Origin of the sequence: Mycobacterium hippophais, assembly GCF_027529605.1 — a bacterium.
GTDB lineage: Bacteria > Actinomycetota > Actinomycetes > Mycobacteriales > Mycobacteriaceae > Mycobacterium > Mycobacterium arseniciresistens.
Window position 1 is genome coordinate 111,591 of record NZ_JAPZPY010000013.1, and the last position, 55,096, is coordinate 166,686.

The 55,096-nt window shown below is 70.2% G+C and carries 41 protein-coding genes (1 of these 41 running past the window's edge); 14 read left to right on the forward strand and 27 right to left on the reverse strand.

Features of this window, described 5'->3' with window-relative positions:
• Positions 1 to 479, reverse strand: partial view of a carboxymuconolactone decarboxylase family protein gene (locus O6P37_RS23620; RefSeq protein WP_264011538.1) — the 5' portion only. 4 nt of this gene lie to the left of the window's left edge; 479 of the gene's 483 nt are visible here — the first part of the coding sequence; its start codon is at positions 477 to 479; its stop codon lies off the left edge, out of view.
• Positions 480 to 528: 49 nt separating this feature from the next.
• On the opposite strand from O6P37_RS23620, the gene pdxR reads away from it, so the two are divergent.
• Both pdxR and O6P37_RS23630 read left to right on the forward strand, forming a co-directional pair.
• A complete protein-coding gene (gene pdxR / locus O6P37_RS23625) occupies positions 529 to 1,950 on the forward strand; it encodes a MocR-like pyridoxine biosynthesis transcription factor PdxR (RefSeq protein ID WP_269896360.1) in 1,422 nt (473 codons plus the stop codon).
• A gap of 35 nt (positions 1,951 to 1,985) precedes the next feature.
• Entirely contained in the window at positions 1,986 to 2,381 is a 396-nt protein-coding gene (locus tag O6P37_RS23630) for a GtrA family protein (RefSeq protein ID WP_269896397.1), read from the forward strand.
• On the opposite strand, the gene O6P37_RS23635 is transcribed toward O6P37_RS23630, so the two are convergent.
• Genes O6P37_RS23635 through O6P37_RS23645 form a run of 3 tightly spaced genes read right to left on the reverse strand, consistent with a single transcriptional unit; the run spans position 2,378 to position 5,051 of the window.
• Entirely contained in the window at positions 2,378 to 2,686 is a 309-nt protein-coding gene (locus O6P37_RS23635; protein ID WP_264014902.1) for an ESX-1 secretion-associated protein, read from the reverse strand. The genes O6P37_RS23630 and O6P37_RS23635 overlap by 4 nt on opposite strands.
• A complete protein-coding gene (locus O6P37_RS23640) occupies positions 2,683 to 3,219 on the reverse strand; it encodes an LppA family lipoprotein (protein WP_269896361.1) in 537 nt (178 codons plus the stop codon). The genes O6P37_RS23635 and O6P37_RS23640 overlap by 4 nt, the downstream gene beginning before the upstream one ends.
• Positions 3,216 to 5,051, reverse strand: a complete 1,836-nt coding sequence (locus O6P37_RS23645) for an alpha/beta hydrolase (protein WP_269896362.1) — start codon at positions 5,049 to 5,051, stop codon at positions 3,216 to 3,218. Before O6P37_RS23645 ends, O6P37_RS23640 begins: the two co-directional genes overlap by 4 nt.
• A gap of 105 nt (positions 5,052 to 5,156) precedes the next feature.
• On the opposite strand from O6P37_RS23645, the gene O6P37_RS23650 reads away from it, so the two are divergent.
• The 6 genes from O6P37_RS23650 (at position 5,157) to O6P37_RS23675 (ending at position 19,156) form a co-directional block, all read left to right on the forward strand.
• Positions 5,157 to 6,527: an FAD-binding oxidoreductase gene (locus O6P37_RS23650; protein ID WP_269896363.1), complete on the forward strand. Its 1,371-nt coding sequence runs from the start codon at positions 5,157 to 5,159 to the stop codon at positions 6,525 to 6,527.
• 124 nt (positions 6,528 to 6,651) lie between these two features.
• Complete coding sequence (locus O6P37_RS23655) at positions 6,652 to 7,434, forward strand: decaprenylphospho-beta-D-erythro-pentofuranosid-2-ulose 2-reductase (RefSeq protein WP_269896364.1); 783 nt, start codon at positions 6,652 to 6,654, stop codon at positions 7,432 to 7,434.
• Positions 7,435 to 7,499: 65 nt separating this feature from the next.
• Entirely contained in the window at positions 7,500 to 9,332 is a 1,833-nt protein-coding gene (locus O6P37_RS23660) for a galactan 5-O-arabinofuranosyltransferase (protein ID WP_269896398.1), read from the forward strand.
• Positions 9,325 to 12,600 (forward strand): arabinosyltransferase domain-containing protein, encoded by a 3,276-nt coding sequence (locus tag O6P37_RS23665; RefSeq protein ID WP_269896365.1) that lies wholly within the window; start codon positions 9,325 to 9,327, stop codon positions 12,598 to 12,600. Before O6P37_RS23660 ends, O6P37_RS23665 begins: the two co-directional genes overlap by 8 nt.
• 17 nt (positions 12,601 to 12,617) lie before the next feature.
• Entirely contained in the window at positions 12,618 to 15,959 is a 3,342-nt protein-coding gene (locus O6P37_RS23670; RefSeq protein ID WP_408633239.1) for an arabinosyltransferase domain-containing protein, read from the forward strand.
• Positions 15,956 to 19,156 (forward strand): arabinosyltransferase domain-containing protein, encoded by a 3,201-nt coding sequence (locus O6P37_RS23675; protein WP_269896367.1) that lies wholly within the window; start codon positions 15,956 to 15,958, stop codon positions 19,154 to 19,156. The genes O6P37_RS23670 and O6P37_RS23675 overlap by 4 nt, the downstream gene beginning before the upstream one ends.
• Position 19,157: 1 nt before the next feature.
• On the opposite strand, the gene O6P37_RS23680 is transcribed toward O6P37_RS23675, so the two are convergent.
• The 14 genes from O6P37_RS23680 to glf form a co-directional block, all read right to left on the reverse strand.
• Positions 19,158 to 19,760 (reverse strand): dihydrofolate reductase family protein, encoded by a 603-nt coding sequence (locus O6P37_RS23680; protein ID WP_269896368.1) that lies wholly within the window; start codon positions 19,758 to 19,760, stop codon positions 19,158 to 19,160.
• 49 nt (positions 19,761 to 19,809) lie between these two features.
• Entirely contained in the window at positions 19,810 to 21,384 is a 1,575-nt protein-coding gene (locus tag O6P37_RS23685; protein ID WP_269896369.1) for an acyl-CoA carboxylase subunit beta, read from the reverse strand.
• Complete coding sequence (pks13, locus tag O6P37_RS23690) at positions 21,381 to 26,726, reverse strand: polyketide synthase Pks13 (RefSeq protein WP_269896399.1); 5,346 nt, start codon at positions 26,724 to 26,726, stop codon at positions 21,381 to 21,383. Before pks13 ends, O6P37_RS23685 begins: the two co-directional genes overlap by 4 nt.
• A gap of 195 nt (positions 26,727 to 26,921) precedes the next feature.
• Entirely contained in the window at positions 26,922 to 28,811 is a 1,890-nt protein-coding gene (gene fadD32 / locus O6P37_RS23695) for a long-chain-fatty-acid--AMP ligase FadD32 (RefSeq protein ID WP_269896370.1), read from the reverse strand.
• A gap of 176 nt (positions 28,812 to 28,987) precedes the next feature.
• A complete protein-coding gene (gene culp6, locus O6P37_RS23700) occupies positions 28,988 to 30,010 on the reverse strand; it encodes a carboxylesterase Culp6 (protein ID WP_269896371.1) in 1,023 nt (340 codons plus the stop codon).
• Between the two features lie 9 nt (positions 30,011 to 30,019).
• Positions 30,020 to 30,508, reverse strand: coding sequence for a DUF732 domain-containing protein (locus O6P37_RS23705; protein WP_269896372.1), 489 nt, complete (start codon positions 30,506 to 30,508; stop codon positions 30,020 to 30,022).
• A gap of 61 nt (positions 30,509 to 30,569) precedes the next feature.
• Positions 30,570 to 31,466 (reverse strand): alpha/beta hydrolase-fold protein, encoded by an 897-nt coding sequence (locus O6P37_RS23710; protein WP_269896373.1) that lies wholly within the window; start codon positions 31,464 to 31,466, stop codon positions 30,570 to 30,572.
• A gap of 158 nt (positions 31,467 to 31,624) precedes the next feature.
• Positions 31,625 to 32,668 (reverse strand): esterase family protein, encoded by a 1,044-nt coding sequence (locus O6P37_RS23715; RefSeq protein ID WP_269896374.1) that lies wholly within the window; start codon positions 32,666 to 32,668, stop codon positions 31,625 to 31,627.
• 171 nt (positions 32,669 to 32,839) lie between these two features.
• Positions 32,840 to 33,781 (reverse strand): alpha/beta hydrolase, encoded by a 942-nt coding sequence (locus O6P37_RS23720; protein ID WP_408633240.1) that lies wholly within the window; start codon positions 33,779 to 33,781, stop codon positions 32,840 to 32,842.
• A gap of 191 nt (positions 33,782 to 33,972) precedes the next feature.
• Positions 33,973 to 35,979: a flagellar motor control protein ZomB gene (gene zomB, locus O6P37_RS23725; RefSeq protein WP_269896375.1), complete on the reverse strand. Its 2,007-nt coding sequence runs from the start codon at positions 35,977 to 35,979 to the stop codon at positions 33,973 to 33,975.
• Positions 35,957 to 36,877 (reverse strand): decaprenyl-phosphate phosphoribosyltransferase, encoded by a 921-nt coding sequence (locus O6P37_RS23730; RefSeq protein WP_269896401.1) that lies wholly within the window; start codon positions 36,875 to 36,877, stop codon positions 35,957 to 35,959. The genes zomB and O6P37_RS23730 overlap by 23 nt, the downstream gene beginning before the upstream one ends.
• A gap of 24 nt (positions 36,878 to 36,901) precedes the next feature.
• Positions 36,902 to 37,429, reverse strand: a complete 528-nt coding sequence (locus O6P37_RS23735) for a phosphatase PAP2 family protein (RefSeq protein WP_269896376.1) — start codon at positions 37,427 to 37,429, stop codon at positions 36,902 to 36,904.
• The gene (locus O6P37_RS23740) at positions 37,426 to 39,393 is read right to left on the reverse strand and encodes a glycosyltransferase (protein WP_269896377.1); all 1,968 of its coding nucleotides are present in this window, start codon (positions 39,391 to 39,393) and stop codon (positions 37,426 to 37,428) included. Before O6P37_RS23740 ends, O6P37_RS23735 begins: the two co-directional genes overlap by 4 nt.
• Entirely contained in the window at positions 39,390 to 40,634 is a 1,245-nt protein-coding gene (glf, locus tag O6P37_RS23745; protein WP_269896378.1) for a UDP-galactopyranose mutase, read from the reverse strand. Before glf ends, O6P37_RS23740 begins: the two co-directional genes overlap by 4 nt.
• 262 nt (positions 40,635 to 40,896) lie before the next feature.
• Here glf and O6P37_RS23750 point away from each other — a divergent pair, with 262 nt between their 5' ends.
• Positions 40,897 to 41,760, forward strand: a complete 864-nt coding sequence (locus tag O6P37_RS23750) for a hypothetical protein (RefSeq protein WP_269896379.1) — start codon at positions 40,897 to 40,899, stop codon at positions 41,758 to 41,760.
• A gap of 129 nt (positions 41,761 to 41,889) precedes the next feature.
• Positions 41,890 to 43,506, forward strand: a complete 1,617-nt coding sequence (locus tag O6P37_RS23755; RefSeq protein ID WP_269896380.1) for an N-acetylmuramoyl-L-alanine amidase — start codon at positions 41,890 to 41,892, stop codon at positions 43,504 to 43,506.
• A 12-nt stretch (positions 43,507 to 43,518) separates the two neighbouring features.
• Here the strand turns inward: O6P37_RS23755 and O6P37_RS23760 are convergent, their stop codons facing one another.
• The 3 genes from O6P37_RS23760 to O6P37_RS23770 are packed head-to-tail and all read right to left on the reverse strand — an operon-like array spanning position 43,519 to position 45,883.
• A complete protein-coding gene (locus O6P37_RS23760; protein ID WP_269896381.1) occupies positions 43,519 to 44,334 on the reverse strand; it encodes an HAD family hydrolase in 816 nt (271 codons plus the stop codon).
• Positions 44,331 to 45,092, reverse strand: a complete 762-nt coding sequence (locus O6P37_RS23765) for a lysophospholipid acyltransferase family protein (RefSeq protein WP_269896382.1) — start codon at positions 45,090 to 45,092, stop codon at positions 44,331 to 44,333. Before O6P37_RS23765 ends, O6P37_RS23760 begins: the two co-directional genes overlap by 4 nt.
• A gap of 5 nt (positions 45,093 to 45,097) precedes the next feature.
• Complete coding sequence (locus tag O6P37_RS23770) at positions 45,098 to 45,883, reverse strand: lysophospholipid acyltransferase family protein (protein ID WP_269896383.1); 786 nt, start codon at positions 45,881 to 45,883, stop codon at positions 45,098 to 45,100.
• Positions 45,884 to 46,013: 130 nt separating this feature from the next.
• On the opposite strand from O6P37_RS23770, the gene O6P37_RS23775 reads away from it, so the two are divergent.
• From O6P37_RS23775 to O6P37_RS23785, 3 genes are read left to right on the forward strand one after another with little or no spacing between them, the layout of a single operon-like run.
• Complete coding sequence (locus O6P37_RS23775; protein WP_269896384.1) at positions 46,014 to 47,564, forward strand: Rieske 2Fe-2S domain-containing protein; 1,551 nt, start codon at positions 46,014 to 46,016, stop codon at positions 47,562 to 47,564.
• A complete protein-coding gene (locus O6P37_RS23780; protein ID WP_264013677.1) occupies positions 47,561 to 47,896 on the forward strand; it encodes a hypothetical protein in 336 nt (111 codons plus the stop codon). Before O6P37_RS23775 ends, O6P37_RS23780 begins: the two co-directional genes overlap by 4 nt.
• Before the next feature lie 20 nt (positions 47,897 to 47,916).
• Positions 47,917 to 48,375, forward strand: a complete 459-nt coding sequence (locus O6P37_RS23785) for a GAF domain-containing protein (RefSeq protein ID WP_269896385.1) — start codon at positions 47,917 to 47,919, stop codon at positions 48,373 to 48,375.
• Here the strand turns inward: O6P37_RS23785 and O6P37_RS23790 are convergent.
• The 6 genes from O6P37_RS23790 to O6P37_RS23815 form a co-directional block, all read right to left on the reverse strand.
• Entirely contained in the window at positions 48,365 to 48,931 is a 567-nt protein-coding gene (locus tag O6P37_RS23790; RefSeq protein WP_269896386.1) for a hypothetical protein, read from the reverse strand. The two genes, O6P37_RS23785 and O6P37_RS23790, sit on opposite strands and share 11 nt — an antisense overlap.
• Before the next feature lie 32 nt (positions 48,932 to 48,963).
• Positions 48,964 to 50,109, reverse strand: coding sequence for a zinc-dependent alcohol dehydrogenase (locus O6P37_RS23795; protein ID WP_269896387.1), 1,146 nt, complete (start codon positions 50,107 to 50,109; stop codon positions 48,964 to 48,966).
• Positions 50,110 to 50,176: 67 nt separating this feature from the next.
• Positions 50,177 to 51,169, reverse strand: coding sequence for an MOSC domain-containing protein (locus O6P37_RS23800; protein ID WP_269896388.1), 993 nt, complete (start codon positions 51,167 to 51,169; stop codon positions 50,177 to 50,179).
• 14 nt (positions 51,170 to 51,183) lie between these two features.
• Positions 51,184 to 51,990 carry a DUF5718 family protein gene (locus O6P37_RS23805; protein WP_269896389.1) on the reverse strand — a complete coding sequence of 269 codons (807 nt, stop codon included), beginning with the start codon at positions 51,988 to 51,990 and terminating at the stop codon, positions 51,184 to 51,186.
• Complete coding sequence (gene serS, locus O6P37_RS23810) at positions 51,987 to 53,240, reverse strand: serine--tRNA ligase (protein ID WP_269896390.1); 1,254 nt, start codon at positions 53,238 to 53,240, stop codon at positions 51,987 to 51,989. Before serS ends, O6P37_RS23805 begins: the two co-directional genes overlap by 4 nt.
• Before the next feature lie 11 nt (positions 53,241 to 53,251).
• On the reverse strand, positions 53,252 to 53,599 hold the full coding sequence (locus tag O6P37_RS23815; RefSeq protein ID WP_269896402.1) for an ankyrin repeat domain-containing protein: 348 nt from the start codon (positions 53,597 to 53,599) through the stop codon (positions 53,252 to 53,254).
• Between the two features lie 157 nt (positions 53,600 to 53,756).
• Between O6P37_RS23815 and O6P37_RS23820 the strand changes: the two genes are divergently transcribed.
• A partial coding sequence (locus tag O6P37_RS23820; protein WP_269896391.1) for a septum formation family protein occupies positions 53,757 to 55,096 on the forward strand: 1,340 nt, incomplete at its 3' end.

The following is a 55,096-nucleotide window of genomic DNA, read 5'->3' on the forward strand; positions in this document are numbered from 1 at the left end:
CGACGCGGCAGCGGGTTCGGCGCGGCGAGATTGATCCGGTTCCACGCGTTGATGGTCACCGCCATCGCGATCACCTGCGCCAGCTCGCGCTCGGTGAACACCTCGGCAGCGCGGTCGTACACCTCGTCGGGAACCTGCCCGCGGTTGGCCACCTCGGTGACGGCCTCGGCCAGCGCCAGAGCGGCCCGCTCGCGCTCGTCGAACAGGTCACCGGCCTCCTCCCAGGCGGCGATCAGCGCCAGCCGCTGCTCGGTCTCGCCCAGCTTGCGGGCGTCGTGGACGTGCATGTCGAGGCAGAACGCGCAGCGGTTGATCTGCGACGCGCGGATCTTCACCAGTTCGCCGATGATCGGTTCGACGTCCCTGGCCGAGGCGTTCGACAGCTGCATCATCGCCTCGTAGAGCTCGGGTGCGGCCTTGAACATCTTGATGCGGTTCGGCTTGTGGTCGATGGTCCGGGTGTCGAGTGTCTGTGTCATGGGGCCAACGCTAGTGCGGAAAAGCCCATCCGCATGGTTCAATCCGAGCATGACTTCGTGGGCCAATTCCGGGTCGCGCGATCTTCATCTCGACCTGCGCGCCGTGCGCCCCGGCACCCGCGGCGTGCGTGACCAACTGATCGGCGCGTTGCGCGACGCCGTGCGGTCCGGCCGGCTGGCCGCAGGCACCATGCTGCCCCCGTCGCGCACTCTGGCCGCGGACCTCGGGCTGGCCCGCAACACCGTCGCGGAGGCCTACGCGGAACTCACCGCCGAGGGCTGGCTGGCCTCCCGGCAGGGCGCAGGCACCTGGGTGGTCACCACGAACGCGGGCCGCCTGCCCACCCGGCCGCGCGGGACCCCCGGTGCGCCCCGGCACAACCTGCTGCCCGGCTCGCCCGACGTCGGCCAGTTCCCGCGGTCGGCGTGGCTGGCGTCGGCGCGCCGTGCCCTGACGGCAGCACCGACCGAGGCGCTGCGGATGGGCGACGCCCGCGGCAGGCCCGAACTGCGCGAGGCACTCGCCGACTACCTGGCCCGCGTGCGCGGGGTCCGCGCCTCTGCGGAGACGATCGTCGTCACCGCGGGCGTGCGGCACGGCGTCGAACTGCTCACCCGGGTGTTCTCCCGCGCATCGCCGGGGAGGCCGATCGCCGTGGAGGCCTACGGCCTCTTCATTTTTCGCGAGGCCATCGAGGCGCTCGGCGGGCACACCGTGCCGATCGGCCTCGACGACGACGGCGCCCGCGTCGCCGAACTCGACGACATCGACACCCCCGCGGTGCTGCTCACCGCGGCCCACCACAATCCGCACGGCATGCCGCTGCACCCGGCCCGACGCACCGCCGTCGTCGACTGGGCGCAGCGCACCGGCGGTTACCTGGTCGAGGACGACTACGACGGGGAGTTCCGCTACGACCGCCAGCCCGTCGGCGCGGTGCACAGCCTCGGCCCCGACCGCGTCGTCTACCTCGGCTCGGCCAGCAAGAGCCTGTCTCCGGCGCTGCGGCTGGGCTGGATGGCGCTGCCCGACGACCTCGTCGAGCCGGTGCTCGACGCCGCGGGCGGCGAACAGTTCTACGTCGACGCCATCGCGCAGCTCACCATGGCCGACTTCATCACCAGCGGCCGCTACGACCGGCACATCCGTCGGATGCGGCTGCACTACCGCCGGCGCCGCGACACGCTGGTGGAGCGGCTCGCCGGGTTCGACGTCGGCATCCGCGGGATGTCGGCCGGGATCAACCTCCTGCTCACCCTGCCCGACGGCACCGAACACGAGGTGCTGCGCCGGGCCGGCGAAGCGGGCGTCGGGGTGTCCGGCCTGACCCGGATGCGGCATCCGCAGGCCGGCTCCAACGTGCCCGAACCGGACGGCATCATCATCGGCTTCGGCACCCCGGCCGACCACGCGTTCCCGGCCGCGGTGGACGCGCTGTGCGGCGTCCTCACCGCGACGCTGCGGCCGTAGTCACCCCGTAAGCTGCCCGGGTGGCCGAACCCCCGATGCCGGCAGGCATGTCGCTGCGCACCCAGGTCTGGCGCTTCCTCGTCACCGGCGGGCTGTCCGCGGTGGTGGACTTCGGCCTCTACGTGCTGCTGCTGGAACTCGATCTGCACGTCAACGTCGCCAAGACGCTGAGCTTCATCGCGGGCACCACGACGGCGTACCTGATCAACCGGCGCTGGACGTTCCAGGCGCCGCGCAGCCGGGCGAGGTTCCTCGCGGTGTGCGCGCTGTACGCCACCACCTACGTCGCGCAGGTCGGCATCAACTACGCGTTCTTCATGCTCTGGGAGGACAAGGCGTGGCGGGTGCCGGTCGCGTTCGTCATCGCCCAGGGCACCGCGACGGTGATCAACTTCGTGGTGCAGCGGACGGTGATCTTCCGACTGCGTTAGTCCGTTCCGCCGACCGTGCTGTCCAGCGCCTCGCCGCCCTCGCGGTCCTGCTGGTCATAGACGTCGGCCGCCGCGCGCAACTTGTCACTGAGGCCGTTGAGGTCGGTGCGCAGCCGCTCGGCCTGCTCCTCCAGGATGCCGACGAACCTCGAGAATCCCGGCGTGCCCGCCTGTTTCCACGCCGCCGTCTGACCCGAGATGCTGTCGGCCACTCCGGAGCGGCTCGACGACGCCTCCTGCGCCACGACGGCCATCTGGTCGGCCGAGCGGCGCACCTCGGCGGTGTCCACCTCGATCTCACTCACGGCGCACCCCCGCCGGCCTTCCGGCGGCAGCCGATGTAGCCCTTGATCAAGGAGGCCTCCTTCGATCCGATGCGCAGCGTGCGACCGTCCTCGCTGCTGATCTGCACGTCGTGGTTGCGCGACGAATCGACCATCGGCGAGACCTCGGTCAGGCCGGCCTCGGCCGCCACCCGCCGCACCGCGGGCAGCACCTGTGCCCACTGGGCGTCGTCGAAGGAGATGTCGGAGATCAGGTTGCGGGTGCTCAACGACAACCCCTTCTCCCCGGTGCCCTCCTGCGTGCAGTCGGTGGCGGACTCGGTGCGGTTCCATGTCCACGGCGCGCTCGCGGGCACCAGCCGGACCACCTCGTTCTTCACCCGCTCCATCAGGTCGAGCATCTGCGCCCTGGTCTCGTCGATGTCGGGGAGATCGTCGAGACTTGTCACCGGAACCTCCTCAGTCGCCGTGGGGGATGTGCCGCCACCGTCATCGCCGCCGCCGCAGCCCGCCAGGAACAGCGCCAACAGCACGGCCGAGAGTCGCCTCGTCATCGCACCAACCTGTCGTCTCCGTTGTCGAGTGGGACGTCCGCCAAACCGCCTCCGATGATCGCGAGGTTGTACGCAGGCGTGCGCAATTGTGGCAGCTCGTAACCCCGCACCTCCACCGATCGTGGGTAATCAGAGTGGGTGACCGCGCCCGGCCGGGGCACGCCGTCGTGGGTGACGGTGGCGTCCGAGGACAGCTGTTCCAGCGGAAGTGTCAGCGGGTTGGGACCGAATGCGCCGAGGTCACCGGCCGACGGGTACGGGATCACTCCCCAGAGCTTCGGATCACCGGAGATCGGATCACCGGGCGCCGACATCACGTACGCGTGGCCGTCGGTGAGGAAGAGGTCCGACTCGTCGCCGATCGGCACCGGCGCCTGATACGGCACGTTGCCGTGGTACTCCGTCATGACCTCGTCGGTGAAGCCGAGGCCCGGCGACCCGTAGAAGGCGGCGTTGTCGACGACACCGGTCTCGCCGAGCTCGTTGAGCGCCTGCGCCGTGGTCAGCGACCCGTACGAATGGCCGAAGGCCGACAGGTTCACCTCCGAGCCGTGCTCGTTGGTGGCATTGATGCCGCGGTAGAACTCGGCGAGGTCGGGCGCCGCCTCGTTGGCGCGGCGGTCGAAACCCGCCTCCACGATCGAGATGTCGTCGGCCTGCGGCGGTTCGTAGCCCAGCCAGGCGATGGTCGCCACCTCCTCGCCCCTCACCTGGGCGAGGTCCAGTTGTGCTCCGATCTCGGTGTGCAGCGCCTGGGCTTCGCCGACCATCCCGGGCATGCTGTCGAGCGTCGTGCCGACCCCGGGGGCCGTCACCGTGACGTGTTCGGCGGTGTCGGGATTGCCGACGGCGACCGCGGCCAGCGGTTCACGGCCCTCCGGGAAGTCCAGCAGCATCAGGTATTTCGGCGGTTCACCCTCGGTCTTCTGCGCCAGTGAATCCTTCAGGCCCCGCAGCTCGGCCAGGCGGCCCTCCTTCTGGGCCCGCATGTCGTCGTACTTGCGCTCCTGCAGATAGCCGCCGGGACCGAGGCCGCCGTTCTCGCGCAGCCACTGGTCGCGGGGCGGCAGGCTGTCGACCTCGCGCTGCGCCTCGGCGATCTCGGCGTCGAGCTGGGCGACGTTGACCTCACTGCGCACCTCCACCGGCACCCCGTCCCGATCGCCGACCCACTCCGGGTGTTCGGCCTTGACCCTGTTCTGCTCGTCGGTCGACAACGCGTCCCACCACGCCTTGACGTCCTGCGGCGTGGCGCCCTCGCCCTCCGGCGGCGAGGGCGCCGACAGCCCGGAGTTGTCGCGGCCCTGCTGCTGCGCGCCTGCGAAGTCGGTCGCGCCGCCCGCGGTGATGTCGCCCTCGGACAGGTTCGTGAACACCTCCGCGCAGTCGGCGTCGATGTCCTGCGCCTGGTGGATGAGCGCCTTGGCGCGGGCTTCCAGCGCCTCGGCGATCGGCGCGAGTTCCTCGCGGGTGTCCGGGGAGCCGTGCACGGTGACGTCGCCGTTGTCGGCGAGCGTCAGCATCCCGCCCTGCGCCGCGACCGCGGCACGGACCTCCTCCAACTGCGACTTCAGTGTCGCCACCGCGGCGCTGGTCTCCTCGGCCAACTGCGCCACGGCGCCGATCACCGCCGCGTCGTCGAGCACCTTGCCCTTGCTCTCGCCGATCTTGCCCCGCGCCGCCTCGGCGGCGGGCGAATCCCAGCCGGGCAGGCGGGAGATCAGGTCGAGGTCGGTCGCCACGCCCTCGACCGTCTTGAGTTCGCCGGCGAGTTCTGTGGCGATGGAGTTGAGCGCACCGACGTTCCACGAGTCGATGTCGCTCAGCAGCATGCCAGGGCTCCCCACCTCGGTCATCGAGGTTACCGGCGCCGCCAGCGGGGTCGGCGCACCAATTCCCTGGCGGCGCCGCGCAGCGCGGGCGGTACCCTCGTCACGATGTCTGGGACGACTGGTGTGACGAGCAGAAGGCTGATGGGCTGGGCCCGTACGGCACCCTCCGTGGCCCGCGTGCTGTCCACCCCGGAGCCCGACGAGATCGCCAAGGCGGTGGTCGAGGCCGGTGAGCGCGGCGTGATCGCCCGCGGCCTGGGCCGCTCCTACGGCGACAACGCGCAGAACGGCGGCGGCCTCGTCGTCGACATGAATGCGCTCAACCGCATCCACTCCATGGACTCCGACACCCACATCGTCGACGTCGACGGCGGGGTGAACCTCGACCAGCTGATGCGTGCCGCACTGCCGCTCGGGCTGTGGGTGCCGGTGCTGCCAGGCACCCGGCAGGTCACCATCGGCGGCGCGATCGCCTGTGACATCCACGGCAAGAACCACCACAGCGCGGGCAGCTTCGGCAACCACGTCCGCTCGATGGACCTGCTCCTGGCGAGCGGCGAGATCCGCACCATCACCCCGGACGGCGCGGACGCCGACCTGTTCTGGGCGACCGTCGGCGGGAACGGTCTCACCGGCATCATCCTGCGCGCCAGGATCGCGATGACGCCCACCGAGACGGCCTATTTCATCGCCGACGGCGACGTCACCGCCGGCCTCGACGAGACCGTCGCCTTCCACAGCGACGGCAGTGAGAACAACTACACCTACTCCAGCGCATGGTTCGACGCGATCAGCGCGCCGCCGAAGCTGGGCCGTGCCGCCATCTCCCGCGGCTCGCTGGCGCGCCTGGACCAGCTGCCGGAGAAACTGAAGAAGAATCCGCTGAAATTCGATGCGCCGCAACTGCTCACGTTCCCGGACGTGTTTCCCAACGGGCTGGCGAACAAGTGGACGTTCGGGCCGATCGGCGAGCTGTGGTACCGGAAATCGGGCACCTACCGCGGCAAGGTGCAGAACCTGACGCAGTTCTACCACCCGCTCGACATGTTCGGTGAGTGGAACAGGGCTTACGGCTCAGCGGGTTTCGGTCAGTACCAGTTCGTGGTGCCCACCGAGGCCGTCGACGAGTTCAAGGCGATCATCGTCGACATCCAGCGCTCCGGGCACTACTCGTTCCTCAACGTGTTCAAGCTCTTCGGCCCGGGCAATCAGGCCCCGCTGAGCTTCCCGATCCCCGGCTGGAACGTCTGCGTCGACTTCCCGATCAAGGCCGGACTCAACGAGTTCCTCAACGGCCTCGACAAGCGGGTGCTCGAATTCGGCGGCCGGCTCTACACGGCCAAGGACAACCGCACCACCGCGGAGATGTTCCACGCCATGTACCCGCGGATCGACGAGTGGATCGCGGTGCGCCGCAGCGTCGATCCCGACGGCGTGTTCGCCTCCGACATGGCGCGCCGCCTCGAACTGCTCTAGCTCGCGGCACCGGCGCCCCCGGGGGTGGCGCGGACGGAAATCGGGGCCCGCAGAGGCGGCACTGTACCCTCTTGACTGGCTTGTTCCGACCGATGACCCACCCTGACGCTGGGAGCTGTACTGCATGGTGCTCGACGCCGTTGGTAATCCGCAGACCATCCTGCTTCTCGGGGGCACCTCGGAGATCGGGCTGGCCATCTGCGAGCGCTACCTGCGCAATGCCCGCGCCCGCATCGTGCTGGCCGACCTGCCGGGGCACCCCGGCAAGGACAGGGCGATCGCCGCGATGACGGCGGCGGGCGCCCGGTCCGTCGAGTGGATCGACTTCGACGGGGTCGACACCGCAAGCCATCCCGCAGTCATCGAGGCGGCTTGGGGCGGCGGGGACGTCGACGTCGCGATCGTGGCGTTCGGCCTGCTCGGCGACGCCGAGGAGCTGTGGCAGAACCAGCGCAAGGCGGTGCAGATCGCCCAGATCAACTACACCGCGGCGGTGTCGGTCGGCGTCCTGCTCGGGGAGAAGATGCGGGCGCAGGGCTCCGGCCGGATCATCGCTATGAGCTCGGCGGCCGGCGAACGGGTGCGGCGGTCGAACTTCGTCTACGGCTCCACCAAGGCCGGCCTCGACGGCTTCTACCTCGGCCTTGGAGAAGCGCTGCGCGAGTACGGGGTTCGCGTCCTGGTCATCCGGCCCGGTCAGGTGCGCACGACGACGACCATGAAGCACTGGGAGGCCACCGGGTCCAAGGAGGCGCCGTTCACCGTCGACAAGGAGGACGTCGCCGAGCTGGCCGTCACCGCGTCGACGAAGGGCAAGGACCTCGTGTGGGCGCCGCGGATGTTCCGCTTCGTGATGATGGTGCTGCGGCACATCCCGCGGCCGATCTTCCGCAAGCTGCCGATCTGACGGTGGGCACGAGCGGCGCGACCAGGGTGTCGGCAGTGCGCAGCGCGCTGGCCGCACTCGGTCAGATGGCGATCGCCGGGGTGATCGCCGTGCTGGTGTCGGTGGTGTCGCTGGTCGCGATAGCGCGGGTCGAGTGGCCCGCCTACAACTCGTCGAACCAGCTGCACGCGCTCACGACTGTCGGCCAATTCGGTGCGCTGGCGGGACTGTTCGCCTCCATCTGGCTGTGGCGCCGCGGCCGCAGGCTGATCGCCGGGCCGGCGGCTCAGGTGTTCTTGGCCGCGTTCACCGTGGTGACGCTGGCGATGCCGCTCGGCGCGACGAAGCTGTACCTCTTCGGCGTCTCCGTCGACCAGCAGTTCCGCACCGAGTACCTGACCCGGCTCACCGACAGCGCCGCGCCGCACGACATGACCTACATCGGGCTGCCGCCGTACTACCCGTCGGGCTGGTTCTGGATCGGCGGCCGGCTGGCGGCGCTGACCGGAACCCCGGCGTGGGAGATGTTCAAGCCGTGGGCCATCACGTCGATCGCTATCGCGGTGGCGATCGCGCTGGCGCTGTGGGCGGCGATGATCCGCTTCGAGTACGCGGTGCTGGTCACCGCCGCGACCGCCGCGGTGATGCTGGCCTACTCGCCGGCCGAGCCGTACGCGGCGGTGATCGCCGTGCTGCTGCCGCCGGTGTTCGTGCTGGCCTGGTCGGGGCTACGGGGGAATCGACACGGCGGCTGGGCGGCGGTGGTGGGTGTCGGGCTGTTCCTGGGCGTGGCTGCGCTGTTCTACACGCTGCTGTTCGGGTTCGCCGCGTTCACGCTGGCCATCATGGGGGCGGCGCTCGCCGTGCACCGGCGCAGCTGGCAGCCGGTGCTGCGGCTGGCCGTGATCGCCGTGCTGTCCGGCCTGATCGCGCTGATCCACTGGGGCCCGTACGTGATCGCCGCGATCCAGGGGTCCCCGGCCGGCACGGGGACGGCGCAGCACTATCTGCCGGCCGACGGCGCCCAGCTGTCGTTCCCGATGCTGAGCTTCACCCTGCTCGGCGCGCTGTGCATGGTGGGCACCGTCTGGCTGATCGTGCGCGCCCGCACTTCGGTGCGGGCCGGTGCGCTGGCCGCCGGTGTGCTGGCGGTCTACGCCTGGTCGCTGCTGTCGATGCTGACCACACTCGTCGGCACCACCCTGCTGTCCTTCCGGCTGCAGCCGACGCTGGTGGTGCTGCTCGCGGCGGCGGGCACGTTCGGCTTCGTCGAGGGCGCGCGCGGGCTCGCCGACAGCTTCTCCAGCAGGCGGCTGCTGGCCACGGCGACGGCGCTGGGCGTGATCGGCGCGCTGACGTTCACCCAGGACATCCCCGACGTGCTGCGGCCCGACATCGCCGTGGCCTACACCGACACCGGCGGCGACGGACAGCGGGCCGACCGCCGCCCGCCCGGCGCCGAGAAGCACTACCGCGAGATCGACGAGAAGATCCTCAGCACCACGGGCCGGCCCCGCCACGAGACCGTGGTGCTGACCGCCGACTACAGCTTCCTGTCCTTCTACCCGTACTACGGCTTCCAGGGACTGACGTCGCACTACGCCAACCCGCTGGCGCAGTTCGACCGGCGCGCAGACGCCATCGAGAGCTGGAGCTCGCTGACCGGCGCCGACCAGTTCGTCGAGGCGCTCGACGCGCTGCCGTGGGATCCGCCGACGGTGTTCCTGATGCGTCACGGCGGCCCCGGCGGATCGGCGGACAGCTACACGCTGCGGCTGGCCTCCGACGTCTACCCCAACCAGCCCAACGTGCGCCGCTACCAGGTGGCGTTCGACGCCACACTGTTCGACGACCCCCGCTTCGAGGTCAGCGAGATCGGACCGTTCGTCCTGGCGATCCGGAAACCGGTCGATGGCTGACACGGAAACCGGGCCACTAACATCAAGCCCCGTGGTCGGCAAGGCGGTGCGCAACGGTAACCACCGCACCGCGCGCATCATCGCGATCGTGGCCGGCCTGCTCGGCGCGGCGATGGCGATCGCCACCCCGCTGCTGCCGGTCGAGCAGACCACCGCCGAACTCAACTGGCCGCAGGACGGTGTGCTGCAGAGCGTCGACGCGCCGCTGATCGGCTACGTCGCCACCGACCTCACCATCACGGTGCCCTGCCAGGCCGCCGCGGGCCTGGTCGGTCCGCAGAACGCGGGCCGCACCGTGCTGGTGTCCACGGTGCCCAAGCAGGCACCCAAGGCCATCGACCGCGGGCTGCTGATCGAGCGGGTGGACAACAACCTGCTGGTGATCGTGCGCAACACCCCGGTGGTCAGCGCGCCGCTGGCGCAGGTGCTGGGGCCGGACTGCCGGGAGCTGACCTTCACCGCGCACGCCGACAAGGTGACCGGCGAATTCGTCGGGCTGACCCAGGGCCCGAACGACGAGGACCCGGGTGCGCCGCTGCGCGGCGAACGCGGCGGCTACGACTTCCGCCCGCAGATCGTCGGGGTGTTCACCGACCTGTCCGGCCGCGCGCCACCCGGCCTGCAGTTCTCCGCGACCGTCGACTCCCGCTACAGCACCACACCGACGCTGCTGAAGACGCTGATCATGCTGCTCGGCGTGGTGCTGACGGTGGTCGCGCTCGGCGCGCTGCACGTCCTGGACACCGCCGACGGGATGCGGCACCGGCGCCTGCTCCCTGCCCGCTGGTGGCGGGTGAAGCCGCTCGACGGCCTGGTCACCGCGGTGCTGGTGTGGTGGCACTTCGTCGGCGCCAACACCGCCGACGACGGCTACATCCTCACCATGGCCCGGGTGTCCGAGCATGCCGGCTACATGGCGAACTACTACCGCTGGTTCGGCACCCCCGAGGCGCCGTTCGGCTGGTACTACGACCTGCTCGCGCTGTGGGCGCAGGTCAGCACCACCAGCGCCTGGGTCCGGCTGCCCACGCTGGTGATGGGGGTGCTGTGCTGGGCGCTGATCAGCCGGGAGGTGATCCCGCGCCTCGGTCACAAAGTCAAGACCAGCCCTGCGGCGGCGTGGACGGCGGCCGGGCTGTTCCTGGCGTTCTGGCTGCCGCTGAACAACGGGCTGCGGCCGGAGCCGATCATCGCCCTCGGCATCCTGCTGACCTGGTGCTCGGTGGAACGCGGGGTGGCCACCAGCAGGCTGCTCCCGGTCGCGATCGCCATCATCATCGGCGCGCTCACGCTGTTCTCCGGACCCACCGGCATCGCGGCCGTCGGCGCTCTGCTCGTCGCCGTCGGTCCGCTGAAAACCATTGTTGCGCGCCATGTCTCGCAGTTCGGCTACCTGGCGCTGCTGGCACCCATCCTGGCCGCGGCCACCGTCACGGTCATCCTGGTCTTCCGCGACCAGACCCTCGCCTCGGAGATCCAGGCCAGCTCCTTCAAGTCCGCGATCGGCCCCAGCCTCAGCTGGTTCGACGAGCACATCCGTTACGAGCGGCTGTTCACCCTCAGTCCCGACGGCTCGGTGGCACGCCGGTTCGCGGTGCTCACCCTGCTGCTCGCCCTCGCGGTGTCGGTGGCGATGACGCTGCGCAAGGGCCGGATCCCCGGCACCGCGGCCGGTCCGAGCCGGCGCATCGTCGGCATCACGATCATCTCCTTCCTGGTGATGATGTTCACGCCGACCAAGTGGACGCACCACTTCGGGGTGTTCGCCGGGCTGGCCGGATCGCTCGGCGCGCTGGCCGCCGTGGCGGTGACAGCCGCGGCGATGCGTTCGCGCCGCAACCGGTCGATGTTCGCCGCGGCCGTGCTGTTCGTGATGGCGCTGTCCTTCGCCACCGTCAACGGTTGGTGGTACGTCTCGAACTTCGGCGTGCCGTGGTCGAACGCGTTCCCCGAGTGGAGATTCGGCTTCAGCACCATCCTGCTCGGGCTGGCGGTGCTCGCCCTGCTGGCCGCCGCCTGGTATCACTTCTCCGGCCGCGACACCTCACCGGAGGCCGGCGGCCGGCTGCAGTGGCGGCGAATCATCCAGTCCCCCTTGGCGATCGCGACGTGGCTGCTGGTGATGTTCGAGGTCGTCTCGCTCACGCTGGCGATGACCGACCAGTACCCGGCGTGGAGCAACGGCCGGTCCAACCTCGAGGCGCTGACCGGCAAGACCTGCGGGCTGGCCGACGACGTGATGGTGGAGCAGGACATCAACGCCGGGCTGCTGCAGCCGGTGGGCGTTCCGGTCGGTGAGGCGCTGGGCGCCGGAACCGACCGGGGTTTCGGCCCCAACGGCATCCCGACGGACGTGTCCGCCGACCCGGTGATGGACCAGCCGGGATCGGCCAACTTCGCCGACACTCCCGCGGACAGCGGTATGGAGACCGACGGCGAAGCGGGAACCGAGGGTGGCACCACGGCGAGGGCGGGCGTCAACGGATCGCGGGCCCGGCTGCCCTACGGCCTGGATCCCGCCCGCACCCCGGTGCTCGGCAGCTGGCGCAGCGGCACCCAGCAGACGGCCGCCATGCGCTCGGCGTGGTACCGGCTGCCGCCGCGCGACAGCGACAGGGAGCCGCCGCTGCTGGCCGTGGCGGCCGCGGGCCGCTTCGATCCCGGCGAGGTCGTCGTGCAGTGGGCCACCGACGCGGGCGCGGCCGCCGACGAACCGGGCGGCGCCGTCGGATTCGCCGACGTGGGCGCCTCCCCCGCCTGGCGCAATCTGCGGGCCCCGCTGGCGGCCATCCCGCGCGAGGCCACCCTGATCCGCCTGGCGGCCACCGACGACGACCTGTCGCCGCAGCACTGGATCGCGCTGACCCCGCCCCGCATCCCGGAGCTGCGCACCCTGCAGGACGTCGTCGGGTCCACCGACCCGGTGATGCTGGACTGGCTGGTCGGCATGGCGTTCCCGTGCCAGCGCCCGTTCTTCCACCGCAACGGCGTCACCGAGGTGCCGAAGTGGCGCATCCTGCCCGACCGGTTCGGCGCCGAGGCCAACTCGCCGGTGATGGACTACCTGGGCGGCGGCCCGCTCGGCATCACCGAACTGCTGCTGCGTCCTGGCACCGTGCCCACCTACCTGCGCGACGACTGGTTCCGCGACTGGGGCGCCCTGCAGCGGCTCACGCCGTACTACCCGAACGCGCAGCCGGCCCGGCTCGACCTCGGCTCGGCCACCCGCAGCGGGTTCTGGAGCCCGGCACCGCTGCGCCTCTCCTGACCGTCTTGGCGCGTCGCATACCATCGTCCCTCGTGCCCGCCGATGCCGAAGACACCGCCGTCCGCGGTCCCCGCATCGCCCGGTTGATCGCGGTCGTCGCCGGCCTGGCCGGCGTCGTGCTGTGCGCGCTGGTGCCCCTGCTGCCGGTGAAGCAGACCACCGCCACGATCCTGTGGCCGCAGGCCCCGGCCGCATCAGGCACCGGAGCCGCTCCGGCGGCGACATCAGGCACCGTCGGGCAGCTGACCGCGCCGCTGGTGTCCGGTGCGCCGCTCGCGCTCGACGTGTCGATCCCCTGCCGGGCGATCGCCACCCTGCCGCCCAACGGCGGAACGGTGTTCTCGACGATCCCCGAGGGCGGCATCGCCTCCGGCCGCAACGGGTTGTTCGTCCGCGCCAACACCGACGCCGTACTGGTCGCGTTCCGGGACACGGTGGCGGCCGTCGCCCCGCGCGCCGCGGTGGCCGGCGGCGGCTGCAGCACGCTGCACGTGTGGGCCGACGCCGGCGGTGCGGGCGCCGACTTCATCGGCATCCCCGGTGCGGCCGGCGTGCTTCCCGCCGACAAGAAGCCACAGGTCGCCGGCGTCTTCACCGACCTGGACGTGGCGGCCCAACCCGGCCTGTCGGCGCGCATCGACGTCGACACCCGGTTCATCACCACCCCGACACCGCTCAAGCTCGCGGTGATGGTGCTCGGCGTCGCGTGCGTCATCGCCTCGATCGTCGCGCTGGCGGTGCTGGACCGCCGCGGCAGGCGGCGGATCGCCCTGGCGTGGCGCGGTGTCGTGCGCGCCGGGCCAGCGACGTGGCTGGCCGACGCCGGCGTCGTGGGCGCCCTGCTGGTGTGGCACGTCGTCGGGCCGCCGTCCTCGGACGACGGTTACAACCTGACCATCGCGCGCATCGCGGACGAGGCTGGATACGCCACCAACTACTTCCGCTTCTTCGGCGCCACCGAGGCGCCCTTCGACTGGTATCAGTCGGTGCTCGCGCACCTGGCGTCGGTCAGCACTGCGGGGACGTGGATGCGGCTGCCTGCCACCGCGGCTGCCATCGCCACCTGGTTGATCATCAGCCGGTGCGCGCTGCCCCGGCTCGGCAGGCGGCTGGCCGCCAACCGCGTCGCCGTGCTGACCGCCGGTGCGGTGTTCCTGGCGGCGTGGCTGCCGTTCAACAACGGCCTGCGCCCCGAACCGCTGATCGCCTTCGGCGTGGTCGCGGTGTGGATGCTCGTGGAGAGTGCCATCGGAACGCGGCGGTTGTGGCCGGCGGCGGCGGCGATCGTCATCGCGGTGTTCTCGGTGACACTCGCGCCGCAGGGACTCATCGCCCTGGCGCCGCTGCTCGTCGGGGCACGCCCCATCGCGCGCATCGTCTCCGCCCGCAGGACGGCCCACGGGCTCGGCGCCGCGCTGGCGCCACTGGCCGCCGCCGCGTCGCTGATCTTTGTGATCGCCTTCCGGGACCAGACCCTTGCCACCGTCGCCGAGTCGGTCCGCATCAAGTACGTCGTCGGCCCCACCATCCCCTGGTACCAGGAGTTCCTGCGGTACTACTTCCTGACCGTCGAGGACAGCGTCGACGGCTCGCTGACCCGGCGCTTCTCGGTGCTGATCCTGCTGCTGTGCGTGTTCGGCCTGCTCATGGTGCTGCTGCGGCGCGGCCGGGTGCCAGGCGCGTTCAGCGCACCGGTGTGGCGGCTGACCGGCACCACCGCGGTGGGGCTGCTCCTGCTGACGCTCACGCCCACCAAGTGGGCCGTGCAGTTCGGCGCGTTCGCCGGGCTGGCGGGTGCGCTGGGCGCGATCACCGCGTTCGCCTTCGCCCGTGTCGGTCTGCACAGCCGACGGAACCTCGCGCTGTACGTCACGGCGCTGCTCTTCGTGCTGGCATGGGCCACCTCGGGCCTCAACGGCTGGTTCTACGTCGGCAACTACGGCGTGCCGTGGTTCGACAAGCAGCCGGTGATCGTCGGCTTCCCGGTCACCACGATCTTCCTGGTGCTCGCCATCGCCGGCGGACTGCTCACCGGCTGGCTGCACTTCCGGATGGACTACGCCGGGCACACCGAGGTCGCCGACACCGGCCGCAACCGGGCGCTGGCGTCCACCCCGCTGCTCGTCGTCGCGACCATCATGGTGGTGCTCGAGCTGGGCTCCATGCTCAAGGCCACCGCGACGCGCTACCCCGTCTACACCACCGGTGCGGCGAACCTGTCGGCGCTGCGGTCGGGACTCTCGAAGGACAGCTGCGCGATGGCCGACGCCGTGCTCGTCGAGGCCGACACCAACGCAGGCATGCTGGCGCCCGTGCCGGGTCAGCGCTTCGGGGAGTACGGCCCGCTCGGCGGGGAGGACCCGGTCGGCTTCACCCCGAACGGCGTCAACGACACCCTCGAGCCGGCCGAGCCGGTGGCGGCCAACCCGGGCACGGTCAACTCCGACGGCCCGGTGGACAAGCCCAACATCGCCGTCGGCTTCGCGGCGGGCACCGGCGGCGGCTACGGCCCCGAGGGGGTCAACGGCTCCCGGGTGTTCCTGCCGTTCGGGCTGGACCCGGACCGCACGCCGGTGATGGGCAGCTTCGCCGAGCCCGGTTCGGACGAGGCCGGAGTCGCCGCGCAGGCCACCTCGGCGTGGTACCAGCTGCCGCCCCGCACCGCCGACCGGCCGCTGGTGACCGTCGCCGCCGCGGGCGCGATCTGGTACTACGAGGAGGACGGCTCGTTCAACTACGGCCAGTCGCTCAAACTGCAGTGGGGTGTGCACCGGCCCGACGGCAGCTACCAGGAGCTCGGCGAGGTGCAGCCGATCGACATCGTCCAGCAGAAGGCCTGGCGCAACCTGCGTTTCCCGCTCGCGTGGGCGCCGCCGGAGGCCAACGTCGCGCGCATCGTGGCCGACGACCCGAACCTGTCGGAGGACCAGTGGTTCGGGTTCACACCGCCGCGGGTGCCGGTGCTGCAGACCGCCCAGGACTTCCTCGGCGACCGGACGCCCGTGCTGATGGACATCGCGACCGCCGCGAACTTCCCGTGCCAGCGCCCGTTCTCCGAACACCTGGGGGTGGCCGAACTGCCGGAGTACCGGGTGCTGCCCAACTTCAAGCAGGTGATCACCTCGTCGAACCAGTGGCAGTCGGCCGAGGACGGCGGGCCGTTCCTGTTCATCCAGGCGCTGCTGCGCACCGAGTCGATCCCGACGTACCTGCGTGACGACTGGTACCGGGACTGGGGTTCCATCGAGCGCTACAACCGTGTGGTGCCCCGGGACGACGCACCCGACGCGGTGATCGAGGAGGGTTCGAAGCGGGTGTTCGGCTGGAGCCGTGGCGGACCGATCAGGGCCCTCCCGTGATCGGCAGCGTGAACGAGGTCAGGGACCGGAGCCGCGACGTGCGGGTGGCGCGCTGGGTCGCCACCATCGCCGGCCTGCTCGGGTTCGTGATGTCGGTCGCCACACCGCTGCTCCCGGTCACCCAGACCACGGCGACGCTGAACTGGCCCCAGCAGGGCCAGTTCGCCAACGTGACGGCACCGCTGATCACCCAGGCGCCGGTCAGCCTCACCGCCAGCATCCCGTGCGAGGTGGTCCGGGGAATGCCCCGCGACGGCGGACTGGTGCTCGGCACCGCGCCCGCCGAGGGCCGCGACGCCGCACTGAACGCGATGCTGGTCAACGTCACGGCCTCGCGCGTCGACGTGATCGTGCGCAACGTGGTGGTGGCCAGCGTGGAACGCGACCGCGTCGCCGGGCCCGGCTGCGAGCGCATCGACATCACCTCCACGATCGAGGGCACCTACGCCGAGTTCGTCGGGCTGACCAAACGTGACGGCAGCCCGCAGCGCTCCGGATTCCCCGACCCCAACCTGCGGCCCGCGATCGTGGGCGTGTTCACCGATCTGACCGGTCCCGCCCCGCCCGGGCTGGAATTCTCGGCCGCGATCGACACCCGCTTCAGCACCCAGCCGACGACGGTCAAACTGCTCGCGATGGTGCTCGGCATCGTGTGCACGGCCGTCGCGCTGGTCGCCCTGTGGCGACTGGACCGCCTCGACGGCCGCCGCATGCGCCGGCTGATCCCCACCCGTTGGCGGACCTTCACCGCCGTGGACGCGTTCGTGGTGGGTGTGTTCGCCCTCTGGTACATCATCGGCACCAACTCCTCCGATGACGGCTACCAGATGCAGATGGCCCGCACCGCCGAGCACTCCGGCTACATGGCCAACTACTTCCGCTGGTTCGGCGTCCCCGAGGACCCGTTCGGCTGGTACTACAACGTGCTGGCGCTGATGTCGCAGGTGAGCACCGCCGGCATTTGGATGCGTCTGCCCGACCTGGCCTGTTCGCTGATCTGCTGGCTGCTGCTGTCCCGCGAGGTGCTGCCTCGACTGGGGCCCGCCGTGATCGCCAGCCGCCCGGCGCTGTGGGCGGCCGGTCTGGTGCTGATCGGCGCCTGGATGCCGTTCAACAACGGCCTGCGCCCGGAGGGGCAGATCGCCACCGGCGCCCTGATCACCTACGTGCTGATCGAGCGCGCCGTCAGTTCGGGCCGGTTGGCCCCGGCCGCGCTGGCCATCTTCTCGGCGGCGTTCACGCTGGGCATCCAGCCCACCGGACTGATCGCGGTGGCGGCGCTGGTGGCAGGCGGGCGACCGATCCTTCGCATCGTGATGCGCCGCAGGCAGACGGTCCGCACCTGGCCGCTGATCGCGCCGATGCTCGCGGCGGGCACCGTGATCCTGTGCGTGGTGTTCGCCGACCAGACCATCGCAACGGTGTTGGAGGCCACCCGGATCCGCACGGCGATCGGCCCCAGCCAGGAGTGGTGGACCGAGAACCTGCGCTACTACTACCTGGTGCTGCCGACGGTGGACGGGGCGATCTCGCGCCGGTTCGCCTTCCTGTTCACCGCACTGTGCCTGTTCCCGGCGCTGTTCATGATGTTGCGCCGCAAGAGGATTGCCGGCATCGCCCGCGGCCCGGCCTGGCGGCTGATGGGCATCATCTTCGCCACCATCTTCTTCCTGATGTTCACCCCCACCAAGTGGATCCACCACTTCGGCCTGTTCGCCGCGGTGGGCGGCGCCATGGCCGCGCTCACCACCGTGCTGATGTCACGGACGGTGCTGCGCTCGGCACGCAACCGGATGGCGTTCCTGGCACTGGTGTTCTTCGTGCTGGCGCTGTGCTTCGCTTCGGTCAACGGCTGGTGGTACGTCTCCAACTACGGTGTGCCGTTCAACAACTCGGTGCCACAGCTGGGCGGGGTCACCGTGTCTACGGTGTTCTTCGCGCTGTTCGCGATCGCCGCACTCTGGGCGTTCTGGCTGCACGTGTCCGGGCGGCGCGAGTCGCGGGTGGTGGACCGGTTGACCGCCGCACCGGTCCCACTGGCCGCCGGGTTCATGGTCGTGGTGTTCATCGCGTCGATGGTGATCGGCGTGGTGCGCCAGTACCCGACCTACTCCAACGGCTGGGCGAACGTACGGGCGTTCGTCGGCGGCTGCGGCATGGCCGACGACGTGCTGGTCGAGCCCGACTCCAACGCGGGCTTCCTGCGCGTCGCGCCCGGCCGGTACGGCCCACTCGGCCCGCTGGGCGGTACCGACCCGGTCGGCTTCTCCCCCAACGGCGTTCCCGACCGCATCATCGCCGAGGCGATCCGGCTCAACAACCCGCAGCCCGGCACCGACGCCGACTGGAACGGCCCGCGGCGGCTGCCACGCCCCGGGGTGAACGGTTCGACGGTGCCGCTGCCCTACGGCCTGGACCCGGCACGGGTGCCGGTCGCGGGCACCTACTCCACCACGGCGCAGCAGGAGAGCACGCTCGCGTCGGCCTGGTACGAGCTGCCCGCCGCCGACGAGGCGCACCCGCTGGTCGTGATCACCGCGGCCGGCACCGTCGCCGGCAACAGTGTGGCCGAAGGTCTTTCGTCGGGACAGACCGTGGCGCTCGAGTACGGCAGGCGCGGACCCGACGGCGCCTTCGTGCCCGCCGGCCGCGTCGACCCGTACGACATCGGCCCGACGCCGTCCTGGCGCAACCTGCGCTACCCGCGCTCAGAGATCCCGGCCGACGCCGTCGCGGTTCGGGTGATCGCCGAGGACCTCAACCTCGGTCAGGGCGACTGGATCGCCGTGACGCCGCCACGGGTTCCCGAGGTGAAGTCGGTGCAGGAGTACGTCGGGTCCGAGCAGCCGGTGCTGCTGGACTGGGCCGTCGGAATGGCCTTCCCGTGCCAGCAGCCGATGCTGCACGCCAACGGCGTCACCGAGGTGCCCAAGTTCCGCATCTCACCGGACTACTTCGCGAAGCTGCAGAGCACCGACACCTGGCAGAACGGCCTGGAGGGTGGGCTGCTCGGCATCACCGATCTGCTGCTGAAGGCCTCGGTGATGTCGACGTACCTGTCCGAGGACTGGGGCCAGGACTGGGGCTCGCTGCGCAGATTTGACACCGTCGTCGACGCCGAGCCCGCACAGCTCGACCTCGGCACCACCACCCACAGCGGCCTGTACTCCCCGGGCCGGATCCGCATCCAGCCGTGAGCTATTGCGGCAGGTGCGCCTTGGCCTCGTCGTAGCCGGCGGCGCCCGGCGTAGCGGCGGGTGCATACACCAAGTTGAGCACGCCGGTCGAAAAGGTCTGCGATGAGAGCAGTTTCAGCGGAACAGCGTCACCGTCGTCGAACAGCCGCTCGCCGGTGCGCACCGCGATCGGGTGCACCAGCAGCTGCAGCTCGTCGAGCAGCCCGGCAGCCAGCAGCTGACGGATCACCGACACCGAACCCGACATCGAGATGGTGCCGCCCGGCTGCTGTTTCAGTGCGGTGACGGCCTCTACGAGGTCACCGGTGAGCTGTTCGGAGTTGCGCCAGGTGAACTTCAGGTCGTGCCTCGACACCACCACCTTGCGCATGTCGCCGAGCTGCTTGGCGAACGCGGCGTCTTCGCCAGCGTCTCTCTCCCGGTCCGGCCACGCCCCGGCGAAGCTGTCGTAGGTCTTGCGGCCGAGCAGGAGAGTGTCGGCGTCCATCATCGGCGCGCCGACGGCCGCACCCATCTCGTCGTTGAAGTACGGGAAGTGCCACTGATCGGGCGCCTCGGTGACGCCGTCGAGGGAGATGAACAATCCGGCAATGATCTTTCGCATGCCGGTATGACCGCCGGCAATGCGGAAACTCATCGCGGGCGGGCGGGCCTCAGATCGGGGTGAGGCCGTGCTTGCGCTGCACGCGGTTGATCTGCTTGTCGCGCAACAGTCTCATCGACTTGCGCAGGAGCAGCCGGGTCTCGTGCGGCTGGATCACCGCGTCGATGAAGCCACGCTCGGCGGCGATCCACGGCGTCGCCATGTTCAGGTTGTAGCCCTCGATGAACTCGGCGCGGATCTTCTGCACCTCCGGCGCCGTCGGATCGGGGAACCGCTTCACCAGCAGCTGCGCCGCACCCTCGGCGCCGATCACCGCGATCCGGGCCGTCGGCCAGGCGAAGTTCAGATCGGCCGACAGCTGCTTGGAACCCATCACCGCGTACGCGCCGCCGTAGGACTTGCGGATGGTGATCGTCACCTTCGGCACATCGGCCTCGACGACGGCGTTGAGGAAACGCCCGCCGCGCTTGATGATCCCGCCCTTCTCCTGCTCGACGCCCGGCATGAAGCCCGGGGTGTCGACGACGAAGACCAGCGGCAGGTTGTAGGAGTCGCAGAACCGGATGAAGCGGGCCGCCTTGTCGGAGGCCTCATTGTCGATGGCGCCCGACAGGTGCATCGGCTGGTTCGCGATCACGCCCACCGACCGGCCGTCGATCCGCGCGAACGCCGTGATGATCGCCTGGCCCTGGTTGGCGGCCACGTCGAACACGTCGCCGTCGTCGAAGATCCGCAGCAGGATCTCGTGCATGTCGTAGGCCATGTTGTCGCTGTCCGGCACGAGCGAATCGAGCTCGAGGTCGTGCGGCGTGACCTCCGGCTCCAGGCCCGGGTTGACCACCGGCGCGTCGTCGAAGGTGTTGGCGGGCAGGAAGCTCAGATAGTCGCGGGCGTACTGGAACGCCGCCTTCTCGTCCTCCACCACCTGGTGGATGTTGCCGTAGCGGGCCTGGGCGTCGGCGCCGCCGAGTTCGTCGAGGCTGACGTCCTCACCGGTGACGTCCTTGATCACGTCGGGGCCGGTGACGAACATGTAGCCCTGATCACGCACGGCGACAACGAGATCGGTCTGGATCGGCGAGTACACCGCACCACCGGCGCACTTGCCCAGGATGATCGAGATCTCCGGCACCATGCCGCGCAGGAGCTCGTGGCGGCGGCCGAGTTCGGCGTACCAGGCCAGCGACGTCACCGCGTCCTGAATCCGGGCGCCCGCGGAGTCGTTGATGCCGATGATCGGGCAGCCGACCATCGCCACCCACTCCATCAGGTTGGCCACCTTGCGGCCGAACATCTCGCCGACCGAACCCTGGAACACCGTCTGGTCGTGGCTGAACACGCCGACCGGGCGGCCGTTGATGGTGCCGTGTCCGGTGACCACGCCGTCGGTGAACAACGCGTTCGGGTCGCCGGGCGTCTTGGCCAGCGCGCCGATCTCGAGGAAGCTGCCCGGGTCGAGCAGCGCGTGGATCCGCGCGCGGGCGCTGGGCAGGCCCTTCTTGTCGCGGCGGGCCTTGGACTTCTCGTCGCCGGGATCCTTGGCCAGTTGCAGCTTCTCGCGTAGTTCCGCGAGCTTCTCTGCGGTGGTCGCCGCGCGAACGGCGGGCGCTTCTCCTGTGGTCACTTGCTCTCGCTCTCGACGCGGTTGATCGCCTCGCTCATGTGGGCACCCACCTTGGCAATGTACGGCTCGTCGATCGCCTGGATGTGCTCACCCCCGATGGGCACGATCTCGAGATCCTCGACGAACTCGCCCCAGCCGCCGTCGGGCTGACGGATGGCGTAGCGCGGCTCGAAGAAGATCGCGTCATCGTGGTAGCGATCGGCCATGTACAGGGTGACGTGCCCGTCGTAGGGCTGGATCTCCGCCGTCTCGAGCAGCCGGTTGTCCAGGTAGGACGTCCGCTGGTGCTCGATGATGCCGCCGGGGATCTGCACCCCGCTCTGGCTGACGATGTCGAGCACGTACCGGACCTGGCCCTCGTCGTCGAGCTTCTCGAGTTCCTCGTAGGGGATCTCGGGCACCTCGACGTTGAAGGTGCGCTCGGCGAACCGGGCGTAGCGGTCCCAGCGTGCCCGCATCTCCTCCTGGGTCTGCGGGATCTCCTCGCCCGGACGGACCATGTCGATCAGCCCGACGAACCGGACGTCGGCGCCCGCGCGCTTGAGGCCGATCGCGCAGGCGTACGCCAGCGCGCCGCCCAGCGACCAGCCGACCAGGATGTACGGGCCCTTGCCACCGATCTCCATCAGCTTCGGCAGGTACTCGGCGGCCCGTTCCTCGACCGAACCCTCGACCCGCTCGAAGCCGTACATCGGGGTGTCCGGCGGCAGGTGCCGCAGCAGCGGCTCGTACACCACGGTCGACCCGCCCGCGGGATGGAACACGAACACCGGCACGCTGTCCGAACCCTCCACCGGGGGCCGCAGCGTCCGCACGAAGCCGTCGATCTTGCCGCCCTCGAGGTAGTCGCGCACCGTGGTGGCCAGCTCCTCGACCGTCTTCGCCGAGCGGACGGCGTCGACGGTGATGGTGCCCTCGTCGACGCGCTCGGTGAGCCGCTCGGCGATCTTGGTCGCCGTCGCGTCGTCGATGGTCGGCAGCTCGTTGAAGATGCCCCCGGGCGACTTGCCGGTGACGATCGCCCAGGTGGCGAATGTCACCCGCTCCGCGGCGTCGCGGGGCGGCACGTCGGCGCCGAGCGCCTCGGTGACGGCCTCCTGGGTGAGCACCTTGGATGCCGCGGCGACCGTGGACTGAGACGGGCCCGAGGTCCGGGGTCCGGACGGGTCGGTGGGCGGCGGCGGGACCGACTGGGTGTCCGGCTCGGCCTGCGGGTCGGGCGCCGGAGCCACGATCGTGGTGGGGCTGGCGCCGCTGAGCACCGTCGCCTGCTCCCTGACCTCCTCGGCGGCGCCCAGCGGGTGGCCGGCCGACGCGAGCTTCTCCTCGAGCTCGGCCACGGTGCTCGCACCGCCCAGGAGTTCGGCCTGCGCGGCGGCGATCTCCTCGGCGCTCTTGCCCTTCTGGGACTCGGCGAGCTGCTCGACCTCGTCGCGATGCTCGATCGCGTACTGGATCAGCTTCTCGACGGCGTTGAGGTTGGCATCGCGCACCGCGGTCAGCTGGATGGGTGGCATGTCGAAGTCGTATTCGACGCGGTTCTTGATCCGCACCGCCATCAGCGAGTCCAGGCCGAGTTCGATCAGCGGCACCTCCCAGGGCAGGTCCTCGGGCTCGTAGCCCATGGCGCTGCCGACGATGGTGCCCAGCCGGTCGTGGATCGACTCGCCGGAGTCCGGGTTCCACTTGCCCAGCGCTGCACCGAGATTGGCGCCTGCGGTCAGGTTGTCGTGCAGGATGTCGGCGTCGGCGTCCTCGGCGGGTGCGGCGTCGGGTGCGGCCGTCAGTGGCTGTGCCGCAACGGTTCCGGTGGCGACCGCGGCGGGTAGCGCGATCCCCTGGCCGCCGCGGGACACGATTGCGTCGTACACCAGCGTGAACGACTCGTCGATACGGGCGTGCACCTGCACCGAGGCGCCACCCGGATGACGGGTCAGCGTGGTGACCAGCCGGGCGTCCTCGCCCGGCACCGCGCGCTGTTCGGCGGCGACCACCGCGGCATCCGGAAGGATCTGCGTGGCAGCCGATTTCACCAGCGCCGACAGGTCGGTGCCGCCGCGCGGGGCGTACTCCCACACGTGCCGGCCGTCCGGGGTGGCGACGTGCGTACCCGGCATGATGCCCGAGTTGTCACCGCTGAACCGCACGTCGAGCCAGTGCGGCTTGCGGCGGAAGCGGGTGGGCGGGATGTCGGCGAAGTCCAGCGCACCGGCCAGGCCGCGGGAGCGGCGCGGGAACAGTGTGCGCATGTCGAGGTCGTGGCCGTGCACGAACAGCTGCGCCATCGCCGCGGTCATCGAGTCGACCTCGTCCTGCTTGCGGGCCAGCGTGGCGATCAGCTGCCCGTCATGCAGGCCCGCGGCAGCCGTCGTCAGCCCGACCTGCATGAGCGCCACCGGATTCGGCGCCAGCTCCAGGAACGTGGTGTGCCCGTTGTCGACCGCGTTGCGGATGCCGTGGGTGAAGTAGACCGAGTGCCGCAGGCCCTTCTTCCAGTAGTCGACGTCGTGGATCGGCTCGCCGCCGGGCCGGATGTACTGGCCTTCGTGGACGGTCGAGAAGTAGCCGATCTGCACCGGATGCGGCTCGATGCCCTGCAGTTCGGCGGCCAGCTCGCCCAGCAGCGGATCCATCTGCGTGGTGTGGCTGGCGCCCTTGGTCTGGAACTTGCGGGCGAACTTGCCCTCCTTCTCCGCCCGCTCGATGATCGCGTCCACCTGCGCGGGCGGACCGCCGATCACGGTCTGGGTCGGTGCGGCGTAGACGCACACCTCCAGGTCGGGGAAGTCGGAGAACACCGTCTTGATCTCGTCGGCGGAGTACTCGACGAGCGCCATCAGCCGGATGTACTCACCGAACAGCATCGCCTCGCCCTCACCCATCAGGTGACTGCGCGAGCAGATGGTGCGAGTGGCGTCGGCCAGCGACAGGCCGCCGGCGAAGTAGGCCGCGGCGGCCTCGCCGAGCGACTGCCCGATCACCGCACCGGGTTTGGCGCCGTGGTGGCGCAGCAGCTCACCGAGCGCCACCTGGATGGCGAAGATGGTGATCTGGGTGGTCTCGATGCCGTAGTCCTGCGAATCGTCGAGGATCAGCTCCAGCACCGAGTAGCCGCGCTCGTCCTGCACATGCGCGTCGACCTTGTCGATCCACTCGGCGAAGACCTCGTTGCGCAGGTACAGGTTCTTGCCCATCTTGCGGTGCTGCGCACCGAATCCCGCCAGCACCCACACCGGGCCGTTGGTGACCGGGCCGTCGGCGCTGAACACGCTGGGACTCTGCTTGCCCTCGGCGACCGCGCGCAGGCCCTTGACCGCCTCGTCGTGATCGTGGGCGAGCACCACCGCACGGGAGCGGCCGTGGTTGCGTCGCGACAGCGAGCGGCCGATCGACTCGAGGGACGACGCCCGGCCCTCCGGGCTGTCGATCCAGTCGGCCAGCTCGGCGGCGGCCGCGCGCTTGCGGGAGGTCAGGAACGCCGAGACGGCAAGCGGCACAACCGGAGTGGGCTGCTCGCCGGCCGCGAGCTCCTCGCGGGCAGCCTCGAGCAGCCGCTTGGCCTCGTCGGTGATGCCCGGCAGTTCGTACTCGTCGTCGAGCGCAGCGGCCGGACGGTCCAGACCGTCGTCGTCATCTGAGTCTTCAGAGTCCTCGTGAATGAACTCGCCGTACTCGTCCATCCGCACGCCGCCGACGTACTGCGCGGGCTGGTTCGGCGCCGCGGTGACCGCGACCACCTCTTCGGCGGGTTCGGGCTCCACCAGGTCCGACGGCACCAGCTCGCGCAGCACCATGTGCGCGTTGGCGCCGCCGAAGCCGAAGCCGGACACCCCGGCGATCGCGTTGCCGCTGTATCGCGGCCAGTCGGTGACGGTGTCGGCGACCTTCAGCCGCACCGCGTCGAAGTCGATGTACGGGTTCGGGCCGGTGTAGTTGATCGACGGCGGGATCTTGTTGTTCTTCAGCGCGAGCGCCGTCTTCGCCAGGCTCGCCGCGCCCGCGGCCGACTCCAGGTGACCGAGGTTCGACTTCACCGCGCCGAGCAGCGCGGGCCGGTCCGCCGGGCGGCTGCGGCCCACCACGCGGCCCAGCGCGTCGGCCTCGATCGGGTCACCGAGGATGGTGCCGGTGCCGTGCGCCTCGACGTAGTCGACGTCGCGGGGGTTGATGCCCGCGTCCTTGTACGCCTTGCGCAGCACCTCGGCCTGCGCGTCCGGGTTCGGCGCCAGCAGGCCGTTGGACCGGCCGTCGTGGTTGACCGCGCTGCCCGCGACCACCGCGTAGATTTCGTCGCCGTCGCGGCGGGCGTCCGACAGCCGCTTGAACACCAGCATGCCGCCGCCCTCGGAACGGGCGTAGCCGTCGGCGTCCTGGGAGAAGGACTTGATCCGGCCGTCGGAGGCGAGGACGCCGCCGATCTCGTCGAAGGCCGCCGTCACCAGCGGGGTGACCAGCGCGTTGACGCCGCCGACCAGCACGACGTCGGCCTCACCGGCGCGCAGCGCCGCCACACCCTGGTGCGCGGCGACCAGCGAGCTCGAGCAGGCGGTGTCGATGGCCATCGACGGGCCGCGGAAGTCGTAGAAGTACGACACCCGGTTGGCGATGATCGAGCTGGCGCCGCCAGTGATCGCGTACGGGTGCGCCGTCCCCGGGTCGGCGACGGCCAGGAAGCTGTAGTCGTTGGTGGAGCTGCCGATGTAGACGCCGACCCGCTGACCGCGCAGGCTCGACGCCGGGATGCGAGCGTCCTCGAGCGCCTCCCAGGTGAGCTCCAGCGCCATCCGCTGCTGGGGGTCGATGTTGTCGGCTTCCATCTTCGACAGCGCGAAGAACTCGGAGTCGAAGCCCTTGATGTCGGACAGGTAGCCGCCGCGGGTGCGGGCGTTGGCGAGCCGTTCGGCGATCCGCGGCTCGGAGAGGAACTCCGACCAGCGGCCCTCCGGGAGATCGGTGATGGCGTCGCGGCCCTCCAGCAGCGCCTGCCACATCTCGCCGGGGGTGTTCAGGTCACCGGGGAAGCGGGTCGCCAGGCCGACGATCGCCACGTCCTCGACGTCGCGGTCGCGGCTCCAGTCGGTGTCGTCGTCGCTGTGGTCGACCTCGGGCTCACCCTCGATGATCACCGTGGCCAGCGACTCGATGGTCGGGTTGCGGAACACCACGGTCGCGGTCAGCGTGACGCCGGTGAGGTCCTCGATGTCGCTGGCCATCGCGACGGCGTCGCGCGACGACAGGCCGAGCTCCACCATCGGGGCGGACTCGTCGATCTTGTCGGCGGCCTGGCCGGTGGCGTCGGCGATCCAGTTGCGCAGCCATTCGCGCATCTCGTTGACGGTCATGTCGACCTGCGCCGGCCGCAGTGGGCCGTCGTCGCCGGAGGCGACAATCGGGCTGTCGTCGCCGGAGGCGACAATCGGCTGGTCCTGTGCGGACGGCGAATCGTTCGGTGTGTCAGACATGTTCAAATCTCTTTCGCCACCCGCAGCGGTGGAATCTCAGTCGTCAGATGTCCTCAGGGTCGCCGGACGCTCCGGTCAATCCGTCTCGTCGGGGAACGCGTTGGCGATCTTGCCGCTCCGCAGGGTGCCGTCGAGGTAGGCCGCCCGGCACGCACGGCGGCCGATCTTGCCGCTCGACGTCCGCGGGATCGCGCCGGCCGGGGTGAGCAGCACGTCGCGCACGGTGACGCCGTGCCGCACCGCGATCGCGGCGCGGATGTCGTCGGCGATGGGCGCCATGTCCAGCTTGTGCGCACCCGGCGCCCGCTCACCGACGATCACCAGCTGTTCGGAACTGTCGTCGGGATCGCGCTTCAGGCCGGCGTGGGCGTCGGCGAAGACCTCGTCGGGCAGTTGGTTGGCCGGCACCGAGAACGCCGCGACAAAGCCGGTGCGCAGCGCCTTGGTCGACTCCTGCGCCGAGTACTCGAGGTCCTGCGGATAGTGGTTGCGGCCGTCGATGATCACCAGGTCCTTGACGCGACCGGTGATGTAGAGGTCGCCCTCGTAGAAGGCGCCGTAGTCACCGGTGCGCACCCACGTCGCGTCGTCCGGGGCGCCGCTGGCGTGCGACGGTTCGGTCCGCGACTTGAGCAGGTTCTGGAAGGTCGCGACCGACTCCTCGGGCTTGCCCCAGTAGCCGGTGCCCATGTTCTGGCCGCTGATCCAGATCTCGCCGATCTGCCCGTCGGGCAGTTCGGTGGCGGTGTCATGGTCCACGATGACGGCCCACTCGGCCACGCCCACCTTGCCGGCCGACGCCTGTGGCACCGCCTTGGGTGAATCCGGGGCCACCTCGACGAACCGGTGGTTGTTCAGCTCGTCACGGTCGACGGTGACGATCTTGGGCGGTTCGTTGGCCGGCGTCGTGGACACGAACAGCGTTGCCTCGGCAAGGCCGTAGGACGGCTTGATGGCCTGCGGCCGGAACCCGTAGGGGCCGAACGCGTCGTTGAAGTTGCGCACGGTGGCTGCCGAGATCGGCTCACTGCCGTTGAGCAGTGCCTTCACACTCGACAGGTCGAGCGGTGGCTCGCCGTCCTTGGGCAGGCCGCGGGCGGCGGCGTGGTCGAATGCGAAGTTCGGCGCCACCGAGATGACGCCGCCGTCGTCGCTGTCCTTACGCGCCATCTCGCGAATCCAGCGGCCGGGCCTGCGGACGAACGCGGCGGGCGTCATGAACGAGATGTAGTGGCCGATCACCACGGGCAACAGCACCGTGATCAAGCCCATGTCGTGGAAGAACGGCAGCCAGGACACGCCCCGGTCGCCCTCCTCGCCCTCCAACGCCTCGATCACCTGCACCACGTTGGTGGCCAGGTTGAGGTGAGTGATCTGCACACCGGTCGGGATCCGGGTCGATCCCGAGGTGTACTGCAGGTAGGCGATGCTCTCGTTGTTGACCTCGACCGGCTCCCACGTGCTGCCGACCTCGTCGGGTACCGCGTCCACGGCGATCACCCGGGGGCGCTGGTTGGCCGGGCGGCTGCGGAAGAACTTGCGCACACCCTCGGCGGCATCGGTGGTGGTCAGGATCGCCGACGGGTGGCAGTCGTCGAGCACGGCGTGCAGACGGCCGACATGGCCCGGCTCCGACGGGTCGAACAGCGGCACGGCGATCCGGCCCGAGTACAGGGTGCCGAAGAAGGCGACGAGGTAATCGAGGTTCTGCGGGCACAGGATGGCCACCCGGTCCCCGGGCTGGGTCACCTGCTGCAGGCGGGCGCCGATCGCGCGGTTGCGCGTGCCGAAGTCGTTCCAGTTGAGGTCGCGCACGACACCGTCGCGCTCCGTGGAGAAGTCGATGAAGCGGTAGGCCAGCTTGTCGCCCCGCACCTTCGCCCACCGTTCGACGTGGCGGACCAGGCTCCCGTTGTCGGGGAACTTGATCAGTCCGTCCTTGATGAACGGGTTGTGGAAGGCCATTTCACACTCCTGTCATGGGCGAGGCCAGCTGCTCGACCCCAAACCCCCGGAATCCTACCGGGGTGAGGGCAGCACCGGCGAAATCGCCGCGGACGCCACCACGGGACACCCCTCTTACTTTTTTCTTAATGTTAAGGGTACGGATCGGCGGCGGCCAAATCCGCCACGGTCACAAATCAGCCATGTTTCGGCTGCGGTGCGTTCGAGATCAGATCGCGGGACCAGTTCAGCGTCCAGTCGGTCGCCGTCAGGCCGTTCTCGTTCCAGAACTGCGGGGTGGCGTACATCGCGTGCACCGGCTGCCCCGCCCCTCCGGAGAGCACCTGCAACGTCTTGGGCAGGTTGACGATCGAGAACGCCGACTCCGGTGCGGCGCAGATCAGGTCGCCGGGCGCACAGATCTCGAAGGTCCGGTCGTTGAGCGCACCGAAGCCACCCGGCCGCGGCCCGGTCATCGTCAGCCCCAGCGTCGACAGCGTCGGGACCTCGTGCAGCGTGATCTCCGCGCCCACCCCGGGCGGGTTCAGCCCGACCTCGCGGCCGACGCCGGTCTGGCGCCTGCCGTCGGCGATCGCGACGACGCCGAGCACCAGGTCCTGGTCGACCGGTCCGCGGCCGTTGCCGATGTCACTGGCCATGTCGCCGGCGATCACGGCGCCTTGTGAGAACCCGACCAGCACGTAGCTGGTGAGCGGGCAGCGGTTGTTCATGTCGGTCATCGCCTTGACCGCGGCGCGGGTGCCCTCGGCGCGGCTGTCGTTGTACGACATCTGCTTGTCCGCGGAGAACGGATTGTGGAACTGCGCCGTGTACGGGACGGTGAAGATCTCCAGCCGGTCGGTGCCGAACTCGGCCCGCAGCGGGTTGGTGACCCGCAGCAGCAGTGCCGCCGGGAACTGCACCGGGTTGAACGGGTCCATCTGCACCGATGACTCCCAGGTGCCGGGAATGGAGATCAGCTGCACGTCCGGGCAGCTGGCGTCCTGGAACTCCGGGCGGGGCTTGCGGGCGCCGGGCGTCCCGGGATCGCTGGTCGGAGGCACCGCGCTGGGCGGCAGGGCGGTGTCCGGGGTGTCCGGCTTGCGCAGGACCACCACCACGATCGCCACCACGAGCACCACGACGAGCGCCATCGCCCCGGCGGCGACGAGCGCGAGGATGCGGTGCCGTTTTCGGCGGTTCTTCGATGTCCTGGCCATGTTCTCCTGCTAGCAGAGTCGTTCGGTCGCGATGCGAATGTAGTCGGCGGTCACGGTGTCGAGGTCGGCGCGTGCGGTGTGGGCCGTGTCCGACCCGGCCGTGCGCACGTCGCTGCGCACCAGTGGGACCACGAAGTCCCACACCGCCTGATCGGTCTGCTGGGCCGCCCGGGCCTGGCAGACGTACGACCCGATGGACAGCGCGAGCAGGTCGCTCGAGGGCGTCACGCCGGCCTCGGCCAGCGCGTCGAGGTACTCGCGCTGCTGCGCGGTCACCGTCATCTGCCCCTGTTCGGCGTCGGCGTGCGGCCCGGTGAGGTCCGGCGCGCTGCGCGCCGACTGCGCGTCCGCGCCGGCCGGGGTGGTCTCCGAGGTCGGCAGCCCGACGGTCGCACGCAGGTCGTCGGTCAGCCCGCAGGCACTGACCAGCAGCACCGCCGAGAGGATCAGCAGCGTCGGTAGCGCACGCCTCGCCGTCCGCTCGCTCCTCCGTTGCACCCCTCCACGGTACCGGCTGCCCAAAAGTACTCCTGGCCAGCGGTTTCGCCGTTCAGGGCGGCTATCGCAGAACGCTGGACAGTTCGCCCGACATGGCGGCCAGCTGAGACGACCAGCTGCCCCAGTCGTGCTGCACGCCTGCCGGGAACTCGAAGTGCCCGTTGCTGCCGCCGTTACCCCGGTAGTGCTGGTAGAAGGTGCGCGCGCTGCCTGCGGCCTGGTCGCAGTAGCCGATCATCGCGGCCGGGTCGCTGCATGTCAGGGTGGCGGGGCTGAACACCCACAGCCGGGTGTTGTTGTTGATCAGCAGCTGGATGTGCACGTCGGGGTCGTGCCACTTCCATCGGCCGAGCTGCGGCAGACCCCACATGTTGCGGATGTCGACGCCGCCGAAGCGGGCCAGCCCGTCGGTGATGGCGCCGTTCATCTGGGTGAGGGACGGCGCCAGGAAGCCCGACAGCGATCCGGCGTAGCGGAACCGGTCGGGGTGGAAGGTGGCCATCGCCATGGCGCCGTAGCCGCCCTGGGCGGCGCCGACGATGCCGTGCCCGCCCGGCGCCAGGCCCTTGTTGGCCGCCAGCCAGTTGGGCAGCTCGGAGGACAGGAAGGTCTCCCACTGCCGGCTGCCGTCCTGCTCCCAGTTGGTGTACATGCTCCACGCGCCACCGGCGGGCGCGGCCACCGAGACGCCCTTGCCCGCCAGCGTGCTCATCGCGTTGCCCGCGGTCACCCAGTTACTGACGTCCGGCGCGGCGTTGAACGCGTCGAGCAGGAACACCGCGTGCGGTCCACCGCCCTGGAAGGCCACCGGGATGTCGCGGCCCATGGCCGGCGACGGCACCATCAGGTACTCGACGGGCTCGGCGCCCGCGGTGGCGCCGGACGTGGTGCCGACGGCTCCCCACAGGCCCGCGGCCAGTAGCACGCTCAGAAGTCCCCGGACCAGTGACCGACCCATTCATCCACCTCACGTCTCGGCTGTCCCCGCCGCAGGTAGTGAATCACACCTGCCCCCGGGGTCGCGGCGAAAGGGGCCGGTCGGGCGACCCCGGAACGGCCGACGGCGGCGACCCCCGAAGGGATCGCCGCCGCCGGCGTCGGTCGTTGCGCGCTAGATCAGTTGCCGCCCTCGGCCGGAGCCGCCGCGGGAGCGGCGACGGGGCCCGGGGTGGCACCCAGCACGCGCTGGATGTCCGGCTTCATCTGGCCGAGCTGCTGACCCCAGTACTCCCAGCTGTGGGTACCGGCCTGCGGGAAGTTGAACACGCCGTTCTTGCCGCCCGCGGCGATGTACTGCTCCTGGAAGGTCTCGTTGGTCCGCAGCGTGAAGCTCTCCAGGAACTTCGCGTTGAAGTTGTCACCCGCCGCGACGCCACTGCCGTTGATGTCGGCAGGCTTGCCGTTGCCGCAGAACACCCACACGCGGGTGCCGTTGGCGACCAGCCGGTCGATGTTCACCATCGGGTCGTTGCGCTTCCACGCCGGATCGCTCGACGGGCCCCACATGGCCTCGGACTTGTAGCCGCCGGCGTCACCCATCGACATCCCGACCAGCATGGGCCACCAGCCCTCGGACAGGTTCAGGAAGCCCGACAGCGAGGCCGCGTACTGGAACTGCTGCGGGTAGTAGATCGCCAGCGTCATCGCGGCCGAACCGGCCATCGACAGACCGACGGCCGCGTTGCGGTTCGGGTTCACGCCGTGGTTGGCGGACAGGTAGGCGGGCAGCTCCTGGGTCAGGAACGTCTCCCACTTGTAGGTCGAGCAACCGGCCTTGCCGCAGGCGGGCTCGTACCAGTCGGAGTAGAAGCTGGACTGGCCACCGACGGGCATGATCACCGAAAGGCCCGATTCGTAGTACATCTCGAACGCGTTGGTCTCGATGTCCCAACCGTTGAAGTCATCACGTGCGCGCAGGCCGTCGAGCAGGTACACGCCAGGCGCTCCCTGGCCACCACTCTGGAACTGCACCTTGATGTCACGTCCCATACCCGCGGACGGCACCATCAGGTACTCGACCGGCAGACCCGGACGAGAGAAGGCCCCCGCAGTCGCCGAGCCGCCGACCGCACTGACCAGGCCGGGCAGCACGGCGGCCGCCAAGGCCACAACCGTGAGCCGGCGCGCCCAGGCGCCGCGCATCTTCCCAACGAACTTCATGCTTTACCTATCCCATCTGTCGAATGCCGAACCCGGCCTGTGTCCACCGGAGCAGGCCGCGTTGCCCGTGTAGTCAACCACACCTCGGTGTGATACCTCTCTCCGGCTATTTCTCTTCCGTGCGTGAATTCGCTTCTGAACTGCGCCTTTACCGATGTCATGACCCGTCCCTCAACCACCGATGGTCGCGAGCAGGTCGGGTTTGAGGGCTTGCAGTTGCGCGCCCCAGTAGCCCCAGGCGTGGTTGCCTGCGGGCGGGAACTGGAAGGTGGCGTTGCGGCCGCCGGCGGCGGTGTAGGCCTGCTGGAACGCCTTGTTGCTGGTGATCGCCGTCGCCTCGAGGCTGGTCGCGCTGAGTGCCTGGCCGGGATCGCCGGTGTCCAGTGGTGTGGCGCCGCCGGGCGCGCAGTAGACCCAGAGCCGGGTGCCGTTGGCCGCGATGCGGTCCGCCTGCACCACCGGGTCGTTGCGCTTCCAGGCCGGGTCCCACGGCGGGCCCCACATGTTGTCGACGTTGAAGCCGCCCGCGTCGAGCATCGCCACCCGGATCGCCTGCTGCATGAACACCGCCGACGGGTTGAGGAAGCCCGACAGGGAGGCGGCGTAGCGGAACTGCGCCGGGTGGTAGGCCGAGAGGATCAGCGCCGCACTGCCCGACATCGACAGCCCCACAACGGCATTGCCGGTGGTCGACACCTGCTGGTTGTCCGCCAGCCACTGCGGCAGTTCTGCGGTGAGGAACGTCTCCCACTTGTAGGTGTAGGGCTGGCTGTTGAAGGTCGACGGCGAGTACCAGTCGGTGTAGAAGCTCGACTGCCCGCCGACGGGCATCACCACCGAGACGCCGGAGCCGTGGAACCACTCGAAGGCCGCGGTGTTGATGTCCCAGCCGTTGTAGTCGTCCTGGGCGCGCAGCCCGTCGAGCAGGTAGACGGCCCTGGAACCGGATCCCGCGCCCTGGAATTCGACGCGCACGTTGCGGCCCATCGCCGTGGAGTAGACGTCGAGGTACTCGACGGGCAGGCCCTCCCGGGAGAACGCGGCGGCCTGCGGTGCGCCCGCCACCTGGGCCAGCCCCGGCAGCACGACGAGCGCGGCCAGCGCCACGAGCAGTCGTTGCGCAGCGCGCGCAGCGACAGCACCCGGGGTCCTACGCAAAGGTCCTACCGTCCGTTCACTTCTGCCGGCGCCGTGCGAACGGCGGTCGTGGGCGGGGAAATGCAGCACACCTGCCTGCATATCGTCGCGAGGTGGCTGCGGCGTTACCCAAACAGAAACTCCGCGCCGATCACAAATTCCCAAGCTCAGGGCCCGGTCGCCGGCATGCCGGTGTAGGGCGGGTTGATCGGCTCCGGCACGGCGAGCCCGCAGCGGGCCAGTTCGTAGCGCGGCACCCGGTCGATGCGGTACCTGGTGAAGCCGACGGCGTGCACGAGGTTGGACAGGAAGCGGCGCGGTCCCATCGGCCCGCGGATCGAGCTGAGCACGGCTTCGGTGTCCGGGCATTTCAGCGCCGCCTCGGCCTGCCGGATCCAGTCCTCGTCGAGGTAGGGCGGCACGTACGGGCGGGTCTTGAGGAACGGGCCCTCGGCCACCGCCCAGTCGGGGAACAAGTTCTTGTCGTGCCCGATGCGGCCGTCCTCGAGCCGGGCGGTGTGCGCGGCGAGCGGGTTGGCCAGGCCGATCTGGTCGATCACCCGCACGTCGAGGCCGACGTTCATGCCGAGCATGCCGAGGTTGGTGAAGAAGACGGTGTGCTGCGGCTGGTGCTCGTCGATCCAGTCCGCCGACGCGTCGGGCGGGCGCGGCGGAGGCGGGATCGCGGGCACCACGTCCCAGCGGTCGTAGTTGCCTGCGGGCAGCAGCAGCGCGCCGTCGGGGGTGTTGTCCAGCGCGGTGATCACCGCGCGCATCCGCGGGTAGTCCAGGTAGTCGGCCGCGGTCAACGGGTGGGCGTGACCGGTGGCCTGGGCGTAGAACCGCCGTTCGTCGACGATGCCGGTGTAGGTCACCCTGGTGGCGTCGGCGCCCATGCCCGGCGAATTCGCCGCCCACAGTGACCATCCCGCGACGGTCAGCCACAGCACCGAGGTTGCGGCGGCCAGCAGGTAGCCGGTCTCGCGGGTGAACCGACTGCCGTCAGGGAGCACCACCGGGATCGACGCGACCGGCAGCAGCAGGCAGAACAGCGGTGTCAGCAGCACCCGGCCGTGCATGAAGTCGCCGCCCTGGCGGACCCAGTAGATCGCCTGCAGCAGACCGCTCACCACGAAGAAGATCACCACCGCCGGCGGGCTCTGCACGGTGCGGGCCAGCCACCCGTACCCGCGCGGCGACCGGTGCGAGATCCACCACGGCCGCGACCTGGTGGCGACCAGCACCGCGCCGAGCGCCACCAGCAGCACGGCCGGAATCCACAGCAGGTAGGGCTCATTGAAGTTGGCGAGGTAGGTGAAGCCCTGCGGCCACTTGGCGCCCGAGGCGTCCTTGGCCAGTGCGGTGTTGGGGGTGAGCAGCCCGTAGTAGCCCATCCGGAAGATCTGGTAGAGCACCGGCAGCGCGCCGCCCGCGGCGACGATCAGCACCCGGCGGCGCCAGCCGCGGGCGGAGATCAGCAACATCACCAGCGCCAGTCCGCCGACCAGCGCGAGTTCGGGGCGCACCAGCACGCTCAGACCGCCGACGAAAGCCAGTGCGGCGGCGAAGGTCCGGCTCACCGCGTCGCCGTCGGGCGCGTCGGCGGGGCGGCTGCGCAGCGCCTGCGACCAGCACACCATCATCCACCACAGCAGGCCCAGATAGGCCAGCACCAAACCGTTCTCGAGTCCGGAGGTGGCGAAGTCGCGGGCCGGCGGCACCGCGATGTACACCAGCGCGCCTGCAGGCAGCAGCAGGGCGCGGCGGCCCTGCAGGCTCGGCGCGTAGAGCCGGCCCGCGCCGAGCATCGCCAGCGCCACCCCGAGGACGGACAGCACCAGCGCGAACCACAGCGCCACGTACTCCAGCTGCACGGCGCCGCCCACCCAGGAACCCAGGGTGATCAGGTACGTCCACAGTGTGGACGTGTTGGACTCGACGCGTTCACCGGCGTTGAACACCGGCCCGTTGCCCTCCAACAGGTTCCGCACCGTGCGCAGCACGATCAGGCCGTCGTCGGCGATCCACCGGCGCTGCCAGGCGCCCCAGCCGAACAGCACGGCCACCACCGCCACTCCCACCCAGAGGCTGACGCGGGCGGTCACGTCGAACGGGAAGGCCGGCCGGCGCAGGGCCGGCGCACCGGCGGGCTCAGCCGAAGAGGACGGCCGCACCGACGGTCCCGATCCAGGCCACCGCAAGCAACTGGAGCACCCGGTCGCCCAGGGCGATCTCCTCCGGCTCACCCGCCAGCCCGCCGTCGACGTCGACCGCGTAGCGCAGGATCGCGACGGTGAACGGGATCATCGACACCACGAACCACGACGTCCCGGCGAGGTCGTCGCGCTCGAAGGCCCACAGCCCGTAGCAGAGCACGAGCGCGGTGGCCGACAACGTCCAGACGAAGCGCAGGTAGCTGCTGGTGTAGCTCTCCAGCGACTTGCGGATCTTGGCGCCGGTGCGTTCGGCCAACTGCAGCTCGGCATACCGCTTCCCGGCCGCCATGAACAGCGACCCGAACGCCATCATCAGCAGGAACCATTGCGACAGCGGCACATCGGCGGCCACACCGCCTGCGATCGCCCGGATCAGGAAGCCCGAGGAGACGATGCAGATGTCGATGACGGCCTGGTGCTTGAGCCCGAAGCAGTAGGCCAGCTGGATCGCGATGTAGATCGCCATCACCAGGGCCAGATTCGGCGTCACCAGCCACGAGATGCCGACCGAGGCCACCGCCAGCACTGTGGCCAGCGTGTACGCCAGCCACTCGGGCACCACGCCCGCGGCGATCGGCCGGAAGCGTTTGGTCGGGTGCTGCCGGTCGGCCTCGACGTCACGTGCGTCGTTGACCAGGTACACCGCTGACGCGCCGAGGCTGAACACCACGAACGCCACCAGCACGTTGACGAGGACCACGCGGTAGTCGTAGGCGAAGCGGTCGTCGCCGAGGGCGGCCACCGGCGCGGCGAACACCAGGACGTTCTTCACCCACTGCCGTGGGCGCAGCGCCTTGACGATGCCGCTGGCGAGGTTCTTCGGCGGGCCGGTCACCGGCGCCGCTTCCTCAGACATTCTGGTACTCATGTGGCCGCCCACTCATCTTCGGTCCGCTCCGTCACGCTCGCTGATCCTGGAGACCACCTCGGCGACCGTCGCGCCGACCGCCACGCCGGTGAGCACGTCGCTGGGGTAGTGCACCCCGAGCACGAGACGCGACAACGCCATCGGCGGCACCAGCACGGCGGGCAGCGGCAGCCCGGACACCCGGCCGAGCAGCACCGCCGCGGCGGTGGTCGACGTGGCGTGGGCCGAGGGGAAGGACAACCGGCTCGGGGTGCCGACGTTCACCGCGATCGCCGGGTGGTGGGGCCGCTCGCGGCGCACCACCCGCTTGATGACGACGGCGGCCGCGTGGGCCGCGAACGCGCCCGCGCCGGCGGTCAGCCAGGCCCGGCGGCGCGCCGGCTGCAGCAGCGCACCGAGGGCGGCGGCGCCGACCCAGCCCGCACTGTGCTCACCGAAGTGCGACATCGTGCGGGCGGCGGCCAGGACGCCGGGCCGGCCGGCCAGCGCCGCCTGCACGGCCACCAGCGCGGCGTCCTCGCCCCGCGGAGGTTCCGTCATTTGCCGGCGGCCGCGGGCTGCGCCTCTGCGGAACCGTCGAGGCTGGGCAGCAGGACCTCTTCCCACTTCTGCTTGCTCGCCAGCACCGGCAGTGCGTCGCGGTAGACCTTGCGCATCCGGTTGAACCTGCGGGCGAGCAGCGCCTGACGCTTCAGCGACTCCCGCAGCAGTTCGTACATCTTCTCCCGGTCGCGCTGGCGGTAGACCACCCCGCGGCCGTCGGCGGTGGTGACGGTGACGCCGTCGACCTTGCTCAACGAGAACCAGCGCGCGTCCTGGGTGGCGACGTTGATCTGCGGCCTGCGGTGGTGTTCCGGATCGTGCGCCTTGAGCTGGTGTGCGACACCCCCGGCGAGCCTCGTCCCGATCGCGAACGGACCCACGGGGATCTTGATCTTCTTGCGCCACCGCTTGTCCGACGGCGTCGGCAGTGCGGTCGCGCTCGGCAGCACCACCGCGTCGGGATACTGCTGGCGCATCGCGCGGATGTCGGGCAGCGCGGACTCCAGGATCGAGAAGATGTGCTCGGGGCCGGCGAGGAAGTCGTCCATCGCCTTGTTCTGGATGGCGACCGTCGAATACTCAAGGCATAGAAGGTGTTTGATGGTCGCCTTCAGGTGGCTGGCGATCAGGCCGGAGATGTTGCCGTCCCAGTGCATTGCCGCCACCACGAGGCGGTTGCGCAGGTGGAAGTAGGCCTGCCAGTCGATCGCGTCGTCCTTGTCGCTCCACGCCATGTGCCAGATCGCCGCACCGGGCAGGGTGACCGTGGGATAGCCGTGTTCGCCTGCCCGCAGGCCGTATTCGGCGTCGTCCCACTTGATGAACAGCGGCAGCGGCTGGCCGAGCTCCTCGGCGACCTGGCGCGGGATCATGCACATCCACCAGCCGTTGTAGTCGACGTCGATGCGGCGGTGCAGCAGCCGGCTGCGCAGGCTCTCCTCGTCGCTGAGCGCGTACTTCGCGAAGTTGTGGTCGTACTCGGTGTTGATCGCGTTGGTCCACATGAAGTTCTCGGCGTCGACCATCTCGCCCATCACGTGCAGGTGGCTCGGCTCCTGCAGGTTGAGCATCTGGCCGCCGACGAGCGTCGGGACCTTCGCGAACCGGTTCATCGCCAGCGCCCGCAGGATCGAGTCGGGCTCGACGCGGATGTCGTCGTCCATGAACAGGATCTGTTCGCAGTCGGTGTTCTTCAGCGCCTCGTACATCACCCGGCTGTATCCGCCGGAGCCACCGAGGTTGGGCTGGTTGTGAATAGTGAGGCGGTCACCCAAACCCGCGGCGGCCGCGGCGAAGCCGGGATGGTCCTTGGCCTTGCTGGTGCCCTGGTCGGACACGATGACCGCGCTGATCACGTCGTCGACGAGCGGGTCCGACGTCAGCGCCGCGAGCGCGTTGACGCAGTCTGCGGGCCGGTTGAAGGTCGGGATGCCGACGGCGACGTTGGCCCGTCCCGGTGCGGCGGTCGGGGCGTACCAGCCCGCGCTGTGCAGCGTGACGCTGGCGTTGGTGGTGATGTCGAACCAGATCCAGCCGCCGTCCTCGAACGGGTCGAGGCCGATCTCGAACTCGACGACCGCGGGGGTGTCGGCGTCCGCGCTGACCGCCTCGGTACCGCCGACGGTGATCCGCGCGCCGGTGGCCTTGGAGCGGTACACGTCGACGCGGGCGCTGCCGACCAGTTCGACGCGCAGCACCACCGAGTCGAGCGTCGACCAGCGCCGCCAGTAGCTCGCGGGGAAGGCGTTGAAATACGTCGCGAACGACACCTCGGACTCCGCGCCGATCTCCAGCGTGGTGCGGGTGGGCGCATGCGCGCGCCGCGCGTTGGTGGTCGACTCCTCGATGTAGAGCTTGCGGACGTCGAGCGGTTCGCCCGGGCGTGGCAGGATCACCCGCGACAGCAGGCTGACCGACTTGGGCTTCTCGGCATCCAGTGCGCCGGTGGGGATGTCACTCATTGTTCGGTGCTCTCGCTCTGAGTCAGCGGGGCGCCGTCGCGGAGGTGCGGCGCCAGGACGTTGTCGTACATGTTGAGCGCACTGGCGATGGCCATGTGCATGTCGAGGTACTGGTAGGTCCCCAGCCGGCCGCCGAAAAGCACTTTGGCGGAAGCCGTCTCGGCCCTGGCCCGGGTGCGGTAGGCGGCCAGCAGCGCACGGTCGGCCTCGGTGTTGATCGGGTAGTAGGGCTCGTCGTCGTCATCGGCGAAGCGGGAGAACTCCCGCATGATGACGGTCTTGTCGGTCGGGTACGCCCGCTCCGGGTGGAAGTGCCGGAACTCATGGATGCGGGTGTAGGGCACCTCGGGGTCGCTGTAGTTCATCACCGGTGTGCCCTGGAAATCGCCGGTGTCCACCACTTCCTGCTCGAAGTCGAGCGTGCGCCACCCGAGCCTGCCCTCGGCGTAGTCGAAGTAGCGGTCCAGCGGGCCGGTGTAGATCACCGGCGCGTCCGGGTTCTCGGCACGCAGGCGAGCGCGGACGTCGAACCAGTCGGTGTCGAGCCGTACCTCGATGCGGTCGTCGGCGGCCATGTTCTCCAGCCACGCGGTGTAGCCGTCGACCGGCAGGCCCTCATAGGTGTCGTTGAAGTACCGGTTCTCGAAGGTGTACCGGACGGGCAGCCGGGTGATGTTGGCCGCGGGCAGTTCCTTGGGGTCGGTCTGCCACTGCTTGGCGGTGTAATGCTTGATGAAGGCCTCGTAGAGCGGCCGCCCGATCAGCGAGATCGCCTTCTCCTCGAGGTTCTGCGCGTCGGCGGTGTCGATCTCGGCGGACTGCTCGGCGATCAGCGCGCGCGCCTCGTCGGGGGTGAAGTAGCGGCCGAAGAACTGTGAGACCAGCCCGAGCCCCATCGGCAACGGGTAGGCCTGCCCGCTGTGCAGCGCGAAGACGCGGTGCTGGTAGCCGGTGAAGTCGGTGAACTGCCGGACGTAATCCCAGACCCGCTGGTTGGAGGTGTGGAACAGGTGGGCACCGTAGCGGTGCACCTCGATGCCGGTCTGCGGCTCGGCCTCGGAGTAGGCGTTGCCGCCGATGTGCGGCCTGCGGTCGAGCACCAGGACGCGCTTGTCGAGTTGGGTGGCCGCGCGCTCGGCGATGGTCAGGCCGAAGAATCCGGAACCGACGACGATCAGGTCGAAGTGTCCGGCGCGCCCCGGCTGGCTGGCCGGTGCTACCCGGGAATCTGGAGCGGTCATCGGCAGCCAGGGTATCGGACCCCGGCGGCAGGCCCGTCCTACCGTCCCTCGCGTCGCCGCCCCGGTGTCAGCGGTGCAAGGTCGCGATTAGCTCACGATTCCATATCGTCACTCTATTCACAGTAGTCACACCAGTACCATCGATCACGTCGGCCTCCGGACCTTCGGACATGGTCGGGAGCCGGACACCCGCATCGGCCGGGCACCCGCCGGTACCGCACGAGCACTGACCTTATGTAGTCCATGTATTGAGGAGACTTTCGTGCCGAACAGACGTCGACGCAAGCTCTCGACAGCCATGAGCGCGTTCGCCGCCCTGGCCGTCGCAAGTCCAGCCGCAGTGATCGCCGTTTCCGACCTGTCCGACCGGAACGCACCCCAACACCGTGAATTCGTCCAGGCCGCGATGGTCACCGATCTCCCGAGCGAGCTGATCGGCGCGCTCTCCCAGGGCCTGTCGCAGTTCGGCATCAACCTGCCGCCGTCGCCCACGGGCGTGCTGACCGGTTCGACCCCGAGCCCGTCGCTGGCCTCGCCGTCGCTGACCGCTCCGGCCCTGGCCTCGCCAGGATTGACCGCGCCGGGACTCACCACGCCGGGCCTCACCACGCCGGGCCTGACCGCGCCGGGGGCACCCGGCCTGACCACGCCCGCACTGACCACGCCGGGGCTGACCACGCCCGGCCTGAGCGTGCCGCCGGTGACCGCGGCCGCGCCGGGCCTGGCCGACGCGGGGCTGACCAATCCCGCGCTGACCAGCCCCGGGCTCACCAGCCCGGCGGCCGCTCCGGGCCTGACCACGCCCGGCCTTGACCCTGCGCTGGCCCCGATCTCGAGCACTCCGGGACTCGGCCTGCCGGGTGAGATCCCGATCTCGGCGCCGATCGCCGATCCCGCGCTGGGCAGCTACCCGATCCTGGGTGACCCGTCGCTGGCCGCGGCCAGCCCGGTCAGCACCGGCAGTACGGGAATCATCGGCGATCTCTCGAGCGCCGCGAACCAGCTCGGTGCCGGGCAGGCCATCGATCTGCTCAAGGGCATGGTGATGCCGGCGATCACGTCGGCGATGAAGGGTGCGGTGCCGCCACCGGCTCCGGCGCCGGCGCCTCCCGCGCCACCCGCATAAGACCTGGCCCCGAACGGCACCGCAGACGCCCATGCTCTGCGGTGCCGTTGCAGGGGTCGCGAAAATTTCGTCGGATGTTTGAACGTGTCGAAACACTGGTAACAACTGACACATACGTAACATCAGTCCGTGCTGTCCCGCCGCCCTGCGCCGTCGATCCTCTTCACCGCGGTCGCGGCGACCGCGCTGCTGCTGCCGCTGGCGGTCGACGGCCTGCCCGGTGACCGCGACGACGCCCCCGGCATCGAGACGCCCAAACTGGCCGAACAGCCGCTGGCCGGCCTCGGCGGCGGCGAGACCATCCGCGAGGTCCACCAGGACACGCCGTTCTCCATGGTCGCCCTCACCTCCGACGACCTGACCGGCACCTCGGCGCGCGTCAGGGCCAAGAAGGCCGACGGGTCATGGGGCCCCTGGTACGAGGCCGAGGCGCTCGACGGCGTCGGCGAGGAGTCGGCGGGTGTGCGCGGCACCGAACCGGTGTTCGTCGGCCGCACCACGACCGTGCAGATCGCCGTCACGCGCCCGCTCGACGCGCCGCCGAGCGCCGTTCCGCAGGGCAAGCCGCACGCCGACCTCGGCTACCTGCCCGCCACGGTCGAGCAGCCGTTCGCCCAGAACATCAACGCGGTGCTGATCAGCCCGCCGCAGGCGCCGGTGGACCTCGCCCCGCTGCCCGGTGCCGTCACCGCACCCGGCGTGCCGCCCAACGTCATCTCCCGCGGCCAGTGGGGCGCCGACGAGTCGATGCGGTGCGGCGCGCCCCGCTACGACAGCCGGGTGCGCGCGGGCGTGGTGCACCACACCGCAGGCAGCAACGACTACGCCCCGCAGGACTCCGCGGGCATCGTCCGGTCGATCTACGCCTACCACACCCGCACGCTGGGCTGGTGCGACGTCGCCTACAACGCCATGGTCGACAAGTACGGGCAGGTGTTCGAGGGACGGGCAGGCGGCATGGACCGTCCCGTCGAGGGCTCCCACACCGGCGGCTTCAACGTCGACACCTGGGGAGTGGCGATGATGGGCAACTTCGAGACGGTGCCGCCCACCCCCATCCAGCTGCGCACCACCGGCCGGCTGCTCGGCTGGAAACTCGGGCTCGACCGCGTCGACCCGCGCGGCAGCGTCGTGCTCACCTCCGCGGGCGGCTCGTTCACCCACTTCCCGCGCGGCGCCGCCCCCAGGCTGCCCGCGATCTTCACCCACCGCGACGTCGGCAACACCGAGTGCCCCGGCAACGCGGCCTACGCGGCGATGAACCAGCTGCGCGACATCGCCGCCCGCTTCAACCGGCCGCCCGGCCCTCAGGACCTCGCCGAATCACTGCGCGGCGGCGCGATCTTCGCCCGCTGGGACCAGATGGGCGGCATGGCCGGACCCCTCGGCGCACCGACCACACCGGAGGCCGCGGGCGCCGGTGACGCGCGCTATGTCCGGTTCCAGCGCGGCGCGGTCTACTGGTCCCCGTCCACCGGCGCCAACCCGGTCGCGGGCGCGATCTACGACGCCTGGGGCGCACTGGGCTTCGAGCGCGGCGCGCTCGGTCTGCCCACCAGCGCCGAGATCCCCGAACCGCAGTGGATCGTGCAGAACTTCCAGCACGGCACGCTCAACTTCGACCGGGAGAAGGGCAGCATCACCCGGGTGATCGACGGGGTGCCGCTCGAGTTGCCGCCGCCGTCCGCCGACCACCCGCCGGTACAGCTGGAACGCTTCACCGCGCCGCGCGCGATCGACCCGTAAAGCCGTAGATACTCAGAGCCACCAGCGTTCGAGCACCCGGGCCACCCCGTCGTCGACGTTGGGGGCGGTCACCTCGTCGGCCGCCGCGATCGCATCCGGGTGCGCGTTGCCCATCGCCACGCCGAGGCCGGCCCACCGCAGCATCGGGACGTCGTTGGGCATGTCCCCGAAGGTCACCACGTCGCCGGCGACCAGGCCGAGCGGGCGTGTCAGCTCCTCGATGCCGGTGGCCTTGCTGATGCCCAGCGGCACCACCTCGACCAGGCCGTTGTTGGTGGAGTACGTGAGGTCGCCCTGCAGGCCGATGTGCGGGGCCAACGCCGCCACCATGTCGGCGCTGCGCGCTCCGGCCTTGCGGATCAGCAGCTTCACCGCGGGCGCGCTGAGCAGGTCCTCCACCGACACCTCGGTGTTGTCCGGGTTGAGCCACGCATGCTCGTAGCCGGGCGAACTGACGAACTGCGGCGTCGCGGCGTCGTGGGCCGAGCGGCCCACCCGCTCCACGGCCAGCCCCACGCCCGGGATCACCCGGGCCGCGATCTCGGCCAGCTCGCCCAGCACGTCGGCGGACAGCGTGCGGGCGGAAACGATCCGGTCGGTCGACGGATCGTAGATGACGGCGCCGTTCGCGCACACGGCCATCGGCGCCAGCCCGAGCCCGTCGACGACGGGGTGGATCCAGCGCGGCGGACGCCCGGTGGCCAGCACAAAGACCGCGCCGGCGGCGACGGCGGCGTGCACGGCGGCACGGGTGCGGGGGGACACCTTCTCGTCGTCGTCGAGCAGCGTGCCGTCCACATCGGTGGCGATCAATGCGGGCAGCGTCATCTACGGCTCCTGGCGTCGCGTTCGGCACGCCTGCGGGCCCGCTCGGCGAGTTCGGCCTCATCGAGGCGTGCTGCTTCCTCGAGGGTCGGCGCCGTGCCACCCAGCCGGCGAGGCACCCAGTATGCGCCCTCGGGATGGGGATACTCCGTCTGCACCCGTTCCAGCAGGGCCGTCATCGACTCCCGCATCGCGGCTTCCATCGCGGTGGCGTCGCCCTGCGGAGGGATCGGCCCACCGACACACACCTCGATCGGAATCTTCTTGCGGCCCAGCGCCTTCGGATGATCCTTCGTCCACAACCGGTGGACGCCCCAGATGATCAGCGGCACGATCGGCACCTGCGCCTCGAGCGCCATCCGGGCCGCGCCGGTCTTGAAGCCCTTGAGCTCGAAGCTGCGGCTGATGGTGGCCTCCGGATAGACGGCCACCAGCTCACCCTCGCGCAATTGCCGCACCGCCACCGCGTAGGCGCCCGCCCCGGCCCGCCGGTCCACCGGGATGGTCCCGGTCCGTTTGATCAGGAAGCCGACCAGGCGGAAGTCCTGCATCTCGGCCTTGATCATGAAGCGCAGCCGCCGCCCGCGCCGGCGTGCGGCCAGCCCCGCGGGCAGCCAGTCCACGTAGCCCGTGTGGTTGATCGCCACCACGGCGCCACCGGTCGCCGGGATGTTCTCCAGGCCGTGAAATCCGATCCGGGCCCCGGTGGCGCGCACGGCCGTGGCGGCCGCGAACTCCAACGTCCGATACACCGGTTCCATGAGCGCTACCCCGGCGCTCCGGCGGGTCCCGGCTCCTCGTTCCGTCGGGCCCGCGCGGCGGCCTTCTCCGCGGCCTCCTCGGCGTCCATTTGGTTGGCCTCCGCCAGGGACGGCGCACCGCCGCCGAGCCGGTGCGGCACCCAGAACTCGCCGGGCGGGTGCGGGCCGTAGGACTCCTGGACCCGCTCCAGCAGGTGCTGCATCCGCGAATGCAGCAGCGCGGTCAGCTCGTGCGCGGGCAGCGTCGGCTCGATCGGCTCACCGACGGCGACGGTGATCGGCACCTTCGGCCGGTACAGGTTCTTCGGGTGGCCCTTGGTCCAGATGCGCTGGGCGCCCCACACGATGTGCGGCACGATCGGCACACCCGCCGCGATGGCCATCCGGGCCGCCCCCGACTTGAACTGCTTGATCTCGAAGCTGCGGCTGATCGTGGCCTCGGGGTACACGCCGACCAGCTCACCGGCCTTCAGCGCCGCGCAGGCCGCGTCGAACGACGCCGCCCCGCTGTCGCGGTCCACCTCGATGTGGCGCAGGCTGCGCATGACCGGGCCGGTGATCTTGTGGTCGAACACCTCGCGCTTGGCCATGAACCGCACCTTGCGGCCCTTCTTCTGCCGATACGCGGGCAGGCCGGCGAAGGTGAAGTCGAAGTAGCTGGTGTGGTTGATGGCCACCACCGCGCCGCCCGTCGCGGGCAGGTTCTCCACCCCGGTGACCGTGAACTTCAGCCCCTGAAGCCGCCAGGCCAGGCGGGCCAGCTGGATGACAGTTCCGTATACCGGTTCCACGGTTGCCAGAGTAGTGCGCGGCGAGGCCCCCACTCGGCGCGCCGGTCCCCGCGCCTGCGGCCGTGGCAGGCGAAGCGCCGCACTCCCGTTAAGCTCGATACCGAACAGCGCACCCGTGGAAAGGGCATCAGTGCAGGTCACAAGCGTCGGCCACGCCGGCTTCCGGATCGACACACGTGCCGGCAGCATCCTGTGCGACCCCTGGGTCAACCCCGCCTACTTCGGCTCCTGGTTCCCGTTCCCCGACAACAGCGGCCTGGACTGGGCGGCGCTGGGCGACGTCGACTACCTCTACGTCTCCCACCTGCACAAAGACCACTTCGATCCGGACACCCTGCGCACGTACGTCAACAAGGACGCCACGGTCCTGCTGCCGGACTACCCGGTACCCGACCTGCGCCGCGCACTGGAGGAACTCGGCTTTTACCGGTTCTTCGAGACCACCGACTCGGTGCGCCACGACATCAGCGGCCCCAAGGGCGAACTCGGTGTGATGATCATCGCGCTGAGGGCGCCCGCCGACGGGCCCATCGGCGACTCCGGCCTGGTGGTCGACGACGGCGAGACCGTGGCCTTCAACATGAACGACGCCCGGCCGGTCGACCTCGACGTGCTGGCCGCCGACTTCGGCCACATCGACGTGCACATGCTGCAGTTCTCCGGCGCGATCTGGTACCCGATGGTCTACGACATGCCGGCCCGGGCCAAGGAGGCGTTCGGCATCCAGAAGCGGCAGCGCCAGATGGACCGCTGCCGGCAGTACATCGCCCAGGTCGGGGCGACGTGGGTGGTGCCGTCGGCGGGGCCGCCGTGCTTCCTGGACACCGAGCTGCGCCACCTCAACGACGACCACGGCGATCCTGCGAACATCTTCCCCGACCAGATGGTGTTCCTGGATCAGATGCGCAGGCACGGCCACGACCGCGGCATGCTGATGATGCCCGGCTCGACGGCGGATCTCACCGGCTCACAACTGAACTCGCTGACCCACCCGCTGCCCGACGCCGAGGTGGAGGCCATCTTCACCACCGGCAAGGCCGACTACATCGCGGCCTACGCCGAGCGGATGGCGCCGGTGCTGGCCGCCGAGAAGGCCGGCTGGGCGCCCGCCGAGGGCGAGCCGCTGCTCGAGCCGCTGCGGGCGCGCTTCGAGCCGATAATGCTGCAGAGCGACCAGATCTGCGACGGCATCGGCTATCCGGTGGAGTTGCGGCTGGGCCGCGAAACCGTCGTGATCGATTTTCCGAAACGGGTTGTCCGCGAACCGATCCCGGACGAGAAGTTCCGGTACGGCTTCGAGATCGCGCCGGAGCTGGTGCGTACCGTGCTGCGCGACGCCGAACCGGACTGGGTGAACACCATCTTCCTGTCCACCCGGTTCACCGCGTGGCGCGTCGGCGGGTACAACGAATACCTCTACACGTTCTTCAAATGCCTGACCGACGAGCGGGTGGCCTACGCCGACGGGTGGTTCGCCGAGGCGCACGACGACTCCGCGTCGATCACCATGGACGGCTACGAATTCCAGCGCCGCTGCCCGCATCTGAAGGCCGACCTGTCCAAGTTCGGCGTGGTCGAAGGCAAGACGCTGACCTGCAACCTGCACGGCTGGCAGTGGAACCTCGAGACCGGCCGGTGCCTGACCACCAAGGGCCACGAGCTGCGGAGCCGCGTGCTGTGAGCGCACCGCAGCAGCACTACGACGACGGGCTGGTGCAGCTCGACCAGTACGCGATCACCCTGCGCCGCTACCACTTCCCGTCCGGCACGTCGAAGGTCATCCCGCTGCGGTCGATCCGCGGCTACCAGGCGCGTCCGCTGGACCTGCTGCAGCGCTGCCGGCTCTGGGGCAGTTCGGATCTGCGGCTGTGGTTGCCGCTCGACGTCCGCAGGCCGCTGAAGAGCACGCTGGTCACCCTCGACGTCGAGGACAACCGGTGGCGTCCCGCGTTCACCCCGGAACGCCCCGAGGCGCTGGTCGCGATTCTCGACGACCTGCTGGGGCAGCGCTGACCGCGGTCTACCGGGCGCCGATGCGGTCGCGGCGTGACGACCTGGATCCACAGGCCGCCCTCGACCGGGCGTTCTCGGTGTCCCGCTGCGGCTTCGGCGGGGTGTTGACGCCCGCGCCGGCCGATCTGGAGGCGGCGGTGAGGCTGGCTGCCGAGCAGCACGACGAGCGGCTGGCGCGCCGCATCGAGCGGTTCGCCGCCGTCGAGGAGGGCTCGTTCGTGTGGACCCGCGACGGGGACGGCCTGTTCCGGCTGGGCCGGATCACCGGTCCCTACCGCTACGACGGCGCCGCCGAGGCGGCCGCCGTCGACCTCGTGCACGTGCGGGCCTGCCGATGGGTGGACGCGCCGCTGTCCGAGCCGGCGGTGCCGCCGTCCGTCATCGCCACGTTCGAGCGTGGCGGCCGGAACTTCCAGCGCACCCACGACGCGGGCGTCGCGGCGCAGACACAGCGGATCTGGGACCGGGCTACCGCCTGACCCGCCGCGCCACCCGCCTGACCGCGCGGGTGCCGAGGACCCCGGTGAGCACCCACGGCCCGGCGACGAGCACCGGATCCATCCACGCGTGGTTGCGGTCGACCCGCCGGGTTCCGGTGCGCGCCGCGAGGCCGTTGTAGGTGAACTCGGTCTTGATGCCCGACTCGGTGATCGGATTGTCCGGATGCCCCTTGACCAGGGCCAGCGCATGGCTCTCGATCGCGTCCACCCGGTCGCCGAGGATGAGCAGCAGCCAGTGCGCGGCGCGACCCTCGCTGAACCTGCGGTAGGAGTAGCGGCGAATCGCTCCGGAGAGTCCTCTCGGCGGCGTCGACGTCCCGAACACCGGCGTGAGGAACTGGTGCTCGATCGACCGCTCACGGGGCTGCATCTCGAGCTGGCGGTCCGGGAAGTCCCAGTGCGCACCGGTCTCCTCGAAGCGCAGCTTCGGGACCGACGGCCGGTCCTTCGGATCGAGATCGGCGCCCCAGCCGGGAATGCGGGCCCGCAGTTCCTCCGAGGACGGGACGGGCGGGTGGTCGGCGGTGTAGGTCATGTGGATGCTCCTGCTCACGCGGCTCGGTCGGTTCAGGCGGCGGGCACGACGACCGGCTTGATGCAGCCGTCGAGTTTGGCGGAGAAGACGTGGTAGCCCTCGGCGATGTGCTCCAGCGGAATCCGGTGTGTGATCAGCTCACTGGGCTTGAGGTAGCCGTTCTGGATGTGCGAGAACAGCCGCGGCCACTGGCGCTTGACCGGGCACTGGTTCATCCGCAGCGTCAGGCCCTTGTTCATCGCGTCGCCGAACTTGACCGCGCTGAAGATCGGCCCGTAGGCGCCCATCACCGACACCGTCCCGCCCTTGCGCACGGAATCGATCGCCCAGTTCAGTGCGACCGGTGAGCCGCCCTGCAGCTTCAGCTTCGCGGCGGCCACATGCTGCATCAGGTTGCCGTCCGCCTCGGCGCCGACCGCGTCGATCACCACGTCCGCGCCGAGATAGCCGGTGGCCTTCTTCATCTCGACGACGATGTCGTCGTACTCCGCGAAGTTGCGGGTCTCGGCGTGGGCGAAGGTGCGGGCCTTCTCCAGCCGGTACTCCAGGTGGTCGATCACGATCACCCGGCCCGCGCCCATCAGCCATGCCGACGCGGCGGCGTACAGGCCGACCGGCCCGGCGCCGAAAACCGCGACCACGTCGCCCTCGACGATGTCGCCGAGCTGCGCGCCGAAGTACCCGGTGGCCAGCGCGTCGGTGCACATCAGCGCGTCCTCGTCGGACATCCAGTCCGGGATCACCGCCGGGCCGACGTCGGCGAACGGCACCCGGACGAACTCGGCCTGCCCGCCGTCGTACCCGCCACAGGTGTGCGAGTAGCCGTAGATGCCGCCGACGGCCGTGGCGTTGGGATTGACGTTGTGGCAGTTTGAATACAGGCCGCGGGCACAGAAGAAGCACGACCCGCAGTAGATGTTGAACGGCACCATGACGCGGTCGCCCGGCTTGAGGTTCTGCACCGACGGGCCGACGTCGTGCACGACGCCGATGAACTCGTGGCCGAACGTCATCCCGACCCGGGTGTCGGGCATCATGCCGTGATAGAGGTGCAGATCAGAGCCGCAGATCGCGGCGAGCTGCACCTTGACGATCGCATCGTTGGGATGCTCGATCGGCGGGATTTCCTTCTCCTGCACCCGCACCTTGTACGGGCCGCGGTAGACCATCGCTCGCATTCGCAGAACTCCTCGTGTCGGGTCCCGTCGCGGTACCCGGCACCGGGGCGGTGAAACCCGCGGCGATTCAGTTCTGTCCGCGCAGCACCGTCGCCTCGAGCACCTGCTGCATCCGGCGCTTCGCGGTGCGTCCGGCCGCGGCCGCGGCGCGGTGCAGCGGTCCCGGCGGTGCGGCCCGGTGCACGGACACCACGTCGCCCACCCGCACGATCCCGGGCGTGGCGACGTCGAGGTACACCCCGAGGAAGCGGTTGGTGCGGTCGGAGAGCCTGCGGCCCAGTGCCCGGTCGGTGTCCACCCCGGGTTGCGGCCGGGTCGGCACCGCGCACCGGATGGTCGGAATGGTGACGCGCAGCGTCGACGAGCCGATCTGCAATGTCGCGCCGGTCCATTCGGCCTCGGGGAACTCGCTGCCCGACCCGTCGACGGCGACCAGGAAGTTCGGCCGGAACCGGCGCACGTCGTAGGGCGGACCGTCGGCCGACAGCGCGGCCAGGCTGTTGGTGCTGAGCAGATGGACCGCGCCGAGGTCAACGAACGTGCCGGGCGGCGTCGAGAAGCGCGCCAGCGTGAGCACCTGCCGGGTGGTGAACACCGACGTGTCGGGCAGCGGGTCGGTTTCGCCGAGGCCGAAGTCGCGGCGGACCTCCGCGGCGGCGAAGTTGGCCCGGCTCTGCTGGACCGAGAGCCGGTGGGCGCTGGTGTCGTCGGCGGGCGGCAACGCCGTGAGGCGCACCGGCCGCCCGGCGACCTCGGAGAGCAGCGCGTCGATGCGCGGGTCGTCGCTGGTGTGCTCGGAGCCGTCGGGCAGCGTGATCACCACCGGCGGCGCGTTGCCTGGGCCCGCGTCGGGCCCGGGTTCCTCGGCGTAGCGGGCCGAGCAGCCAAGCAGTGCGGGGATCCGCCGAGCCGTCGCGGTGATGTCCTTGTCGAGGTCGCGCACCGCCCACAACCGGTCGGCGTGCACCCCGCGGGCGTCCACCCGGACGTGGTCCACCCGGCCACCGCCCATCGACTTGACCGGGAAGCGCCACAGCTCACTGATCGTCGTCGAGGACATGGCAGCCTCCGGTTTCAGCGGGACGAGACGGTCTGGCGGAGTTCGGACACCGTGTCCGATTCGGTGTCGTAGACCCGGACGATGGCCTGGTCGCCGGCCTGCAGGAACGTCGACTCGCCGAGTTCGGTGTAGCGCGTCGCGCCGATGCCGATCAGGACGTGCTCGGGGTGCCCCGACGCCACCATCAGCGCGCCGACATCCTCCAGCGGCGTGTCGGCCGAACCCTTCTGGTTGGCCAGCCGCTCGACCACCCAGTCCAGCAGCACCTCGCCGTAGTAGGAGTAGCCGAGCAGCGGGCTGTCGACGCCGTACTCGTGCTCCTTGCCGTCTCCGTCCCGCAGGTAGCAGACCAGCCGCAGCGTCGCGGTGGGTCCGTCCGGCGTCAGGTCGCTGATGTCGAAGAACTGCGCGGCCACCCCCTTGGAGGCCGGGCCCCAGTTCTTCTTGTGGCTGATCTTGGGTGCGCCGGGGCGACGGATCGAGCAGTCGTTGAACGCGCCGAGTGCGAACGGCTCCAGGCTCGCGACCGTGTCGCCGTTCCACTTGACCCGGCAGGCCAGCCCGACCTCGGGCTCGATCTGCAGGTTGAGCGGAGTGTCGCTGGCGGGCAACATGATCGAGTCGTGCGACAGCGGGAACTCGTTGAGGAATCCGTCGCTGCCCGGCGCGTACCAGGGGAAGATGCCCTTGGGCGCAACGCCTTCGGAGGTCACGTTGACGAAATCGACTGCCTCGCCGGCCTGTTCGAGGTGACCGGCGAAGTTGCCCGCTACGCCGAAGCCGAACCAGGAACGCAGTTCGTCGAGTTCGAGTTCGATCACGGTTCCAGTACCTCCCTGCCGACGAACGGCACCAGCGCCTCGGGGACGCGGACGCTGCCGTCGGGTTGTTGGTGGTTCTCCAGTATGGCCACCAGCCACCGGGTGGTGGCCAGGGTGCCGTTCAGGGTCGCCGCGATCTGGGGCTTGCCGTTGTCGTCGCGGTAGCGGATCGCCAGCCTGCGCGCCTGGAACGTGGTGCAGTTCGACGTCGACGTGAGCTCGCGGTAGGTCTGCTGGGTGGGCACCCAGGCCTCGCAGTCGAACTTGCGGGCGGCCGACGAACCGAGGTCGCCCGCGGCGATGTCGATCACCCGGTAGGGAACGCCGATCAGCTCGAGCATCCGGCGCTGCCAGCCCAGCAGCCGCTCGTGTTCGGCCTCGGCCTCGTCGGGGCGGCAGTAGACGAAGCCCTCGACCTTGTCGAACTGGTGCACCCGGATGATGCCGCGGGTGTCCTTGCCGTAGCTGCCCGCCTCGCGGCGGAAGCACGACGACCACCCCGCGTAGCGGCGCGGCCCGGCGGACAGGTCGAGGATCTCGTCGGCGTGGTAGCCGGCCAGCGGCACCTCCGAGGTGCCGACGAGGTACATGTCGTCGGCCTCGAGGTGGTAGACCTCGTCGGCGTGCGCGCCGAGGAAGCCGGTGCCCGCCATCACCTCGGGACGTACCAGCACCGGCGGGATGACGAGGGTGAAGCCGTTGTCGGTGGCCAGCCGGACGGCGAGCTGCATCAGCCCGAGTTGCAGCAGTGCCCCTGCGCCGGTGAGGAAGTAGAACCGCGAACCGGAAACCTTGGCGCCGCGTTCCATGTCGATCAGCCCGAGCGCCTCGCCGAGTTCGAGGTGGTCCTTCGGGTCGTCGAGGCGCGGCGGTTCACCGACGGTCTCGAGGACCGTGAAGTCGTCCTCGCCGCCTGCCGGCACCCCGTCGATCACGACGTTGGAGATGGCCATGTGCGCGGCGGTGACGGCGACGTCGGCCTCGGCCTGCTGCGCCTCGGCGGCCTTGACCTTGTCGGCCAGCGCCCTGGCGTGGTCGAGCAGCGCAGGCCGCTCCTCCGGTGACGCCTTGCCGACCTGCTTGCTGGCCGATTTCTGCTCGGCGCGCAGGTTGTCGGCCGCCGAGACCGCCGCACGGCGGGCGGTGTCCGCGCGCAGCAGCGCGTCGACCAGGTCGGGGTCCTCACCGCGTGCGCGCTGCGAGGCTCGTACGACGTCCGGGTTCTCGCGCAGCAGCTTGAGGTCGATCACGGGTGCCAACCCTACTTTCGGCCGGTGGCCGCGAACATCTGGAGGTAGCCGGTCTGGCCGAACACCTGCGCTGTGTCCGCCGCGCTCGGCGCGCCGGCCTCCGGGTCGGCGCCGGCGTCGAGCAGCAGTCCGACGATCGCGTCCTCGCCCTTGAACACCGCCCCGGCCAACGGGGTCTGTCCGCTGTCGTTGGGCCGGTCGACGTCGGCGCCTCGCTCGACGAGCATCTGCACGGTGCGCGGGTGGCCGTGGTAGGCCGCCAGCATCAGCAGGGTGTCGCCCTTGCCGTTGGTCAGATCGACGGGCACACCGGCGTCGAGGTAGGCGGCGAGCGTGTCGGCGTCGCCGCGGCGGGCCATGTCGAAGAGGCGGCCGGCGAGCTCGCTCAGCGCCGGGTCGATGTCCTCGTCGGGTGCCGGCACACCGGTCAACCTAGCGCGCTGAACAGGGCTCCCAACACAACCCCATAACGTTACAACTGCATCACTTGTCACAGCACCTGACACGCCTGTCACAATGGAGCGGATGTTGGAGGCACCAGAGCACCACGACCCGCTCGCCGACGGGCCCGATGCGCCCGGACAGCGGGTGGCATGGTGGCACAGTCTGCAGGCCGCTTCGACCCGTCGCGCCCTGCTGCTGACGGCGCTGGGTGGTCTGCTGATCGCCGGGCTGATCACCGCGCTGCCCCGCAGCGAGGGCGCCAACGGCATGGGCCTGAACGCCAGCGCCATCAGCCTGGGACCGCGCGGCAACGACACGTTCAACCACGCCAAGGACGGCGACTGCCTGAACTGGCCGGACCGTACCCCGGACGCGGCGGAGATCGTCGACTGCAGCAGTGAGCACCGCTTCGAGGTGGCCGAGTCGGTCGACATGCGCACGTTCCCGGGCAGCGAGTACGGCCCGGAGGCCCCGCCCCCGTCGACCGCGCGCATCCAGCAGATCAGCCAGGAGCAGTGCCAGCCGGCGGTGCGTCGCTATCTCGGGCAGCGGTTCGATCCGAACAGCCGGTTCACCGTCAGCATGCTGTGGTCCGGCGACAAGGCATGGCGCCAGAACGGCGAGCGGCGGATGCTGTGCGGGCTGCAGCTGCCCGGCCCCAACAACCAGCAGCTGGCGTTCCAGGGCAAGGTCGCCGAGATCGACCAGTCCAAGGTGTGGCCTGCGGGCACCTGCCTGGGCATCGACCCGTCGACCAACCAGCCGACCGACATCCCCGTCGACTGCGCGGCGCCGCACGCGATGGAGGTCACCGGCTCGGTGAACCTGGCCGAGAAGTTCCCCGGCGGCCTTCCGCCGGAGCCGGAGCAGGACGCGTTCATCAAGGACGCCTGCACCCGGATGACCGACGCCTACCTGGCGCCGATCCAGTTGCGCAGCACCACCCTGACCCTGATCTACAGCACGATCTCGCTGCCCAGCTGGGCGGCGGGCAGCCATCAGGTGTCGTGCAGCATCGGCGCGACGCTCGGTAACGGCGGCTGGTCGACGCTGCTCAACAGTGCAAAGGGCCCGCTGCAGATCAACGGTCAGCCGCCGGTGCCCCCGCCCGACATCCCCGAGGAGCGGCTGAACCTACCGCCGATCCCGTTCCCCGACGCCGTCGACACCTCGTCGGGCTCGTCGTCGGACTCCTCGTCGGACTCCTCATCCAGCTCGTCGTCGGATTCGTCGTCGCAAACCACCGACGACTCGAGTTCGAGCGACTCGGGCAGCGAGTCCGACGGCACCCAGCACGGACCGCAGCAGGGCACCGCGCCCGCCCCCGGCGAGCCGCCGCCCGCCGACGCCCCGCCCGGCGGGGGCAACACCTTCCTCAACGGCGCGCCGCCGCCGGGCGCGCCGCCGCCACC

Excerpts from the sequence above, each read along its gene's own strand:
- pdxR (WP_269896360.1), top strand. The coding sequence starts at position 529 with ATGACTTCGTGGGCCAATTCCGGGTCGCGCGATCTTCATCTCGACCTG.
- O6P37_RS23630 (WP_269896397.1), top strand. The coding sequence starts at position 1,986 with ATGCCGGCAGGCATGTCGCTGCGCACCCAGGTCTGGCGCTTCCTCGTC.
- O6P37_RS23640 (WP_269896361.1), bottom strand. The coding sequence starts at position 3,219 with ATGACGAGGCGACTCTCGGCCGTGCTGTTGGCGCTGTTCCTGGCGGGC.
- O6P37_RS23645 (WP_269896362.1), bottom strand. The coding sequence starts at position 5,051 with ATGCTGCTGAGCGACATCGACTCGTGGAACGTCGGTGCGCTCAACTCC.
- O6P37_RS23650 (WP_269896363.1), top strand. The coding sequence starts at position 5,157 with ATGTCTGGGACGACTGGTGTGACGAGCAGAAGGCTGATGGGCTGGGCC.
- O6P37_RS23655 (WP_269896364.1), top strand. The coding sequence starts at position 6,652 with ATGGTGCTCGACGCCGTTGGTAATCCGCAGACCATCCTGCTTCTCGGG.
- O6P37_RS23660 (WP_269896398.1), top strand. The coding sequence starts at position 7,500 with ATGGCGATCGCCGGGGTGATCGCCGTGCTGGTGTCGGTGGTGTCGCTG.
- O6P37_RS23665 (WP_269896365.1), top strand. The coding sequence starts at position 9,325 with ATGGCTGACACGGAAACCGGGCCACTAACATCAAGCCCCGTGGTCGGC.
- O6P37_RS23680 (WP_269896368.1), bottom strand. The coding sequence starts at position 19,760 with ATGCGAAAGATCATTGCCGGATTGTTCATCTCCCTCGACGGCGTCACC.
- pks13 (WP_269896399.1), bottom strand. The coding sequence starts at position 26,726 with ATGACCGTCAACGAGATGCGCGAATGGCTGCGCAACTGGATCGCCGAC.
- fadD32 (WP_269896370.1), bottom strand. The coding sequence starts at position 28,811 with ATGGCCTTCCACAACCCGTTCATCAAGGACGGACTGATCAAGTTCCCC.
- culp6 (WP_269896371.1), bottom strand. The coding sequence starts at position 30,010 with ATGGCCAGGACATCGAAGAACCGCCGAAAACGGCACCGCATCCTCGCG.
- O6P37_RS23710 (WP_269896373.1), bottom strand. The coding sequence starts at position 31,466 with ATGGGTCGGTCACTGGTCCGGGGACTTCTGAGCGTGCTACTGGCCGCG.
- O6P37_RS23715 (WP_269896374.1), bottom strand. The coding sequence starts at position 32,668 with ATGAAGTTCGTTGGGAAGATGCGCGGCGCCTGGGCGCGCCGGCTCACG.
- O6P37_RS23730 (WP_269896401.1), bottom strand. The coding sequence starts at position 36,877 with ATGTCTGAGGAAGCGGCGCCGGTGACCGGCCCGCCGAAGAACCTCGCC.
- O6P37_RS23735 (WP_269896376.1), bottom strand. The coding sequence starts at position 37,429 with ATGACGGAACCTCCGCGGGGCGAGGACGCCGCGCTGGTGGCCGTGCAG.
- O6P37_RS23740 (WP_269896377.1), bottom strand. The coding sequence starts at position 39,393 with ATGAGTGACATCCCCACCGGCGCACTGGATGCCGAGAAGCCCAAGTCG.
- glf (WP_269896378.1), bottom strand. The coding sequence starts at position 40,634 with ATGACCGCTCCAGATTCCCGGGTAGCACCGGCCAGCCAGCCGGGGCGC.
- O6P37_RS23760 (WP_269896381.1), bottom strand. The coding sequence starts at position 44,334 with ATGACGCTGCCCGCATTGATCGCCACCGATGTGGACGGCACGCTGCTC.
- O6P37_RS23765 (WP_269896382.1), bottom strand. The coding sequence starts at position 45,092 with ATGGAACCGGTGTATCGGACGTTGGAGTTCGCGGCCGCCACGGCCGTG.
- O6P37_RS23785 (WP_269896385.1), top strand. The coding sequence starts at position 47,917 with ATGCGGTCGCGGCGTGACGACCTGGATCCACAGGCCGCCCTCGACCGG.
- O6P37_RS23790 (WP_269896386.1), bottom strand. The coding sequence starts at position 48,931 with ATGACCTACACCGCCGACCACCCGCCCGTCCCGTCCTCGGAGGAACTG.
- O6P37_RS23795 (WP_269896387.1), bottom strand. The coding sequence starts at position 50,109 with ATGCGAGCGATGGTCTACCGCGGCCCGTACAAGGTGCGGGTGCAGGAG.
- O6P37_RS23800 (WP_269896388.1), bottom strand. The coding sequence starts at position 51,169 with ATGTCCTCGACGACGATCAGTGAGCTGTGGCGCTTCCCGGTCAAGTCG.
- O6P37_RS23815 (WP_269896402.1), bottom strand. The coding sequence starts at position 53,599 with ATGGCCCGCCGCGGCGACGCCGACACGCTCGCCGCCTACCTCGACGCC.